50 protein-coding genes (1 of these 50 only partly in view) are annotated in these 57,090 nt (G+C 67.4%); 29 read left to right on the forward strand and 21 right to left on the reverse strand.

Features of this window, described 5'->3' with window-relative positions:
• Positions 1 to 305: 305 nt before the first annotated feature.
• The 4 genes from NR101_RS14365 to NR101_RS14380 all read right to left on the reverse strand — a co-directional run bounded on the left by NR101_RS14365 (position 306) and on the right by NR101_RS14380 (position 3,810).
• On the reverse strand, positions 306 to 1,115 hold the full coding sequence (locus NR101_RS14365; RefSeq protein ID WP_256776412.1) for a hypothetical protein: 810 nt from the start codon (positions 1,113 to 1,115) through the stop codon (positions 306 to 308).
• A gap of 92 nt (positions 1,116 to 1,207) precedes the next feature.
• Positions 1,208 to 2,530 (reverse strand): sensor domain-containing diguanylate cyclase, encoded by a 1,323-nt coding sequence (locus tag NR101_RS14370; RefSeq protein WP_256776413.1) that lies wholly within the window; start codon positions 2,528 to 2,530, stop codon positions 1,208 to 1,210.
• Positions 2,527 to 3,270: an alpha/beta hydrolase gene (locus NR101_RS14375; protein ID WP_256776414.1), complete on the reverse strand. Its 744-nt coding sequence runs from the start codon at positions 3,268 to 3,270 to the stop codon at positions 2,527 to 2,529. The genes NR101_RS14370 and NR101_RS14375 overlap by 4 nt, the downstream gene beginning before the upstream one ends.
• A gap of 204 nt (positions 3,271 to 3,474) precedes the next feature.
• Complete coding sequence (locus NR101_RS14380; protein WP_256776415.1) at positions 3,475 to 3,810, reverse strand: hypothetical protein; 336 nt, start codon at positions 3,808 to 3,810, stop codon at positions 3,475 to 3,477.
• Positions 3,811 to 3,959: 149 nt separating this feature from the next.
• Between NR101_RS14380 and NR101_RS14385 the strand changes: the two genes are divergently transcribed.
• The 6 genes from NR101_RS14385 (at position 3,960) to cyoD (ending at position 11,047) form a co-directional block, all read left to right on the forward strand.
• On the forward strand, positions 3,960 to 4,964 hold the full coding sequence (locus NR101_RS14385; protein WP_256776416.1) for a 2-hydroxyacid dehydrogenase: 1,005 nt from the start codon (positions 3,960 to 3,962) through the stop codon (positions 4,962 to 4,964).
• Between the two features lie 48 nt (positions 4,965 to 5,012).
• Positions 5,013 to 6,635, forward strand: coding sequence for a lactate permease LctP family transporter (locus NR101_RS14390; protein WP_256776417.1), 1,623 nt, complete (start codon positions 5,013 to 5,015; stop codon positions 6,633 to 6,635).
• A 320-nt stretch (positions 6,636 to 6,955) separates the two neighbouring features.
• Positions 6,956 to 8,056: a ubiquinol oxidase subunit II gene (gene cyoA, locus NR101_RS14395; protein ID WP_256776418.1), complete on the forward strand. Its 1,101-nt coding sequence runs from the start codon at positions 6,956 to 6,958 to the stop codon at positions 8,054 to 8,056.
• Between the two features lie 2 nt (positions 8,057 to 8,058).
• The gene (cyoB, locus tag NR101_RS14400) at positions 8,059 to 10,062 is read left to right on the forward strand and encodes a cytochrome o ubiquinol oxidase subunit I (RefSeq protein ID WP_256776419.1); all 2,004 of its coding nucleotides are present in this window, start codon (positions 8,059 to 8,061) and stop codon (positions 10,060 to 10,062) included.
• Positions 10,059 to 10,703 (forward strand): cytochrome o ubiquinol oxidase subunit III, encoded by a 645-nt coding sequence (cyoC, locus tag NR101_RS14405; RefSeq protein WP_256776420.1) that lies wholly within the window; start codon positions 10,059 to 10,061, stop codon positions 10,701 to 10,703. Before cyoB ends, cyoC begins: the two co-directional genes overlap by 4 nt.
• Complete coding sequence (gene cyoD / locus NR101_RS14410; protein ID WP_256776421.1) at positions 10,703 to 11,047, forward strand: cytochrome o ubiquinol oxidase subunit IV; 345 nt, start codon at positions 10,703 to 10,705, stop codon at positions 11,045 to 11,047. Before cyoC ends, cyoD begins: the two co-directional genes overlap by 1 nt.
• 210 nt (positions 11,048 to 11,257) lie before the next feature.
• On the opposite strand, the gene NR101_RS14415 is transcribed toward cyoD, so the two are convergent.
• Positions 11,258 to 13,321: a bifunctional diguanylate cyclase/phosphodiesterase gene (locus NR101_RS14415; protein ID WP_256776423.1), complete on the reverse strand. Its 2,064-nt coding sequence runs from the start codon at positions 13,319 to 13,321 to the stop codon at positions 11,258 to 11,260.
• A 149-nt stretch (positions 13,322 to 13,470) separates the two neighbouring features.
• On the opposite strand from NR101_RS14415, the gene radA reads away from it, so the two are divergent.
• The 4 genes from radA to NR101_RS14435 all read left to right on the forward strand — a co-directional run bounded on the left by radA (position 13,471) and on the right by NR101_RS14435 (position 19,467).
• Positions 13,471 to 14,847 (forward strand): DNA repair protein RadA, encoded by a 1,377-nt coding sequence (gene radA / locus NR101_RS14420; protein ID WP_256776424.1) that lies wholly within the window; start codon positions 13,471 to 13,473, stop codon positions 14,845 to 14,847.
• A gap of 127 nt (positions 14,848 to 14,974) precedes the next feature.
• Positions 14,975 to 16,831: an ATP-binding protein gene (locus tag NR101_RS14425; protein WP_256776426.1), complete on the forward strand. Its 1,857-nt coding sequence runs from the start codon at positions 14,975 to 14,977 to the stop codon at positions 16,829 to 16,831.
• Positions 16,832 to 16,876: 45 nt separating this feature from the next.
• Positions 16,877 to 19,183, forward strand: coding sequence for a hypothetical protein (locus NR101_RS14430; RefSeq protein ID WP_256776427.1), 2,307 nt, complete (start codon positions 16,877 to 16,879; stop codon positions 19,181 to 19,183).
• Positions 19,184 to 19,242: 59 nt separating this feature from the next.
• Positions 19,243 to 19,467 carry a hypothetical protein gene (locus tag NR101_RS14435; protein ID WP_256776428.1) on the forward strand — a complete coding sequence of 75 codons (225 nt, stop codon included), beginning with the start codon at positions 19,243 to 19,245 and terminating at the stop codon, positions 19,465 to 19,467.
• A gap of 17 nt (positions 19,468 to 19,484) precedes the next feature.
• Here NR101_RS14435 and ccsA read toward each other — a convergent pair whose 3' ends face one another.
• Positions 19,485 to 20,279 (reverse strand): cytochrome c biogenesis protein CcsA, encoded by a 795-nt coding sequence (gene ccsA, locus NR101_RS14440; protein ID WP_256776429.1) that lies wholly within the window; start codon positions 20,277 to 20,279, stop codon positions 19,485 to 19,487.
• Between the two features lie 131 nt (positions 20,280 to 20,410).
• On the opposite strand from ccsA, the gene ffh reads away from it, so the two are divergent.
• The 9 genes from ffh to NR101_RS14485 all read left to right on the forward strand — a co-directional run bounded on the left by ffh (position 20,411) and on the right by NR101_RS14485 (position 27,071).
• Positions 20,411 to 21,790, forward strand: a complete 1,380-nt coding sequence (gene ffh / locus NR101_RS14445) for a signal recognition particle protein (protein ID WP_256776430.1) — start codon at positions 20,411 to 20,413, stop codon at positions 21,788 to 21,790.
• A gap of 139 nt (positions 21,791 to 21,929) precedes the next feature.
• Positions 21,930 to 22,364 (forward strand): hypothetical protein, encoded by a 435-nt coding sequence (locus NR101_RS14450; protein ID WP_256776431.1) that lies wholly within the window; start codon positions 21,930 to 21,932, stop codon positions 22,362 to 22,364.
• 76 nt (positions 22,365 to 22,440) lie between these two features.
• On the forward strand, positions 22,441 to 23,517 hold the full coding sequence (locus tag NR101_RS14455) for a nitronate monooxygenase (protein WP_256776432.1): 1,077 nt from the start codon (positions 22,441 to 22,443) through the stop codon (positions 23,515 to 23,517).
• Positions 23,514 to 24,320, forward strand: a complete 807-nt coding sequence (locus NR101_RS14460; protein ID WP_256776433.1) for an aminotransferase class IV family protein — start codon at positions 23,514 to 23,516, stop codon at positions 24,318 to 24,320. The genes NR101_RS14455 and NR101_RS14460 overlap by 4 nt, the downstream gene beginning before the upstream one ends.
• Positions 24,321 to 24,431: 111 nt before the next feature.
• Positions 24,432 to 24,692: a 30S ribosomal protein S16 gene (rpsP, locus tag NR101_RS14465; protein WP_017356068.1), complete on the forward strand. Its 261-nt coding sequence runs from the start codon at positions 24,432 to 24,434 to the stop codon at positions 24,690 to 24,692.
• A 42-nt stretch (positions 24,693 to 24,734) separates the two neighbouring features.
• A complete protein-coding gene (gene rimM / locus NR101_RS14470; protein WP_256776434.1) occupies positions 24,735 to 25,247 on the forward strand; it encodes a ribosome maturation factor RimM in 513 nt (170 codons plus the stop codon).
• Positions 25,248 to 25,251: 4 nt separating this feature from the next.
• Positions 25,252 to 26,010, forward strand: a complete 759-nt coding sequence (gene trmD / locus NR101_RS14475) for a tRNA (guanosine(37)-N1)-methyltransferase TrmD (protein ID WP_256776435.1) — start codon at positions 25,252 to 25,254, stop codon at positions 26,008 to 26,010.
• A gap of 156 nt (positions 26,011 to 26,166) precedes the next feature.
• Positions 26,167 to 26,571 (forward strand): 50S ribosomal protein L19, encoded by a 405-nt coding sequence (rplS, locus tag NR101_RS14480; protein WP_256776436.1) that lies wholly within the window; start codon positions 26,167 to 26,169, stop codon positions 26,569 to 26,571.
• Between the two features lie 131 nt (positions 26,572 to 26,702).
• Positions 26,703 to 27,071, forward strand: coding sequence for a DUF6404 family protein (locus NR101_RS14485; RefSeq protein WP_256776437.1), 369 nt, complete (start codon positions 26,703 to 26,705; stop codon positions 27,069 to 27,071).
• Here the strand turns inward: NR101_RS14485 and NR101_RS14490 are convergent.
• Positions 27,068 to 28,558 carry an MATE family efflux transporter gene (locus NR101_RS14490; protein ID WP_256776438.1) on the reverse strand — a complete coding sequence of 497 codons (1,491 nt, stop codon included), beginning with the start codon at positions 28,556 to 28,558 and terminating at the stop codon, positions 27,068 to 27,070. The two genes, NR101_RS14485 and NR101_RS14490, sit on opposite strands and share 4 nt — an antisense overlap.
• 163 nt (positions 28,559 to 28,721) lie before the next feature.
• On the opposite strand from NR101_RS14490, the gene NR101_RS14495 reads away from it, so the two are divergent.
• Both NR101_RS14495 and NR101_RS14500 read left to right on the forward strand, forming a co-directional pair.
• The gene (locus NR101_RS14495) at positions 28,722 to 28,970 is read left to right on the forward strand and encodes a hypothetical protein (RefSeq protein WP_306175555.1); all 249 of its coding nucleotides are present in this window, start codon (positions 28,722 to 28,724) and stop codon (positions 28,968 to 28,970) included.
• A complete protein-coding gene (locus NR101_RS14500) occupies positions 28,963 to 29,370 on the forward strand; it encodes an RNA-binding S4 domain-containing protein (protein WP_256776441.1) in 408 nt (135 codons plus the stop codon). The genes NR101_RS14495 and NR101_RS14500 overlap by 8 nt, the downstream gene beginning before the upstream one ends.
• 104 nt (positions 29,371 to 29,474) lie before the next feature.
• Here the strand turns inward: NR101_RS14500 and katG are convergent, their stop codons facing one another.
• From katG to NR101_RS14525, 5 genes are all read right to left on the reverse strand, one after another.
• Entirely contained in the window at positions 29,475 to 31,703 is a 2,229-nt protein-coding gene (gene katG / locus NR101_RS14505) for a catalase/peroxidase HPI (RefSeq protein WP_256776442.1), read from the reverse strand.
• A 225-nt stretch (positions 31,704 to 31,928) separates the two neighbouring features.
• Positions 31,929 to 32,540, reverse strand: a complete 612-nt coding sequence (locus NR101_RS14510) for a DUF937 domain-containing protein (RefSeq protein ID WP_256776443.1) — start codon at positions 32,538 to 32,540, stop codon at positions 31,929 to 31,931.
• 114 nt (positions 32,541 to 32,654) lie between these two features.
• A complete protein-coding gene (locus NR101_RS14515) occupies positions 32,655 to 34,658 on the reverse strand; it encodes an acyltransferase family protein (protein ID WP_256776444.1) in 2,004 nt (667 codons plus the stop codon).
• Between the two features lie 219 nt (positions 34,659 to 34,877).
• The gene (mutS, locus tag NR101_RS14520) at positions 34,878 to 37,448 is read right to left on the reverse strand and encodes a DNA mismatch repair protein MutS (RefSeq protein WP_256776475.1); all 2,571 of its coding nucleotides are present in this window, start codon (positions 37,446 to 37,448) and stop codon (positions 34,878 to 34,880) included.
• A gap of 126 nt (positions 37,449 to 37,574) precedes the next feature.
• Entirely contained in the window at positions 37,575 to 38,000 is a 426-nt protein-coding gene (locus NR101_RS14525; protein ID WP_256776445.1) for a ribonuclease inhibitor, read from the reverse strand.
• Between the two features lie 146 nt (positions 38,001 to 38,146).
• On the opposite strand from NR101_RS14525, the gene NR101_RS14530 reads away from it, so the two are divergent.
• The 3 genes from NR101_RS14530 (at position 38,147) to NR101_RS14540 (ending at position 41,094) form a co-directional block, all read left to right on the forward strand.
• On the forward strand, positions 38,147 to 39,073 hold the full coding sequence (locus tag NR101_RS14530; RefSeq protein WP_256777750.1) for an alpha/beta hydrolase: 927 nt from the start codon (positions 38,147 to 38,149) through the stop codon (positions 39,071 to 39,073).
• A gap of 183 nt (positions 39,074 to 39,256) precedes the next feature.
• Positions 39,257 to 39,592: a glycine zipper 2TM domain-containing protein gene (locus NR101_RS14535; RefSeq protein ID WP_256776476.1), complete on the forward strand. Its 336-nt coding sequence runs from the start codon at positions 39,257 to 39,259 to the stop codon at positions 39,590 to 39,592.
• Positions 39,593 to 39,717: 125 nt separating this feature from the next.
• Complete coding sequence (locus tag NR101_RS14540; protein WP_256776447.1) at positions 39,718 to 41,094, forward strand: hypothetical protein; 1,377 nt, start codon at positions 39,718 to 39,720, stop codon at positions 41,092 to 41,094.
• A gap of 4 nt (positions 41,095 to 41,098) precedes the next feature.
• On the opposite strand, the gene NR101_RS14545 is transcribed toward NR101_RS14540, so the two are convergent.
• The 5 genes from NR101_RS14545 to fabR form a co-directional block, all read right to left on the reverse strand.
• A complete protein-coding gene (locus tag NR101_RS14545; RefSeq protein WP_256776448.1) occupies positions 41,099 to 42,214 on the reverse strand; it encodes an ABC transporter permease in 1,116 nt (371 codons plus the stop codon).
• The gene (locus NR101_RS14550) at positions 42,211 to 43,392 is read right to left on the reverse strand and encodes an ABC transporter permease (protein WP_256776449.1); all 1,182 of its coding nucleotides are present in this window, start codon (positions 43,390 to 43,392) and stop codon (positions 42,211 to 42,213) included. Before NR101_RS14550 ends, NR101_RS14545 begins: the two co-directional genes overlap by 4 nt.
• Positions 43,389 to 44,405, reverse strand: a complete 1,017-nt coding sequence (locus NR101_RS14555; RefSeq protein WP_256776450.1) for an efflux RND transporter periplasmic adaptor subunit — start codon at positions 44,403 to 44,405, stop codon at positions 43,389 to 43,391. The genes NR101_RS14550 and NR101_RS14555 overlap by 4 nt, the downstream gene beginning before the upstream one ends.
• Positions 44,398 to 45,726, reverse strand: a complete 1,329-nt coding sequence (locus NR101_RS14560) for a TolC family protein (RefSeq protein ID WP_256776451.1) — start codon at positions 45,724 to 45,726, stop codon at positions 44,398 to 44,400. The genes NR101_RS14555 and NR101_RS14560 overlap by 8 nt, the downstream gene beginning before the upstream one ends.
• Before the next feature lie 358 nt (positions 45,727 to 46,084).
• A complete protein-coding gene (fabR, locus tag NR101_RS14565; RefSeq protein WP_038692404.1) occupies positions 46,085 to 46,750 on the reverse strand; it encodes an HTH-type transcriptional repressor FabR in 666 nt (221 codons plus the stop codon).
• Between the two features lie 92 nt (positions 46,751 to 46,842).
• On the opposite strand from fabR, the gene NR101_RS14570 reads away from it, so the two are divergent.
• Positions 46,843 to 47,919: a ferredoxin reductase gene (locus NR101_RS14570; RefSeq protein WP_256776452.1), complete on the forward strand. Its 1,077-nt coding sequence runs from the start codon at positions 46,843 to 46,845 to the stop codon at positions 47,917 to 47,919.
• Positions 47,920 to 47,921: 2 nt separating this feature from the next.
• Positions 47,922 to 49,055 (forward strand): acyl-CoA desaturase, encoded by a 1,134-nt coding sequence (locus tag NR101_RS14575; protein ID WP_256776453.1) that lies wholly within the window; start codon positions 47,922 to 47,924, stop codon positions 49,053 to 49,055.
• A gap of 16 nt (positions 49,056 to 49,071) precedes the next feature.
• Here NR101_RS14575 and NR101_RS14580 read toward each other — a convergent pair whose 3' ends face one another.
• Both NR101_RS14580 and NR101_RS14585 read right to left on the reverse strand, forming a co-directional pair.
• Positions 49,072 to 50,202 (reverse strand): metallophosphoesterase, encoded by a 1,131-nt coding sequence (locus NR101_RS14580; protein ID WP_256776454.1) that lies wholly within the window; start codon positions 50,200 to 50,202, stop codon positions 49,072 to 49,074.
• A 129-nt stretch (positions 50,203 to 50,331) separates the two neighbouring features.
• Entirely contained in the window at positions 50,332 to 51,756 is a 1,425-nt protein-coding gene (locus tag NR101_RS14585) for a GGDEF domain-containing protein (RefSeq protein ID WP_256776455.1), read from the reverse strand.
• A gap of 148 nt (positions 51,757 to 51,904) precedes the next feature.
• Here NR101_RS14585 and NR101_RS14590 point away from each other — a divergent pair, with 148 nt between their 5' ends.
• The 3 genes from NR101_RS14590 to NR101_RS14600 all read left to right on the forward strand — a co-directional run bounded on the left by NR101_RS14590 (position 51,905) and on the right by NR101_RS14600 (position 56,138).
• The gene (locus tag NR101_RS14590; RefSeq protein WP_256776456.1) at positions 51,905 to 52,921 is read left to right on the forward strand and encodes a cation diffusion facilitator family transporter; all 1,017 of its coding nucleotides are present in this window, start codon (positions 51,905 to 51,907) and stop codon (positions 52,919 to 52,921) included.
• 99 nt (positions 52,922 to 53,020) lie between these two features.
• Positions 53,021 to 53,770: a 2,3-diphosphoglycerate-dependent phosphoglycerate mutase gene (gene gpmA / locus NR101_RS14595; RefSeq protein ID WP_256776457.1), complete on the forward strand. Its 750-nt coding sequence runs from the start codon at positions 53,021 to 53,023 to the stop codon at positions 53,768 to 53,770.
• A 271-nt stretch (positions 53,771 to 54,041) separates the two neighbouring features.
• The gene (locus NR101_RS14600; RefSeq protein WP_256776458.1) at positions 54,042 to 56,138 is read left to right on the forward strand and encodes a M13-type metalloendopeptidase; all 2,097 of its coding nucleotides are present in this window, start codon (positions 54,042 to 54,044) and stop codon (positions 56,136 to 56,138) included.
• A gap of 149 nt (positions 56,139 to 56,287) precedes the next feature.
• Here NR101_RS14600 and NR101_RS14605 read toward each other — a convergent pair whose 3' ends face one another.
• Positions 56,288 to 56,866 (reverse strand): hypothetical protein, encoded by a 579-nt coding sequence (locus tag NR101_RS14605; protein WP_256776459.1) that lies wholly within the window; start codon positions 56,864 to 56,866, stop codon positions 56,288 to 56,290.
• A 78-nt stretch (positions 56,867 to 56,944) separates the two neighbouring features.
• On the reverse strand, positions 56,945 to 57,090 hold the 3' portion of the coding sequence (locus tag NR101_RS14610) for an HD domain-containing phosphohydrolase (protein ID WP_256776460.1). The gene runs 460 nt beyond the window's last position; only the last 146 of its 606 coding nucleotides appear in the window; its start codon lies off the right edge, out of view; its stop codon occupies positions 56,945 to 56,947.

Genomic DNA, 57,090 nt, shown 5'->3' on the forward strand with positions numbered 1-57,090 from the left:
ACCACAATCTAGCTGGCCGGCCGTGCGCCTTCTCCCCTCAGATGGGAGAAGAACCTTTTGTTTGAGGGCAAGGCTGCCTGCGCACCGGCTGCGGAGGCGCGCTCGGGGGGATGCCAGGCTATGGCCGGCACTACCCCCAAGGGCATCGAATCGGCGATGTTTTCTTTGCCGGCTATCGAGCGCAGACAAGTGACGGCGAAATCTCCCGGATGAATCGGGAAGACATGCAGCCTCCGTAGAAGTGCGAAAGGCCAGCGGAGTATTGACCTGCCTTGTGGTGTACCTGTTTCCGGTGGTAGCCACCCTCAGCGCGCATCACCTTCAGCGGCGCCAAGCAATGTGCAGCTGGCCGCACAATCGCTGCCCCGCAGCGGTGCCAGCAGCGGGTCGCGCGCGGTGTGGTCGATATGCCCGTCGCTGTCCGGTTGCGCCAACTTCTGGCGCACGGCCTCGAGGGTGGCCGCCTTGGTTGCGGGCGGCATCGCCGCCGCTGCCTCCACGAGTACCGGCAGACCATCGCTTGCGGTACGTGCGCGGGAGTTCGGGTTGAGGTCGGTCAGGGTGGCGCCCAGGATGATGCCGGCGATGCTGCCGGGCAGGGTGGCGGCCACCTCTCGCATCGCCGTAACTTCCGTGGTGGTGGGCTGCTTGCCCGGCCGCGCCAGAATCGCGCGGCCTTGTATGTCCAACTGCCTCGCCGAGCAGGCCGTGGTCATGATCGCGGTGCGGTCGACCGCCACCGACATGCGGGCCAACATGCCCTCGGCGTCGCCGGTGGCCTGCGCCAATCGGACCAATTGCACGCCTGCGTGCGCGCTGTTGGCGCAGAGCCTGCGCAGATCGTCCAGTGCGGCGATCCCAGCCGATCCGTCCGGAAGCAGGGCGGGGTCGGCGATCGCCATCACCACGATCATGCCCTTCACCAGCGTCTCGCGGTCCGGCACGTTGGATGGCGAGGCGGCGTCGGCCATCATTCGCAGCGCATCCAGGCGGCGCTGCTGAAGCTGCAACGGGGTTTCGTCGGTCGGGGCATCGGCTGCGCAGGCCAGCGACGAAGCGGTCAACAGGGCGGCGGCCAGGCACAGGCGGCGTACCAGCGGGCAGACAACATCCATGTTGCGTCCTTCGAGGTAGGGGCCGGCTGGCCCAGATGGGCTGAGTGTAGCGGGGGTCCCGGGGCAGGCAACAGGGGCGGCGCGTCCAGCGGCTACGCCGTCACCGGATCCGCCATCCGCACCCGGTTGCGCCCCTCGGTCTTGGCCTGATAAAGCGCTTCATCGGCACGCGCCACCAGCTCCTCCAGAAGCGGCTGATCCGTTCCCGGAAGCGCCTCGCCGATGGCGGCGCCGACGCTGATCGAGACATTGATACGCGTGCCGCCCACCGTGATCGGCTCGGCGGCAATCGCACTGCGCAGGCGCTCGGCCGCGACAGGCACTTCGTTGATGGCCGGCGCCGACAGCAGCGCGATGAACTCCTCCCCGCCGAATCGGGCGAACAGGTCGCGGTCACGCAGCGCCTCGCGGCATCGCCTTGCCACGACCTTGAGCACTTCGTCACCGACCGGATGGCCGTGGGTGTCATTGATCTTCTTGAAGTGATCAACATCCACCATGAGTACGGCCACCGCGTGGCCCTGGGCTTCGCGGGCGGCGATGATCTGCGCCGAGCACTCCTCGAAGTGACGTCGGTTGGGGACGCCGGTCAGTGGGTCGGAGGAGGCGAGGCGGCGCAGTTCGGCAGCCATCAGCAGGTCGGCGGTGACGTCGGTGAACAGCCAGATGCGCCCGTGCTCGCCGTTGCCGCGGACCGGGTGGGTGTCCACCTCGAACGTTCTTTCCCCGAGCGTCCAGTGCAGCGTTGCGGCGAAGTTGACGTTGCCGACCTGCGCGGCATAGGCCTGCTCCAGCGCGGCATGGTTGTCGCACCGTTGCCGCAGGGCACGCATGGGGCCGGCGATATCCGCAGCGCGCAGGCGTCCCGGCGCACAGCCAAGCAGTTCCGCCGCGCGTTCGTTGACTGCCGCACCCATGCCGTCGCCGTCGATCAGCACGATGCCGGCCGGCACGCTCTCGAACAGGTCGAGGAACTGGTTGCGCACGATCGCCTCGCGCGCGGTCTCCCGTCTCGCGGCCAGCAGCCGTGCCACGCTTGCTGCCAGCAAGGGTATCTGCAGCGTCATCAGTGCAGGTACCGGCGCGTGACGCCATAAGAGCAGCAGACCGCTGAGCGGCGCCGCCTGCGACGGAGCAGGGACGTAGAGCAGCGCGCCCGGCGTGCCACCTAGCGCCTGGACGATCGCGGACGGCAGCCGGAACGCGGTGGCCGCCACCGGCTCGCCCTGCCAGACATGTTCGAAGATGCCGCTACGGGCCAGGGTGAAGCCGGAGAACGTCATCGAGGGCGAAGAGGCGGCCCACGTGGCACGGCCGTCCGACACGATGTCGACGGCCATGACCATATCCGCGCCGGCGGCGACCTGGGCGAAGTGGCACAGCGCGGCCAGTGCTTCGCTGTCGGAGGGGGTCAATGCGCCGCTCCGCAAAGACGCTGCTCAAGGATGTCGATGACCGCATAGGTGGCGGTCATGTGCGGCAGGTGGCCGGCGGCATCGATCACGTCGAGCGTCGCGCCATCGATCGCGTTGGCCAGCCACTGGCCGACCTGCACGGGAACGGCGACGTCCACGGCGGTCTGGATCACATGGACAGGCGAGGTCAGCTGAGCGGCCGAGCGCCGAAGGTCGGAGGTGAAGATCGTGCGCGAGGTGTTGAGGGCGATGTCCGGGCGCATCTGGAACAGGGTGTTGGAGAAATCTGCGATCACCGCGCTGTCGTCCACGCCAACGACCATCGGCGCGAATCCGGCCACCCAGGCCTGGTAGTTGGCACTCATGCTCTGGAACAGGCCCTCCAGGTCCTCCGGCTTGAATCCGCCGATGTATTCGACATCGTCGAGATAACGCGGGGAGGCGCCGATGAGCACAAGCCGTTCGAACAGGTCCGGCCTGGCAATGGCGGCGAGCGTGCCGATCATGCCGCTCATCGAGTGGCCGACATACGTGCAGTGTTCGACGTCGCACTCATCAAGCAGGTCGAGCAGGTCGTCGGCGTAGCCGAACAACGCACCGTGCCGGTCGAAATCGTAGGTGTCGGCGCCCTTGGGGCCGCAGCCGGCGAGGTCGAAGGAGATCACGTCGAAGCGCGCCTCGAACCACGGTCGCAATGTCGTCCACGCCGTCTGGTCGGTGCCGAAGCCGTGGGAAAGCACCGCAATCGGTTTCCCCTGGCCGCTGCGCCGGCCGTTGAACCTCTCAAAACTGCCCACGTACTTCTGCCCATGGCGCTGCTGAAGTGGCGAATACTAGGGCACGTTGGCGGGCGGGTCTATCGCGGGGGCGCTGGGGTTCATGCGCGGCCCGAGCGCATGACCGCCGCCTGGGCATGCGTGCTGCCTTGCCCCCGACAGTGCCTGTTAGCCCTGCCCGAACCGGACGCCTCGGCAGTATCCGCCGAACAGAAGCTGCCTCAGATAGCCGCCGACTGCACCGGCCAGGAGGCCTGCCAGTACACGCCGTGCAAGCGTGATACCCCGCCGCACCAGAGCTGCCAGCCAGGGAAGCGCCGCCAGCGCCTGGGCCCCGACCAGCAAGGCCAGCACATCCAGACCAACAGCATCGACGACCGGCAGCAGGGGTAACAGCAACGGATTACACGACACCAGCAGGACGATCGCCGTGGTGATGGCAAACAGGACACGCCGGCCCGCAGGGGTGGCACACCAACGCAGTAGTCGAGAAATCAGGCGCAAGGCATGTGCTCCAGTCGTTGGCCGCATTCTAGCGGCGTGCTGATGGCGGGAGGTTTGCATGGCTGCCGGATGCGCGCGATCCTGTCACGCGTTACCGCGTAAGGTGCCTGGAAGGCCGCGCCGCGCGCTTCTCCCGCAGAGGATGCTTCATGAAGATCGCCGTATTCAGCGCCCGTCCCTACGACCGCCGCTTCCTGGACGAGGCCAATCAACATGCCGATGCCGCGCAATCGTTTGAATTCCTCTATTTCGACGCCTCCCTGGACATCCACACGGCCGCGCTGGCGCAGGACTGCGAGGCCGTCTGTGTCTTCGTCAACGACCGCCTGGACGCGGCGGTGCTGGATGCGCTGCACGTGCTGGGCGTGCGCGCGATCCTGCTGCGCTGCGCCGGCTTCAACAATGTCGACCTCGCCACGGCAGCCGAACTGGGCTTCTTCGTAGCGCGCGTCCCGGCCTATTCGCCCGAGGCGGTTGCCGAACATGCGCTGGCGCTGGTGATGACGCTCAACCGTCAGACCCACCGCGCCTACAACCGGGTCCGCGAAGGCAACTTCATGCTCGATGGTCTTCTGGGCCGCACGCTGTACGGCAAGACCGTGGGCATCGTTGGCACCGGCAAGATCGGCCTGGCCACCGCGCGCATCTTCAAGGGCATGGGGTGCACGGTGCTGGGCCACGATCCGTATCCGTCGACCGCCTTCGCATCCATCGGCACGTTCGTGCCGATCGATGAACTGCTGGCTCGCGCGGACATCGTCTCGCTGCATTGCCCGCTTACCCCGGAAACCCATCACCTCATCAATGATGCGTCGCTGGCCGGGATGAAGGCCGGTGCGATGCTGGTGAACACCTCGCGTGGCGGCCTGGTGGATACCCAGGCAGTGATACGTGCGCTGAAATCGCGCCACCTTGGCCACCTCGCCATCGACGTGTACGAACAGGAGAGCGTGCTGTTCTTCCAGGACCGGTCGGGCGAGATCATCGACGATGACACGTTCCAGCGGCTGATGACGTTCCCGAACGTGCTGGTCACCGGGCACCAGGGATTCTTCACGATGGAGGCGTTGCAGGAGATTTCCGGGATCACGCTGCGCAACTTGGGGGATTTCGCTTCGGGAAACACCTGTCCCAACCTCGTTACCGCCGCCTGACCCCGTTCGCCGCCGTTCCCCCGTCAACCCACCCAGCAGGGACTGACCATGTGGCCCCAGAACTACGACCCGCTCGGTAACGCGAATCTCTCGGCGCTGCTGGCTGCGCTGCCGGTGCTGGTATTCCTGCTGGCGTTGACCGTGCTGCGGCTGAAGGGACTCACCGCCGCGTTGCTGGCGGTGCTGGTGTCGGCCGTGGTATCGGCCTGGGTATTCGGCATGCCGCTGGGCAGCATCGGCGGCGCGGCGCTGCTGGGCATCGCCAACGGCCTGTTCCCGATCAGCTTCATCGTGCTGATGGCGGTGTGGTTGTACAAGCTGGCCATCCGCAGCGGCAAGTTCGAGGTGATCCGCGGCAGCATCGCCACCATCTCCGACGACCAGCGCATCCAGGTGCTGCTGATCGCGTTCTGCTTCGGCGGCTTCCTGGAAGGCGCGGCGGGTTTCGGTGTGCCCATCGCGATCTGCGCCGCGCTACTGGTGGAACTCGGCTTCCGCCCGCTCAAGGCAGCCATGCTCTGTCTGGTGGCCAACGGCGCGGCAGGGGCCTACGGCGCCATTGGCATCCCGGTGCTGGTGGGTGCGCAGCAGGGCGGGGTGGCGCTGGGCGACATGTCGCTCATGCTGATCCCGCTGGTACAGGTCTGCGCGCTGCTGCTACCGGCGCTGCTGGTGATGATGCTGGACGGCTGGCGTGGTGTGCGCGAAACCTGGCCGGTGCTGTTGGTGGTCGGCGTGGTCTTCAGCGGCACGCAGACGCTGGTGCTGCATTTGTTGGGGCCCGAGCTGGTGGACATCATCGGGCCGCTCGCGGCAATGGGCAGCCTGGCCGCGTTCATGCAGGTCTGGCGCCCGAAACGGATCTACCGCGAAGCCAACGCGCCGCCGGTCTCCAGCCAGCGCTGGTCGCTCCGGGAGGTACTGCTGGCGTGGTCGCCTTTCTACATCCTCACCGCCACGATCCTGGTCTGGAGTCTGCCCGCGTTCAAGGCGCTGTTCGCGGCGGATGGCGTGCTCGGCACAACGGTGCTGCACCTGCCCATCGGCCTGCTCGACCAGCGCGTGCAGGAGCTGCCGCCACTGGTCGCCAGTGCACGCGCACTGCCGGCAGTCTGGACTGTGGGGTGGCTCAACGCCTCCGGTACGGCGATCCTGATCGCGGCGCTGCTTACCGTCTTGCTGTCGCCCAAGCTGAGCGTGCGTTCGGCCAGCGAGGAGCTGGCGCAGTCCGGCCGAGAGATGTGGAAGCCGCTTGCGACGGTGGCACTGGTGATGGCCGTGGCCTACATCACCAACTATTCCGGCGCCTCGTCCACGATCGGTTTGGCACTGGCCCAGGCCGGCGGCTTGTTCCCGGTGGTGGCGCCGGTGATCGGCTGGCTGGGAGTCTTCATCACCGGATCGGTGGTCAACAGCAACACCTTGTTTGCCCATCTGCAGGCGGTGACGGCCACGCGGATCGGCGTCTCCCCCGCGCTGCTGGTAGCGGCCAATACCGCCGGCGGGGTGATGGCCAAGCTGGTGTCGCCGCAATCGATCGCCATTGCCGCCGCTGCGGTGAAACTGGTCGGCCAGGAGTCGGCGATCATGCGCACGACGTTGGCGATCAGTTTGGCCCTGCTGGGCTATGTGTGCGCGTGCACGGTGGTGTTGTCGGTGCTGCTGCACTGATCGAATGCGCATGGCCGACCTTGGCTTCCCAAGACTGCGCCCCGACCGGGCCCCTCCTTGAACCATTCATGTCTATACAAGACCGGCCAACTGTGCCGATTCCGGCCTTCCGCGCGCAGTGCGACAACGTGTCGCAGCCTTTTCCGGCCCTTTCCTGCGTCCAATCATTGTCAATGCCTTCTTAAATGATGCATGACGGCCTAAAATTGGAAGGCTGACATGATCGTCCCTCGTGCCTGTCCCCTTGGACCGGCACATCCGGCCTTTTGGCCGGGCGGGGCGCGCTTGACCTGGCATTCCCTACGCAATTGGATCGACCGATGATTCCGTTGAACCCCCTTGGACGCTTCTTGCGTCCGGGCCTGCTGTTTGCACTGTCCGTGTTCCTCACGGGCTGCAACTCGGCCATCCTCAACCCCAAGGGCCAGATCGGCCACGATGAGAAGACGCTGCTGATCACGGCTACCGTGCTGATGCTGCTGGTCGTCGTGCCGGTCATCATCATGACCCTGACCTTCGCGTGGAAGTACCGTGCGACCAACACCAAGGCCCGTTACGAGCCGAAGTGGTCGCACTCCACCGCGATCGAAGTGGTGGTGTGGTCGATTCCGTGCATGATCGTGCTGGTGCTGGCCGTGCTGACCTGGCGCTCCTCGCACGCGCTGGATCCGTACCGTCCGCTGGACTCGGACAAGAAGCCGGTGGTGATCGAAGCCATTTCGCTGGACTGGAAGTGGTTGTTCATCTATCCGGAAGAGAAGATCGCCACGGTCAACGAGATCACCTTCCCGGTCGATACCCCGCTGAACTTCAAGATCACGTCCGATTCGGTGATGAATGCATTCTTCATCCCGCACCTGGGCAGCATGATCTACTCGATGACGGCCATGGAGACCAAACTCCACCTGATCGCCAACGAGACCGGTGAGTTCCCGGGCATGTCCTCGCACTACAGCGGCGCGGGCTTCAGCAAGATGCACTTCACTGCCCATTCGGTCAGCGAGGAGCAGTACCAGCAGTGGCTGGCCAAGGTCCGCGGCGACGCGGCAACCCTGGACAAGACCGCCTTCAACGCGCTGGTGGCCGAAAAGAACCACGACTGGCATCCGGTGACCTACTACGGCACCACCGAAGCCGGCCTGTTCGACTGGGTCATCGCCCGCCACATGGGTGACAACCAGCACTACGGCATGAAGCACGACCACAAGGCGATGGGCCATGACGGTGCCGCGGGCGAAAGCCACACCGGCCACGACACGCCGATGACCGCCGAAGGCCGCGATGCTGCCGGCCACGCGGCCGACGTGCATGCCGACGACACGCACGCGCATGCCGCAGGCGCCGTCGATGAGCACGCCGACCACACTGCAGACGAGCACGCCGCCGCCGGTCACGCCGGTCACGCTGGCTCGGGAGAATGAGCATGAATCCGCTGGGTAAATTGACATTTGCCGACATCCCGCATGACCCGATCATCATCACCACGCTGATCGGCGCGGGCATCGGTGGCCTGCTGGTGCTGGCCCTGATCACCAAGTTCAAGCTGTGGGGCTATCTCTGGAAAGAGTGGTTCACCTCGGTCGACCACAAGAAGATCGGCGCGATGTACCTCATCGTCGCCTTCGTCATGCTGCTGCGCGGCTTTGCCGACGCGATCATGATGCGTGCCCAGCAGGCGCTCGCCGCCGGCGGGGCAGAGGGCTTCCTGCCTCCGCACCACTACGACCAGGTCTTCACCGCCCACGGCGTGATCATGATCTTCTTCGTGGCGATGCCGCTGATCACCGGCCTGATGAACGTGGTGGTGCCGTTGCAGATCGGCGCGCGCGACGTGGCCTTCCCGTTCGTCAACTCGCTCAGCTTCTGGCTGTTCGTGGCGGGCGCGGGCCTTGTGATGATCTCGCTGGGCGTGGGTGAATTCGCGCAGACCGGCTGGCTGGCCTTCCCGCCGTTGTCGGGCAAGGAATACAGTCCAGGCGTCGGTGTGGATTACTACATCTGGGGCCTGCAGGTCGCTGGCCTGGGTACCACCCTGAGCGGTATCAACTTCTTCATTACCATCCTGAAGATGCGCACCCCCGGCATGAAGCTGATGCACATGCCGATCTTCACCTGGACCGCGCTGGTCACCAACGTGCTGATCATCGCCGCCTTCCCGGTGCTGACCATCACGCTGGTGCTGCTGACCCTGGACCGTTACCTCGGCACGCATTTCTTCACCAATGACGGTGGCGGCAACGCCATGCTGTACATCAACCTGATCTGGATCTGGGGTCACCCGGAAGTCTATATCCTGGTGCTGCCGGCCTTCGGCGTGTTCTCCGAGGTCATCGCCACGTTCTCGCGCAAGGCGCTGTTCGGCTACAAGGGCATGGTCTACGCCACCGCCTGCATCGGCGTGTTGTCGTTCATCGTGTGGCTGCACCACTTCTTCACCATGGGCTCGGGTGCCAACGTCAATGCCTTCTTCGGCATAACGACGATGATCATTTCGATCCCGACCGGCGTGAAGATCTTCAACTGGTTGTTCACGATGTTCCGCGGTCGCGTGCAGTTCACCACTCCGGTGCTGTGGACGATCGGCTTCATGGTCACCTTCACCATCGGCGGCATGACCGGCGTGATGCTGGCGATCCCGGCCATCGACTTCGTGCTGCATAACAGCCTGTTCCTGATCGCCCACTTCCATAACGTCATCATCGGCGGCGTGGTGTTCGGCATGTTCGCCGGCATCAGCTACTGGTGGCCGAAGATGTTCGGCTTCCGCCTCAACGAAACCTGGGGCAAGCGCGCGTTCTGGTGCTGGTTCATCGGCTTCTACGTGGCCTTCATGCCGCTGTACATCCTGGGCTTCATGGGCATGACCCGCCGCATGCAGAGCTACCCGAACCTGGAATACCAGCCGCTGCTGGTGATCGCCATGTTCGGTGCCTTCATCATCGGCGCCGGCATCCTGTGCCAGGTGATCCAGATCGCCGTGTCCATCCGCGACCGCAAGAAGACCGCCGACCTGACCGGCGACCCGTGGGATGCGCGCACGCTGGAGTGGGAAACCTCTTCGCCGCCGTCGTTCTACAACTTCGGCGCACTGCCCAAGGTCACCGAACTGGACGACTTCTGGGAGCGCAAGCAGCGTGGTGAGGCGTGGGAACGTCCGGCCAAGTACAGCGACATCCACATGCCGCGCAACACCGGCACGGGCGTGGTGATCGGTGCCTTCAGCCTGGTGTTCGGCTTTGCGATGATCTGGCACATCTGGTGGCTGGCCATCGTCGGCCTGGTCGGCATGATCGGCACCTTCATCTGGCGCACCTTCGACAAGGACACGGATTACTACGTGCCGGCCGCCGAAGTGGAACGCATCGAAAATGAGCACCGTCGCCACCTGGTGGCGCAGGGCCTGGTGAAATCGGAGCTGAAGGCATGAGCAGCACTATCCCCACCAACAGCATGAACCATGGGCACGCCGCGCACGCGGCGGCCCACGGCCATGACGAGCACGAGCACCACGACACCGGCGGCAACACCGTCTTCGGTTTCTGGGTGTACCTGATGAGCGACTGCCTCATCTTCGCCAGTCTGTTTGCCACCTACATCGTGTTGTCCGGCGGCACCAACGGCGGCCCCGGCCCGAAGGACCTGTTCGACCTGTCCTTCGTCGCCTGGGAAACCACGCTGCTGCTGGTCTCCTCGCTGACCTTCGGGCTGGGCATGATTGCCCTGCACAAGCACAAGGTCGGGCAGATGTACCTGTGGCTGGGGCTGACCTGGCTGCTGGGCTTCGGCTTCATGATCATGGAAGTGTGGGAGTTCAACCACCTCATCCATGAGGGCTACGGTCCGGACCACAGTGCGTTCCTGTCGGCGTTCTTCGCGCTGGTGGGTACCCACGGTCTGCACGTGAGCGCCGGCCTGCTGTGGCTGCTGATCATGTTCATCCAGATCAAGCAGAACGGCCTGACCCCGACCAACAAGACCCGTATGGCGTGCCTGAGCCTGTTCTGGCACTTCCTGGACCTGATCTGGATCGGCGTGTTCTCCGTCGTCTACCTGAAGGGAGCGCTGTAATGTCCGCACATGACAATCACGCACACGACCACGGTGCCGGCGGCGAGAGCCACGGCAGCGTCAAGTCCTACCTGACCGGCTTCGTGCTGGCGGCGGTGCTGACCATCATCCCGTTCTGGCTGGTGATGCACGGCAACCTGCCGACCTTCACCACCGGCGTCATCATCGTGATCGCCGCGGTGCTGCAGATCCTGGTGCACCTGGTGTTCTTCCTGCACCTGGACCGCTCTTCGGCGCAGCGCTGGAACGTGAGCGCTGCGGCCTTCACGGTCGTGGTGATCGGCATCATCGTGGCCGGTTCGCTGTGGGTCATGCACAACATGAACGTGCATATGATGCAGTAACGTCCTGGCGACATTGCCGGATGCAGAAAGGCCGCCCTCGGGCGGCCTTTTTGTTTGTTTCGCCGGAGTCGTCTCGAGGCGCAGCAGCAGGATCAAGTGCGGCGTGTCCCGCGATCCCACATGCCCCCGCCCAACCAAAGAAGCGGGAGCCAACGCCAGCGCTTGCTTGAGCGCAACGACGAGGTCCACTGAAGGTCGACGGTTGAATCGCTACGCCGCCTGCGCCAACCGCAGAAACTCCTCAGCCCCGACCGGCCGCCCCAGGTGGTAACCCTGCAGCAGATCGCAGCCCATGTCGCTCAGATACTGCCGTTGCCCTGCGGTCTCCACGCCTTCGGCGACGATCCGCAACTGCAGTGAGCGGCCCAGCGCGATGATCGACGACACGATCGCCGCGTCTTCGGCGTTGTCTTCCAGATCGTGCACGAACGCGCGGTCGATCTTCAGCTCGGTGGCCGGCATGCGCTTGAGATGCAGCAGGCTGGAATAGCCGGTGCCGAAGTCGTCGATGGAAATATTGACCCCCATCGCCGTCAGCCCATGCAGGATCAGCAGGCTTGCCTCCACGTCCTTCATCGCGGTGGTCTCGGTCACCTCCAGCGTCAGGTGGCGCGGATCGAGGCCATGCTTGTCCAGCGTCTGCCTGACCGTGTCCAGCAGCGTGCTCGACGCGAACTGCAGCGGCGACAGGTTCACTGCCATCGACCACTCCGCATGCCCCGCATCGTGCCACTGGCGCAGCTGCGCGCACGCCCGGTCCAGCACCCAGTCACCGAGTGGCAGGATCAGCCCGCTGCGTTCGGCCACCGGAATGAAGGTATCCGGGCCAAGCAGGCCCAATTCCGGGTGCTGCCAGCGCACCAGCGCCTCGGCACCGATCAGCGGCTGCCCGCTGGCCGGGAACTTGGGCTGGTAGTGCAGCACCAGCTCGTTGCGGCCGATTGCCCGGCGCAGTTCCTGCAGCAGCTTGAGCTGGCGGTTGGCGCTGACGTGCATCGACTCGGTGAAGAACGTATACCCGTTCCGGCCCGCATCCTTGGTGTGGTACATCGCCGCATCGGCGTGCGCCATCAGCTCGCGCTCTGTCGTGGCATCGGCCGGGTACAGCGCGATGCCCAGGCTGGCGGTCACCTGCAGCTCCAGCGTGTCGATGAGGAACGGCTCGCCCACGCTGGCGATGATCCGCTCGGCCACCACCGCCGCGTCTTCCGGATCGTCCACCTGGAAGACGATGACGAACTCATCGCCGCCCAGCCGCGCGAACGTGTCCTGGCCGCGCAACAGCTTGCTGACGCGCTCGCTCATCTGGATCAGCAGCTTGTCGCCGAGCTGGTGGCCGTAGGCGTCGTTGATCGCCTTGAAGCCGTCCAGGTCGCAGAACATCACCGCGAAGCTGAACTGCCGACGCTGCGCCTTCTCGATCGCCTGTTCGATGCGGTCCTGCAGCAGCATGCGGTTGGGCAGCTGGGTCAGTGGGTCGTGCAGCGCGGCCTGCAGCAGCTTTTCGTTGGCGTGTGCCAGCGAATCGGCGAGCAGGCCGGTGCGGGTGCGCATCTGCCGGTCGAAGACCGAGGACAGCAGCGCGATGCCCAGCGTCGCCAGGGTCGTGACGATGACCAGCACCGCCAACCACTTGGCGTCGATGCCGGCCCCATACGCGGCCCCGCAGATACTGCCGGCCGGGAAGCTGGCCGCCGCCATGCCGGTGTAGTGCATGCCTACGATCGCCAGCCCCATCACCAGCGAGGCCAGGCCGCGCAGCAGGAACGGGCGGCGCTGCTCCAGCCGCAGCCGGAAGGCGATCCACAGCGCCGCGCCGGCCGCGCCGATGGCGATCAGCACCGACAGGGTGAACCAGAAGGGGTCATAGTCGATGCCCGGCTGCATGCGCAGCGCGGACATCCCCAGGTAGTGCATGGCCGCGATGCCCAGGCCCATCAGCACCGCGCCGGCGACCAGCCGCATCCAGGGCAGCGCCGGGCGCGAGACCAGCCACAGCGCATAGGCCGAGGCGCCGACCGACACCGCCAGCGAGAACAGGGTGATGCCCAGGTCGTAGCCCACCGGAATCGGCAGGTGGAAGGCGAGCATGCCGATGAAGTGCATCGACCAGATGCCCAGCCCCATCGCGCCCGCGCCACCGGCGAGCCACCAGCGGGCCACACGGCCCTGGGTGCTGGCCAGCCGGCCGGCCATGTCCAGCGCCGTGTACGAGGCGAGGATGGCAACCAGCAGCGAGAAGACGACAAGACTCTGGCTGTAGGTGCCGGTCATGGGAAAAGCCTGGACGAAGTAGGAAAGGGCAATGGCCCGCCGCAGTATCGGCACGGGCGCGGGGAACTTGAGCGCCGCTGGCAGCGCGTCTCGGTTGTTGCGACGCGGCTCGGCTATCCTGCCGGACAGTTGATGAAGTGGAAGTGGACATGGCCAAGCGACTTACCGCCTACGTGTGCAGCGAATGTGGCGCCGAATACAGCAAGTGGCAGGGCCAGTGCACCGAGTGCGGGGTCTGGAACGTGCTGACCGAGATCACGCTGGAAAGCGCGGCGGCGGCCAAGTCGCCGGCCTCGCGCCGTTCCGGCTGGGCCGGCAAGGTCGATGCGCCCAAGATCATGGCGCTCAAGGATGTCCAGCAGACCGAACACCTGCGCGTGAGCACCGGCATCGGCGAGTTCGACCGCGTGCTGGGCGGCGGTCTGGTCGAGGGTGCGGTGATCCTGGTCGGCGGCGATCCGGGCATCGGCAAGTCGACGCTGCTGCTGCAGGCGGTGGCCAAGATGGCCGCTACCCTGCCGGTCCTGTACATCACCGGTGAGGAGTCGCTGTCGCAGGTGGCCGGTCGCGCGGTGCGGCTGGATCTGCCGCTGGACAACGTCAACGCGCTGGCCGAAACCCAGGTGGAGGCGATCCTGCAGCACGCCAGCGTGGCCCGGCCGAAGCTGATCGTGGCCGACTCGGTGCAGACGCTGTGGACCGAGTCGCTTACCGCCGCGCCCGGTTCGGTCAGCCAGGTGCGCGAGAGTGCCGCGCGGCTGGTGCGCTTTGCCAAGGAAACCGGCACCGCCGTGTTCCTGGTCGGCCACGTCACCAAGGAAGGCGGCATCGCCGGCCCGCGCGTGCTCGAACACATGGTGGATGCGGTGCTGTACTTCGAGGGCGAGAGCGGCAGCCGCTTCCGCCTGCTGCGTGCGTTCAAGAACCGTTTCGGCGCGGTCAACGAGCTGGGCGTGTTCGCGATGGGCGAAAAGGGCCTGAAGGAAGTCTCCAATCCCTCGGCGATCTTCCTCTCCGGGGGCAGCACCCAGCAGCCGGGCAGCTGCGTGATGGTCACCCGCGAAGGCACCCGCCCGCTGCTGGTGGAAGTGCAGGCGCTGGTGGACACCTCACCGCTGTCCAACCCGCGCCGCGTTGCGGTGGGCCTGGAGCAGAACCGGCTGGCGATGCTGCTGGCCGTGCTTCACCGGCATGGCGGTGTCCTGACCGGTGACCAGGACGTGTTCGTCAACGTGGTCGGTGGCATCCGCGTGCAGGAAACCGCGGTGGATCTGCCGGTGCTGCTGGCGGTGCTGTCCTCGCTGCAGGACCGACCCCTGGCCGAGAAGACCATCGCCTTCGGCGAGGTCGGCCTGTCCGGCGAGATCCGCCCGGTCCCCAACGGCGAAGATCGTCTGCGCGAAGCGGCCACCCATGGGTTCAAGCGCGCGATCGTGCCCAAGGCCAACGCGCCCAAGACCGGCAGCGTCAAGGGCATGGAGGTGATCGCGGTGGAGCGGCTGTCCGAGGCGATCGAGGCGATCTGAACGCGGTGTTTCCGAGGCACCCGCCGCGCAGGCAATGCGCGGCCGGGCTGTGCTAGTTTTCCTCCCCTGAAATCCTCGTTCCAGCGCGTATCCCGGCCGGGGTGCGCCCGCCAGAGAAAACGATTCCATGCAAGAGACTCCCCTGGATGTACAGGGCGCCAGCGAGATCCGTCGCGCCGGTGTCGACCTCAACGGATTGATGACTGTCCTTGGCAAGCATCTGTATTCCACCCCGGTGGTGGCACTGCGCGAACTGGTGCAGAACGCGCACGATTCGCTGGTGCGACGGCGCCTGGAACAGGCCGACTGGCAGGAGCCGGGCCGGATCGAAGTGCACGGCGATGCGGTCAACGGCATCGTGCGCATCATCGATACCGGCGCCGGGCTGACCCAGCAGGAAATCCACGATTACCTGGCCACCGTTGGCGTGGGCTATACCCGTGGCCTGCGCCAGGCCGGCGAGGACGACGAAGGCCTGATCGGCATGTTCGGGCTGGGCTTCCTGTCCGCGTTCGTGCTGGCGCGCCGGGTGACCGTGCGCACCACCTCCTACCAGCAGCCGACGCTGGGCCACTGCTATGTCTCAAGCAACGCCGAGCAGTACACGGTGTCCCCGATGCCGGCGCGCGCGGTCGGCACCGAAGTGGTGCTGGAACTGCATGGCAGTTACGTGCACCTGGCGCAGGAGCAGAACCTGCGCGACATCCTCGGCCGCTATTGCGCGCTGCTGGGCGAGCCGATCCACATCGGCCAGGATGCGCGCGCGATCAACCCCGAGCCGCCGCCGTGGCGTCCGCAGGCCGGCGTGGTCATGCACCCGCTGCAGGCGCAGCGCCGCGGCCTGGAGTTCGCCGCGCACTTCGAGCGCAGCTTCGAGCCGATCGCCTGCATGCCGCTGCGCGCCGATGGCGGCAGCGATGCGGTGGGCCTGCTCTGGGTTCAGGACGGCGCCACCTACGGCACCAGCGACAACCGCAACCTCTCGGTGTTCGTGCGGGGCATGCTGCTCGACGACGACGCGCGCGACCTGCTGCCGCCCTGGGCCGGTTTCATCGGTGGCGTGATCGAATCCAGCCGGTTGACCCCTACCGCCAGCCGCGAGGACCTGCAGCGCGATGAAACCTACAGCGCAGTCCAGCATGCATTGGGCGAGGCGCTCATCGATGGACTGGTGGAGATCGCACGGCAGCAGCCGGAGGCCTGGCGACGCATCCTGGTGCGGCACAACGAAGCGCTGCTGGGTGCCTCGCTGTGCGATGAGCGCCTGTTCCAGTTGCTGCTCGAACACGTGCGCGTGCCAAGCTCGCAGGGCGACATCAAGGCAAGCGAACTGCCGTCGCGCGGCGCGGTCCACGTGATCCTGGACAGCGGCGGCGGTTTCGAGGAAATGCTGTTCCGCGCGATGGGCGTGCCAGTGGCGCATGGCAACCGTTACGCGGTGGTGCCGTTCCTGCGCCGCTGGACCCAGGCCAAGGGCATGCGCCTGGTGGAACTGGGCACCGAACAAGGCAACCGCGCGCTGTTCCGCACCGATACGCTGCCCGAGGCGGAAATGGACTGGCTGCAGACCCACCTGGGTGACGGTGAGCAATTGTTGCCGGCGCATTTCAGCCCGGCCGAGCTGCCAGTGGTGGTGGTGCCCGATCGCGAGGCCGAGCTGAAACGCCGCCTGGAAGACGACGAAAACGACAAGCGCGTGTCAATGGCCGCGCTGCGGCTGGCGCGCCAGTTCACTGCCCGCATCGTCGCGCGCGCACCCTCGCGCCTGTACCTCAACCTGGACAACCCCGCCGTGCAGGCGTTGCTGGCGGCGATGCGCGCCGGCAACCCGCAGGCCGAGTCCGCCGCACGCCTGCTGCGCTCGCTGAAAGTGATCGTCAGCGCGCAGGGGCGCGCCCAGGACGGCGGCGCGGCCAGCAACGACCTCAACCGCGCGTTCGGCGACATCGCCGATGCCCTGCAGCAGATGCTGCAGGCGCGCTGATATTCCCTTTCTTCAACATTACGCACTGCAGGACGACACGACCGCATGGATATCTGGAACTGGGTGGAAAAACTTCAGGACGATCTTGGCGAAGCCGGGCAGGCGCAGAGCGCACAGCTGCTGACGCGCTTGACCGATGAAGTCTGCGAACTGCGTCTGGACCGTGTGGATGCCCTGTTGCCCGAAGCGCGTGCATTGGGCAAGACGCTGGGCAATCCGTGGCTGGAGGTGTTCGTCGGCCATTGGGACATGCGCAATCGCGTCGGCAACCGCCTGGAGGGCGAGTCGGCGCTGGGCGACGCGGTGGCGCTGTTCGAGCGCGCGCACCGTGCCGACACGGTGGAGTGCCCGCAGTCGATCTGCGTAACCCAGGACCTGGCGGCCTGTTACGGCAACATCGACGGCCCCGGCTGGGTGCCCGAGCGCATCGAGGTCTGCGAGGAAACGCTGGCGCGGATCGATCCGAGCTGGGCGTGCTTCCAGTGCCTGAGCTGCGAGAAGGCCGATGCGTTGCTGGACGACGGCAACAGCCAGGGGGCCCTGGATTACCTGGACGTGCAGGCCGGCACCGTGCTGGCGCATGGCGGCAAGGTGTACGACAGCTTCCCGGAAATGCGCATCAAGATCCTCCTCGCCAGCGGCCGCGCGGCCGAGGCGCTGGCATTGATCGACGCGCGCCAGGCCGAAGTGGATGCCGAGGGCGACTACGAGCCGGCAAACTGCACCATCCCGCGCAAACTGTCGCGCGCATGGGCACTGGCGCAGCTGGGCCGCGATGAAGAAGCGCTGGAATCGCTGGTGCCGTGGAACCAGTTGTCGCCGAACTACCGCCGCATGTGGGCGCATACGGTGGCGCTGCTGGTGCGCAACGCACCCGAGCGCAACAGCTGGGACCTGGGCCGCCGGCTCAGCGCGACCCTGGCGCATTACGCAGCGGTCGGCGCGCACCGCTTCGTGATCGAGATTGCCGGACTCTGCGTGGACATGGCGCTGCAGCGCGGCGCGGTGTGGACCGCACGGCGCCACTTGGCGCTGGCCCGGGAGCACCTGGGCAGCCTGCGCCAGGACCGCGGTGCAAGCGACGCCGTGGCCGCGATGGCGGCGCGCATCGATGCCGCCCCCGGCGCGGCGGCGTTGCCGGTGCCCGCCGAAGGCTTGCTGGACTGGCTGGTCGAACAAGGCGAGCAGGGCGACGGGCGCGACCCCGAACGCGAGGCGCAGTGGTTGCTGCAGGGCGTGGAGCAGCGTCCCGACGACGCGGCGATGCTGGATGTCGCCGCCTCGGCGCTGAATGCCTGCGGCGCCGAGAATGACGCGATTGCGTTGTTGTGGGCGTTCGTCGAGCGCCACGGACATGAGGATGCCCCCCCGGCGTACTCCTTGATGGGCCTGCTGGTGCAGCGTGGCGACCAGGCCGGGCTGGATCGCCTGGCGCAGCATTACCAGGCGCGGGTGCCGGTGTTCGCACTGTGGTGCCAGGCGCAGATGGCGCACAAGCTTTCCGACTGGCCCGCGTTGGAGCAGGCCTGCAGCGCGCTGCTGGCCCTCTCGCCGCAGTCGCATGGCGCCCGCAATCTGCTGGCGATGGCCCTGATGGCCATGCAGCGTTTCCAGGACGCGGCGGCGCAGTACCGCCACCTCACCGAGGTACTGGAAGAGCCGCGCAGCGCGCACTGGGACCACATGACCGCCGCCAGCGCCGCCCGCGACTGGGCCGCCGTGCGTGGTTCGGCAGCGGCCATCGGCATGGAACTGAAAAGCACCGATGGCCCGGTCGAGGAATCCTTCGGCTGGGTCATCATCCGCTGCGCGGACGGCGGCGAGCCGATCGAATACTATGCGCGCCGCACCGGCCCGGTCACCGCGCGCATCGTGGAGAACGCGCCGGCCAACCGCCGCCAGCGCGTGAACGACTGGGTGGTGTTCGACGCCGAACTGGTCCATCCGGCACCGGAGGACGAGCAGGAGCGCGAGCGGTTCATGCCCACCTACGCCGAAGTCCACCTACTCCAGGGCGGTGGCTATGCCGGCAGCTGGCTGGTCGATGGCGTGCACCCCGGTGAAGACGCGTGGACCGCGTTCTCCGAGGCAGTGGAGGCCCGGGGCTGGAAGCTGTGGACGCACAGCCCGGACGATTACCAGCTCACCGATGCCCAAGGCGACGATGCGCCGCTGCCAGGCGTGCTGTTCACCGTGGCTCAGCCCCAGGAACAGCCGCCGCTGGACCTGCACCGGTTCCTGCTCGAGGCCACCGCGCACTGGCCGCACCGGCTGTGCTGGCTGCGCCTGGCCGAGGCCTGCGGCCAGGACGAGCAGCGTCATGTGGACGTGATCGAGCGCTACGGTCTGTAAGCGCCAGGCTGGGCGCGCCATTGCCGCGCCCGGCCCATCCACAGGGGCGGGAACGGGATATGCGGAGACCCGGTTGGAAGATTTGCCGCGGCACGGCGCTGATGGCGCTGTGCGTGCCGGTGGTACAGGCCGCGCCGGCGTGTGACGACCCGGTGGCGGTGGCGCGCCGGTTCCAGCAGGCCAGTGTGGGCGATCTGCTGGATGGCCAGGATGGCGAGATCAATGCACCGTTCGCGTTCGTGCGCATGGCACCCAGCGCGGCAGCCGCCTGCGCGATCCGCTGACCGGACCGCTGTAGCGTCTAGCGCGCTCGCCCGAACACCAGCTCTATAACGAACTGGCTGCCGAAGAACGCCAGCAGCAGCAGCGCCATCGCGGTCAGCGTCCAGTGCACGGCCTTCGCACCACGCCAGCCGTAACGGCGACGGCCGATCAGCAGGGTGCCGAACACGATCCACGACAGCACGCTGAGTACCGTTTTGTGCACCAGCTTCTGCGCCAGCAGGTCATCGACAAACAGCACGCCGGTGACCAGGGTCAGGGTGAGCAGCGCAAAGCCGACCGCGATCACCCGGAACAGCAGCGATTCCAGATCGGCCAGCGGCGGCAGGGCGCGCAGCCACGGCCGGAAATCGCGGCGGCGCAGGGCGCGCTCCTGCAGCCAGAGCATGATCGCCAGCAACGCGGCCACGCTCAGGGCGGCATAGGCCAGCAGCGCCATCCAGGCGTGGGTGGCCAGCTGCCAGCCCAGCGGCCGGCTCGGCTCGTGACCGTAGGCGTGATAGGCCCACAACACCGCTGCGGCCATCGGAAATACCAGGACACCCAGCGCCGCCATGCGCCCGCGCGCGGCCACCAGCGAGGTCAGCCAGGCCATGCCCAGGCCTACCAGCGACAGCGCGGCGAAGAAATGCATGTCCGGTCCACCGGTGGTGCGCATCGCCACCAGCACGTGGTAACCGCCGTGCAGCAGCATCGCCGGCAGCGCCGGCCACAGCCAGGCCGGGGAGGTCACCGCATCATCGCGGACGACCGCGCGCACCAGCAGGCCGGTGGCGGTCAGGTACAGCAGGGTCGCGATGAGAACGATTGTCATCGTTGCAGTTTCGCATACCCCCAAGCCACTGGCGATGCCTGCGGCCACAGGCCGCAGGCGCGCGGCGGGGCGCTTGGTGGACCGGCTATACTGTGCGTCTCTCTGTCTTTCGTTCTGAACAGGTTGCCTCCATGTTCGAGTCCCTGACCCAGCGCCTCTCCGGCACCATCGAGCGGCTGCGTGGCCGCGGTCGCCTCACCGAGGAAAACATCCGCGAGGCGACCCGCGAAGTCCGCATCGCGCTGCTCGAAGCCGACGTCGCCCTGCCGGTCGTGCAGGCGCTGGTCGAGCGCATCAAGGTGCGCGCGGTTGGCCAGGAAGTGCTCAAGTCGCTCACCCCCGGCCAGGCGCTGATCAAGATCGTGCGCGACGAGCTGACCACGGTGATGGGCTCGGCAGCGTCGGACCTCAACCTCAACGTGCCGGCCCCGGCGATCATCCTGATGGCCGGCCTGCAGGGCGCGGGCAAGACCACCACGGTGGGCAAGCTTGCCAAGCACCTGAAGGAAAAGCGCAAGAAGAAGGTGATGGTGGTGTCGGCCGACGTCTACCGTCCGGCGGCGATCGAGCAGCTCAAGACCCTGGCCGACCAGGTCGGCGTGCTGTTCTTCCCGTCCAGCGCCGACCAGAAGCCCGAAGCGATCGTGCGCGCGGCCATCGACGATGCCCGCAAGTCGTTCGTCGACGTGCTCATCGTCGATACTGCCGGCCGTCTGGCCATCGACGAAGCGATGATGGCCGAGATCAAGGCGCTGCACGCTGCGGTCAACCCGGCTGAAACGTTGTTCGTGGTCGACGCCATGACCGGCCAGGACGCGGCCAACACCGCCAAGGCCTTCGGCGAAGCACTGCCGCTGACCGGCGTGGTGCTGACCAAGACCGACGGCGACGCCCGTGGCGGTGCCGCGCTGAGCGTGCGCTACATCACCGGCAAGCCGATCAAGTTCGTCGGTGTCAGCGAGAAGCCCGAAGGCCTGGACGTGTTCCATCCGGACCGTATCGCCAGCCGCATCCTGGACATGGGCGACGTGCTGTCGCTGGTGGAACAGGTCGAGCAGCAGGTCGACAAGGACAAGGCGCAGAAGCTGGCCGAGAAGGTCGCCAAGGGCAAGAAGTTCGATCTGAACGACATGCGCGATCAGCTCGAGCAGATGCAGAACATGGGCGGCATCGGTGGCCTGATGGACAAGCTGCCGGGCCTGGGCCAGATCCCCGAGCACCTCAAGCAGCAGGTCAGCCAGGGCAAGGAAGTGCCGCGCATGATCGCCATCATCAACTCGATGACCAAGAAAGAGCGTCGCAACCCGGGCCTGCTCAACGGCTCGCGTCGCGCCCGCATCGCGCGCGGCTCCGGCCTGACCCCGGCCGACGTCAACAAGCTCATGAAGCAGTACCAGCAGATGGAAAAGATGATGAGCAAGATGGCCGGTGGCGGCATGAAGGGCATGATGCGCAGCATGAAGGGGATGATGGGCGCCATGGGCGGTCGCGGCGGCCTGCCATTCCGCTAAGGCATCCGGCAGCGCCTGGTCTCCGTGCCGGTCGCGCCAATTTCAGGTAAATGCGTCATCCGCGGCGGCGTAGTGCCTCTGGCGTTCCCCGCGCGCTGGGTGATTGACTGACAGGCTTGGCAAATTCAAAGGAATGTTCGTGAACAAGTCGATGGTGGTGATTGCGCTGGCCCTTTCCCTGGCCGCGTGCAAGGACGACAGGACGATGTCGCAGAAGGCGGGCAGTGCGATCAGCGGCACCGCTGCCGATTTCGTCGCTGGCTTGGGTGAAGGCGTGGACAAGCGCATGAACGTGACCCTGCAGGCCGATCCGGGCCTGGCCGCACGCGGGCTCACCGTGACCCTGGGCAAGAGCCGTGGCATGGGGTCCAAGGATGCGGCGGTGTACGTGGTGGCCGACAAGGCCTTCAAGGGCAAGCTGGTGGCGCGCGCACTGGATGCCGAGGGTGTCGAAATCGGCCGCGCGGCGGCCGAAGAAGAATTCGCCGCCGACGACGCCCGCTATGTCAGCTTCAAATTCAACGAAGAAATGGACAGCCAGCTGGTCCGCACCTACGCGGTGTCGGCACGCTGAATCCGGCCGGCGTGCATGCCGGGGCAGGGCGGTGCGGCGTATGCTGGCACCGTTTCCTTCTCCAGGTGCGCCGCGCGTGAGCCAGTCATCCATCCTCGAACGCGCCGACAGCTTCTGTCGGCGTTTTGCATTGCAGGGCCCGATCCTGCTCGCGCCGATGGCCGGCGCCTGTCCCGTGCCGTTGTCGGCCGCGCTGGCCAACGCCGGCAGCATGGGCGCGATGGGCGCGGTGTTGTCGCAGCCGCAGGACATCGTGGCGTGGATGACCGACTTCCGCGCGCAGTCCAGCGGTCCGGCGCAAGTGAATGTGTGGATACCCGATCCGCTGCCGCGGCGCGATGCCGATGCAGAAGCGGCCAGCCGTCGCTTCCTTGCGCAGTGGGGACCGGAGGTGCCGGCCACTGCCGGTGATGCGGGCCCGGCCGATTTCGATGCGCAGTTCGACGCGCTGATCAGCGCGCGACCGGCGGTGGCCTCAACCATCATGGGCGTGTTTTCCGCCGCGCAGGTGCAGCGCCTGAAGGACGTGGGCATCGCCTGGATCGCCTGTGCGACGACCTTGTCCGAGGCGCGGGTCGCACAGGCCGCCGGTGCCGATGCGGTGGTCGCGCAGGGCGCTGAAGCCGGTGGGCATCGCGGTGCCTTCGACCCTGACGCGGCCGAACGCCAGTTGGTCGGGTTGTTCGCGCTGCTGCCGCGGCTGGCCGATCATCTGGACGTCCCGGTGATCGCGGCCGGCGGCATCGCCGATGGACGTGGCATCGCGGCGGCACTGACCCTGGGTGCCAGTGCGGTGCAGGTGGGCACCGCCTTCCTGCGCACGCCCGAGTGCAGCTTGAACCCGGCCTGGTCGCAGGCCCTGGCGGACGCGGAGCCGGAAGATACCTGGCCCACGCGGGCCTTCAGTGGTCGCCTCGGCCGTGGCCTGGCCACCGCGTATGTGCGTGCTGCCGCTGCGGCCGATGCACCTGCACCACGCCCGTACCCGGTGCAGCGCGGGCTGACCGCACCGATGCGCGCCCAGGCCACCGGTGACAGCAACGTCGATGCGATGCAGGCGTGGGCCGGGCAGTCCGCGTGGATGGCGCCGGCGCGCCCGGCGGCGCAGGTGCTGCAGCAGATGTGGTCCGACGCCCGGGCGCTGCTCGGATGAGCGTCTACTGCAACGGCCACCGCGCCAGCGCCGACGACCTGGCCGGCGGGTTGACCAACTACGGGCACTTCACTTCGTTGCAGGTGCGCGGCGGGGCCGTGCAGGGCCTGGACCTGCACCTGCAACGGCTGCAGCAGGGCACCGAAGCGCTGTTCGGCAGCGTCCTGGACCTGGGCCAGGTCCGGTCGTGGATGCAGCACGCGCTGCAGTCGGACGACCTGCGTGATGCCTCGCTGCGGGTCACGGTGTTCTCGCGCCAGTTCGATTTCCGCCAGCCGCTGGAAGCGGTCGCGGTGGACGTGCTGGTGGCGGTGGGTACGCCGGTCCACATGCCGGCCGACGCGCGGCGCGTGCGCACGGTGATGTACCAGCGCGAGCTGCCGCACCTCAAGCATGTCGGTACCTTCCCGCTGTTCGAGCAGCGCCGGCGCGCGATGCGGGACGGCTTCGACGATGCGCTCTTCGTCACCCCGGACGGGGAGGTCGGCGAGGGCACTACCTGGAACATCGCCTTCCAGCGTGGCCAGCAGATCGTCTGGCCGCAGGCCCCGGCCCTGCGCGGTACGCATGAGCGGCTGTTGCAGGCGGGGTTCGCAGGTGACGTGCAGCAGGTGCGCGAGGTGGCCCTGGCCGAACTGGACGGCTTCGACGGCGCCATCGCCTGCAACGCGGCCGGGGTCTGGCCGATCTCGGCGATCGACGCGGTCACCTTCGCCGCGTCGGAGGCCTTCTGCCAGCGCGCGCGGGGGATCCTGGAAACGGCCCCGTGGCAGCCGATCGGGGCGATTGGCGGCGTCGGGTAGGCCCTGTTCAGCTTCGGCGGTCTTCACAGACTTGGAATGACCGCAGGCCGCCGCTATAATCGCCGGCTTACCGCGCCATCCTGGCGACTGGGCAATTGAGGAAACAACACCATGGTCAAGATTCGACTGACCCGCGGCGGCGCCAAGAAGCGTCCCTTCTACCACATCATCGTGACCGACTCGCGCAGCGCCCGTGACGGCCGCAACATCGAGCGCGTCGGTTACTACAACCCGGTGGCCCAGGGTGCGGAATCCCGCATCGTGCTGGACCTGCCGCTGGTCGACAAGTGGGTTGCCAACGGCGCCCAGATGACCGACAAGGTCCGCAACCTGTACAAGGAAGCGACCAAGGCCCAGGCCTCCGCGGCCTGATCCTGAAGGGCCGCGCCTGCCGCGGTCCACCGGTCTATACAGATGAAAGATACCGAGCGCCGCATCCTGCTGGGCAGGATTGTCGGCGCTTTTGGTGTGCGAGGCGAGATCAAGCTCGAGTCCTGGACCGAGCCGCGTACCGCCATTTTCCAATACCAGCCCTGGATCCTGCGTACACCCGCCGGCCAGGAGAGCACCCTCAGCGGCGCGCGCGGACGTCAGTCCGGCAAGCATCTGGTCGCGGTGTTTCCCGATATCACCGACCGCGATGTGGTCGAGGCGATGTACGGAACCGAAGTTTATGTAGCACGCAGCGCGCTGCCGCCGCCGAAGCCCGACGAGTATTACTGGGTCGATCTGGAGGGGTTGCAGGTGCGTACCGTCGATGGCGTCGAACTGGGGCGGGCCTCGCACCTGTTCTCGACCGGCTCCAACGACGTGCTGGTGGTGCAGGGCGATCGTGAGCGGATGATTCCGTTCGTGCAGCCGGACTTCGTGGTGTCGGTGGATTTCGAGGCCAACCTGATCGTGGTCGACTGGGACCCGGAGTTCTGACCGGGTGCGTATCGACGTCATCACCTTGTTCCCCGAGTTCATGGCGCAGTCGGCCGCGCTGGGCGTGGTCGGCCGTGCGGCCGAGCGCGGCCTGCTCGACCTGCATGGCTGGAATCCGCGTGACTACGCCGCCGGCAACTACCGCCGGGTGGACGACCGTCCCTTCGGGGGTGGCCCGGGCATGGTCATGCTGATCGAGCCGTTGCGCGCCTGCCTGGCCGCGGCCAAGGCGGCCGATCCGGCGCCCGCGCCGGTGATCTACCTCAGCCCGCAGGGCAAGCCGCTGACCCAGTCCAGGGTGCGCGAACTGGCGGCACTGCCACGGATGATCCTGCTGTGCGGCCGCTATGAAGGCATCGATGAGCGCTTCCTCGAGGCCGAGGTCACCGAGGAAATCTCGCTCGGCGATTACGTCCTGTCCGGCGGCGAGCTGGGCGCGGCGGTCATCGTCGATGCGGTGACCCGTCTGCAGGAGGGCGCGCTGGGCGATGCCGAATCGGCGGTCCAGGACAGTTTCGAAGGCCCGCAGGGGCTGCTGGACTGCCCGCATTTCAGCCATCCGGCCCAGCATGAATGGGGCGAAGTCCCGGACGTGCTGCGCTCGGGCAACCATGCCGCCATCGCCCGCTGGCGCCGCCAGCAGTCGCTGCTGCGGACCTGGCTGCGGCGCCCGGACCTGCTGGACGAGCGCACGCTGTCCAAGGCCGACCGCCTCCTGCTGGAGCAGGCGCGGCAGGCCCTGCCCAAGGAATCGAACCCCTAGCGCAGGGGCCGGTTCTTGTTTACAATTCTGGATTGCCATCGGCCCTTTGGGGGTCGATTGGCAGGAATCCCTACAAAAAACGTGCAGCACAGTCCGGTGACTGCATGAGCCCACGTTGTCGAACGACACGACCACCCGAACACTATCGGTGCACCCATGAGCAAGCTGAACAAATCCATCCTTTCGGACTTCGAATCCGCCCAGATTACCCGCGAGCTGCCGAAGTTCAGCCAGGGTGACACCGTCGTCGTCAACGTGAAGGTCAAGGAAGGCAACCGTGAGCGCGTGCAGGCTTACGAAGGCGTCGTGATCGGCACCAAGAACGCCGGCCTGAACTCCGCCTTCACCGTGCGCAAGATCTCGCACGGCTACGGCGTCGAGCGCGTCTTCCAGACCCACAGCGCCATCATCGACTCGGTCGAAGTGAAGCGTCGTGGCAAGGTCCGCTCCGGCAAGCTGTACTACCTGCGTGGCCTGGAAGGCAAGGCTGCCCGCATCAAGGAAGATCTGGCTGCCGCTGCGCAGGCCAAGGCTGCCCGCCTGGCTGCCAAGGCCCAGTAATTCCCGCCGACGACTTCGGTTGTCGCGGTACCAGAACGGCCACCCTCGGGTGGCCGTTCTGCGTTTGACGTCCTGAACATCACAAGCACGTCAGGGAGCCATGCGCGCCCTGCGTTCGTTGAAGGAAAAACATGCAGGCTTATCCCGCTCGAATCCGTGCCGCGCTGCAGGTCATGCAGGCCGCCGGCGTCCCCGCGCAGATGCAGGCGCCGCTGTTGTACCGGCTGCTGTGGCGGACAGGCCTGGCCGTGCCGCCGCCAGTGCTGGCCGGTTTCGTCGCCAACGCCATGCTGATGGGCGCGATGTTCGCGCTGGGATGGGGCGGATTGATGTGGCTGCTGTTCGCGCGCAGCGCCATGCTGCCGACGGCGGGCGTGCTGGGCGGTGCCGGCGTGGCCGGCCTGCTGTTCGGTGGCGCGATGGCACTGCTGATGCGGTGGCAGCAGCAGCGCTATCGCTTGCCGGCGTGGCGCGAGGTACGCGACACCGACGCCGGTTAACCCGCGCGCGTCGGCGCGGGCTGCGGCGCCGCCGTTGCCGGTGCGTCCGGGTCCAGGTCGGCCACCGGTGAAGGCGGCATCGACGGCACGGCAGCCGGTGCGGCCATTTCGTCGCGGTGGGTCGGCAGCATGTGCGCCTTGCGCCAGCCGCCCCAGCGGTAATACGCCAGCGACATCAGCATCGCGCAGAACGAGCTGACCGGGAAACTCCACCACACCGCATCGGCGCCCCAGCTGTCCTGCAGCAGTTCGGCGAACGGCACGCGGATGCCCCACAGCGAGGCGGCCAGGATCAGCAGCGGCGGGATCACCGCACCGGTGGAGCGCACTACGCCGGAAATGACGAAGTTGACGCCGAAGAACAGGAACGACCACACCGCGATGTGGTTGAGGTGGCGCGCCACGTCCAGCGACTGGCTGGCTTCGGGCAGGAACAGCGCAAGGGTGTACCGGTCCAGCAGGATCAGCGGCAGGATCAGCACGCCGGTGAGCAGGAAGTTGTACAGCACGCCGCTGCGGGCGGTGCCGCGCACGCGGTCCCAGTTGCCGGCGCCGACGTTCTGCGCGGCCATCGACGAGCACGCCGCGCCGATCGCCATCGCCGGCATCTGCACGTAGGTCCACAGCTGCAGCGATGCACCGTAGGCGGCGGCCGTGTCGGTGCCGTAGCCGTTGACCATGCTCATCATCAGGATCATCGACAGCGAGATCAGCACCATCTGCAGGCCCATCGGCACGCCCTTGACCACCAGCGCGCGCAGGATCGTGGTGTCGATCTTGAACAGCGCCATGTCCTTGCGGCCCAGCCACAGCACATGGCGCTTGTTGCGCATGTACCAGAGCAGGCCGATCAGCGACAGCGTCTGCGCGATCAGCGTGGCCCAGGCGGCACCGGCGATGCCCAGCTGCGGGAACGGGCCGATGCCGAAGATCAGCAGCGGGTTGAAGCCGATGTCCAGCACCACCGACAGCAGCAGGAAGCGGAACGGCGTGCGTGAATCGCCGACGCCGCGCAGCGCCGAGCTCAGGAACGCGAACGCATACAGCGTCGGCATCGCCAGGAAGATGATGCGCAGGTAGGCCTCGGCCAACGGCAGCGATTCGGCCGGCGTGCCCATGGCCGCCAGCAGCGGATGCGACAGCCACCAGCCGGCGATCGCGATCACCACCGACAGGCCGATGAAGAAGGTGGCGCTGGTGCCCATCACACGGCGTGCCTGGGAAATGTCGCGCGCCCCCATCGCCTGGCCGATCAGGATGGTGGCCGCCATGCCGATCCCGAACACCGAGCCGATCAGGAAGAACATGATGTTGTTGGCGTTCGCGGTAGCGGTCAGGGCCGCCTCGCCGAGGAAGCGGCCCACCCAGATCGCATTCACCGACCCGTTCAGCGACTGGGCGATGTTGCCGGCCAGGATCGGCAGGGCGAACAGGAACAGGTTGCGCCCTATCGGGCCGGTGGTCAGGTCAAGCGGCGCTTTGGCCATGTGCTCTGGAGATCAAGCGTGGAGAGCGGCACACTAGCACCAAGCCCGTCAGTGGGATATCGCGATGCGCACCGTAATGCCGGCGGCTGGCCGGCTCCAGGCAATGCGAACCAGCCGGATGCTCCCCACTGGCCGGTGTCCCCTGCATCGGGCTGACCCGTTCATGCCCGCGCTGACGGCGCTCTTGATTGCCGTTGCGTTGGCCGCATGTTCGAGTACACAGCGCCTGGGCGATGCCCAGGTGCGGCCGATGGACCGACCGGAATGCCAGGTGGGCAGCCAGCGCCGCGATCTGGATGCCGGCGTGCCGGTACTGATCGGTGGCACTGGATGCCGGGGCAACCCGGACGCGCCCCAACCCCTGAACAAACGACCGGCCAACGCCGTGGAGCTGGGCAAGCAGCATGACTGAAGCAGAATCGTTGGGCGCCAGCGTGCGGCTGGATGTGTGGCTGTGGGCCGCGCGCTTCTTCCGAACCCGCAGCCTGGCCAAGCAGGCGGTGGAAACCGGCAAGGTCGATGTGGCGGGGCAGCGCCCGAAGTCGTCGCGCGCTGTGAGGGTAGGCGAGCAGCTGCAGATCAGCCGCGGCGATGAAACTTTCGACGTACAAGTGCGTGGTCTGAGCGAAATGCGCGGGCCGGCGCCGGTGGCGCAGCAGCTGTATGCGGAAAGCGAGGCGTCGCGTGCGCGGCGTGCCGAACTGCGTGCGCAGCGCGCGGCGGCGAAGAATGGTTACCAGCCGCCGGAGCATCGACCGGACAAGCGTGCGCGGCGGTTGATCCGGGCCCTGGGCGACATCGACGCGATCTGAGCCTGCGCGTACGTTCGCGTCCGCGCAGGCATTGAAGCGGTGCTGACACAGCGGTTGGCACCTGTCCTTGCGGGGGAACCGGCCGGTGGCCGGTTCCCCCTGTCTCACGCGTGCAGATCGTAGCGGTCAAGTTCCATCACCCGCGTCCAGGCGGCGACGAAATCCTGCACCAGCTTCTTCTCACCGTCCGCACTGGCGTAGACCTCGGCGAGGGCGCGCAGCACCGAATTCGATCCGAATACCAGGTCGGCGCGACTCCCGGTCCAGCGCGTGTCTCCGCTGCTCACGTAGCCATTGCCGTCGGGTTTCCACTGCGTGCGCATGTCCAGCAGGTTGACGAAGAAATCGTTGCTCAACGTGCCGGGGCGATCGGTCAGCACCCCTTGGGTATTTCCGTCGACATTGGCTCCCAACACGCGCAGGCCACCGACCAGTGCGGTCAGCTCCGGCGCGCTCAGGGTGAGCAGTTGCGCCTTGTCGATCAGCAGCACTTCGGCGGGCACGCTGTAGCGGCCCTTGAGATAATTGCGGAAGCCATCGGCGTAGGGTTCCAGTACCGCGAACGATTCGACGTCGGTCTGTGCCTGGCTGGCATCGGTGCGGCCGGGGGTGAACGGTACGCTGATGTCGTGGCCACCGGCCTTGGCGGCCTGCTCGACGCCGACGCCTCCGGCCAGCACGATCAGGTCGGCCAGCGATACCTGCTTGCCGCCGCCGCCGCCATTGAAGCCGGTCTGGATCTTTTCCAGCGCGGCCAGCACCTTGGACAGCTGCTGCGGCTGGTTCACGGCCCAATCCTTCTGCGGGGCAAGACGGATGCGTGCACCGTTGGCACCGCCGCGCTTGTCCGAGCCGCGGAACGTCGACGCCGAGGCCCAGGCGGTGGACACCAGTTCGGCCACGCTCAGTCCGGCAGCGGCGATCTGCTGCTTGAGCGCGGTGATGTCGCGGGCGTCGATCAACGCATGGGTCGTTGCGGGCACCGGGTCCTGCCAGATGAATTCCTCGGCCGGGATCTCCGGGCCCAGATAGCGGGCACGCGGACCCATGTCGCGGTGGGTCAACTTGAACCATGCACGCGCGAATGCATCGGCAAAGGCCTGCGGGTCCTCAAGGAAGCGGCGCGAGATCTTTTCGTAGGCCGGGTCCACGCGCAACGCCAGGTCGGTGGTGAGCATGCTCGGGCGATGCTTCTTCGACGGGTCGTGCGCGTCGGGGATGACGGCCTCGCTGTCCTTGGCCACCCACTGGTGCGCACCGGCCGGGCTCTTGGTCAGCTCCCACTCGTGCTTGAACAGCAGCTCGAAGAAGTCGTGGCTCCACTGTGCCGGGGTGCGCGTCCAGGTCACTTCCAGGCCGCTGGTGATGGTGTCCCCGCCCTTGCCGCTGCCGAATGTGTTGGACCAGCCAAGGCCCTGGCTTTCCAGCCCCGCTGCTTCCGGTTCCGCCCCGACGTTGTCGGCCGGGCCGGCACCGTGGGTCTTGCCGAAGCTGTGACCACCGGCGATCAGGGCGACGGTTTCCTCATCGTCCATGGCCATGCGGCCGAAGGTATCGCGGATGTCGAAGGCGGCCTTGAGCGGATCGGGGTTGCCGTCCGGGCCTTCGGGGTTCACGTAGATCAGGCCCATCTGCACTGCGGCGAGCGGGTTCTCCAGATCGCGCGAGTGGATGTCGCCATCGGCGTCATCATCGGAGACCAGCACACCGTGGTCTTCTTGTACGCCCTCGGAGCCATGCGCATAGCGCATATCGCCGCCGAGCCAGGTGGTCTCGCGGCCCCAGTACACATCCTGGTCCGGTTCCCAGGTATCGAGGCGACCACCGGCAAAGCCCAAGGTCTTGAAGCCCATCGATTCGAGTGCGACGTTGCCGGTGAGGATCAGCAGGTCGGCCCAGGAGATGGCCTGGCCGTACTTCTGCTTGATCGGCCACAGCAGCCGGCGTGCCTTGTCCAGGCTGACATTGTCCGGCCAGCTGTTGAGCGGGGCGAAACGCTGCTGGCCGCGACCGCCGCCGCCGCGTCCATCGCCGATGCGGTAGGTGCCGGCGCTGTGCCAGGCCATGCGGACGAACAGGCCGCCGTAGTGACCGAAGTCGGCCGGCCACCAGTCCTGCGAATCGGTCATCAGCGCCTTGAGGTCGGCCTTCAGCGCGGTGTAGTCGAGCTGCTTGAACGCCTTGGCGTAATTGAACCCGTCACCCAGCGGATTGGAGCGGTTGGAATGCTGGTTGAGCAGGTCCACGCGCAACTGGTTGGGCCACCAGTCGCGGTTGGTGGTGGCGTCGCCGACCAGGGCGTGGTTGAAGGGGCATTTTGCTTCGCTTTTCATGGGCATCTACCTGTGTACCAGCGAATGGGGACTCATCTGCGCGCAGGCGCCTATGGCGATGTCGGCGGCCCAACCCTCCCTCAGGGAGTGCGGTTCCACCAAGCCCCGGCGTGAGGGCCGGGACGTGCCGTGAAGGCATGCGGGACACGTTAAGCATTGTTATTCAATCGGTAAATTCGAATGAATCAACCGATGTGATAGTTGCGGCCTATTTATGTGGCGGCCTCAACGCTTCCCGCCGAACAGGCCGCCACCCAGCTTTACCAAATCGCCGATGCCGAGCTGGCCGTCGCCGTCCTGGTCGAGCACCGAGGTGAGCAGGCCACCGCTGCTGGCGGCCTGGGCTTCTTGGCCGAGGGCCTGGCTGAGCTGGCTGGGATTGCCGCCGCTGGCAAAGCGCTGGGCGAGGTAGGACATGACGATGGGCGCGAGGATGGCCAGCAGCTGGCTGGTCTTGCTGCTGTCCAGACCGGTGGCCTGGCTCAGGCCCTGCGCGGCGCGGTCGCTGTTGCCGCCGAACACATGGCCCAGGATGCCGGCGCCATTGGTGGCATTGCCACCCCCGCCGCCCCCGAGCACGCTGCCGAGCAGCCCGCCCAGGTCGAAGCCACCACCGCCGGCGGGCGCATGATCGCGTTGCAGGGCGCCCAGAAGGGCTTCAGCACCTTGGGGCTGCTGTGCGTTGCGGCCCATCGCTCCAAGCAGCAGGGGCAGGGCCGCGCCGACCGCGCCGCTGGCCTGGTGCTGGTCGATGCCAAGCTGCTGGGAGACCTGATGCAGGCCTTGGCCCTGCTGCAGCTGCTGGAAGAGGGAAGCGGCGAGTGATTCGGTGTTCACGGCGGACTCCGGAGCAGGGAGGGGGACGCGCCGAGCATAGCGCTGCGTTTACTACGGTAATGCGAAGGCCTCAGGCCGCCGGCCTGGCTTTGACGCCCCGGCCGGCGGCGCAGGTCAGTGGGTACGGTCGGACGGCGTCGACGTCACCGCGATCTGCTGCAGCGTGGCGACGAAGTCCGGCAGCAGCACGCGGTTGCCATGCCCGCTCAGGTGGTCTGAATCGAAGAACAGCGGATCCTGCCCGTCCATCGCCGAACATGTACTGTCCTTGCACAGCAGCGGCAGCGGATCCCACACATGCAGCGCAGGATGCGCCAAGGCAAGCGATGCGAGCAGCGCCATCTGCGGCGCGCGCAGCCGCTCGAGGTCCGCGCGGGGCATCGTCAAGCCGTCGGCGCAGGCCGGATTCATCCGGTTGAACGGATCCGAACATCGATACGCGGAGGCCTTGAAGATGGGCAATGGCGCGTCGATCACGATCTTCACCTGCAGCGCCTCCAGGCGCGCCAGCACCGCTTCGGCGTCCTGTCTGGCGGCGCGGTCGTCGTCCGCGCCGCGGGCGTGCAGGATGTCGTCCATGACCACGGCATGCCCACGGCGCCAATCGCGGCCGCGCAGTTCGGGCATGCGCAGCGAGGCGATCAGCACCACATCCCCGGGCCGGGCCTGCGCCTCGATCTGCGCCAGGACGCGTTCGCGTGCGTCACTACAGTCGCCCGGTGCAGTGCCAAGCAAGGTGACGATGCCGCAGCCACCGCGCTCCAGCACGTGCAACTCCATCTCCAACTGCCGCGCGGCGATGGACACCATGGTCCGGTAGGCGGCGGCATGCGAGTCGCCGGCGACGAACAGCTGCCGACCTGCGAGGGTGGGGCCATCGACCGGCGGCACCGGTTTCCAGGCGGGATGCAGGTAGGGCCGCCACTGGTAGCCGTCGCCGGTGGTGCTGAGCGAGATGTCGTCGGTGTGCTGCACGATCAGGTAGGCACCCGTGGCGGACAGGCCCATGGCGGCAATGCCCATTGCCAGTACCGTGCGCGTGCGAAGGCGTGTGCCCCGCCGGCGTGCCGGATTTTCGATCCAGTGATAGGAGGCGCTGGCGATGGCCATCAGTACGACCGGGTAGGCCCACAACGCGATGCCCTGCATGCCGTAGGTCCAGCGCAGCAGCACCAGCAACGGCCAGTGCCAGAGATAGAGCGAGTAGGACAACACGCCGATGTAGACCAGCGGCCGCCATTGCAACCCGCTCAGAACCGATGACCGTGCGCGGTCGATGTCGTCGGTGTCGTCGTCGGCGGCGGCGGCGGCGGCGGCCAGCAGCATCAGCGTGCCAGCCACGGTGATCAGCGCGCCCGGGAAGGGAAACGAGAACCGGGACGCGAACCCGAAGCCCAGCGCCACCATCAGCAGGCCTGGCAGCGCCCACAGCCGCCAGCGCGCAGGTGCGCCGTGGGTCATCACGCGTTGGTACAACAATGCGCCTGCGGCCAGCTCCCACAACCGTGCCGGCAGCAGGTAAAACGCCGATGCTGGTGCGGTGGTCGCCTGCACGGCGGCGATCGCCAGCGACGCCGCGGCCAGTACCGGCAACAGCCAGCGCGCGGCCGCGTGGGTCCGGCGGTGCTGCAGCCAGACGAAGTACACGAACGGAAACAGCAGGTAGAACTGTTCTTCCACCCCGAGCGTCCAGGTGTGCAGGAAGGGGTTGAGGTCGGCGCCCGGCGAGAAGTAGCCATCCTGCTGCCAGGCCAGCACCAGGTTGCTGACCCCCAACAGCGCGCCCAGTCCGGTCTGGTCGAACTGCTCGTTGCGCCAGGCACGTGGCATCAGCAGGGCCGACAGCAGGAAAGTGACCAGCAGCATCAGCAGCAGCGCGGGCAGCAGCCGCAGCAGCCGCCGCCGGTAGAAATCGAGCAGGAAGCGGCCAAGGGTGGGGGCGGGCCGCGCTGCCAGGGACTGGCTGATCACGAATCCGGACACAACGAAAAACAGATCCACGCCACTGAACCCGCCGGGCAGGAGCGCCTTGTTGGCGTGGAAAACGATGACGGCAACCACCGCCAGGGCACGCATGCCATCGATGGCGCCGAAGTGACGCGTTGGGAGCAGGGACATGGCGGGGACCGTTACGGGGACGGGCCAGCATCAAGAGGGTGTCCGGCACCAGCAAGGGGCAATGACGACACACCCTCCGAACTGGAACGTGCGTGGGGCATGCGCGCGGCCGAGGCGCGCCTGCGGTTCAGCCAGGTTCGTCATGCCGCCCATTCCAGCGTAGGCAGATGCCGACGCTGGACGACCCCGGCCACTACCACGCGCGCTGGGCGCGCAGGATCAGATCAGTGCTTTCAGCCGGTACAGCGCTTCCAGGGCCTGCTTCGGGGTCAGCTCGTCCGGATCGATCGCGGCCAGCGCGTCCTGCGCGGCGGTGTTGGGCGCGTTGAACAGGCCGAACTGCTGCGGTGCATCCAGGGCCTGCGGGGCCACGGTGGCGGCATGACTCTCGCCGCCGCGCTGCTCCAGTTCGGCCAGGCGACGCCGTGCCTGCGCGACGGTGGAGCGTGGCAGGCCGGCCAGGGCCGCCACCTGCAGGCCGAAGCTGCGGTTGGCCGGGCCGTCCTTGACCGCGTGCATGAACACCAGCGCTTCGCTGCCGTTCTTGTCGGTGTGTTCCACCGCATCCAGGTGCACGTTGGCGATGCCGCTGGGGCCGCCTTCGTGCTGCTCGTCGGCCAGCGCGGTCAGCTCGAAGTAGTGGGTGGCAAACAACGTGTAACAGCGATTCTGGTAGGCCAGGTGGCGCGCCACCGCATCGGCCAGGGCCAGGCCGTCGTAGGTGGAGGTGCCGCGGCCGATCTCGTCCATCAGCACCAGCGAGTGCGCGCTGGCGTGGTGCAGGATGTAGCTGGTCTCGGCCATCTCGACCATGAAGGTGGACTGCCCGCGCGCGAGGTCGTCGCCGGCGCCGATGCGGGTCAGGATGCGGTCGATCGGGCCGATCACCGCGCGGCTGGCCGGCACGAAGCTGCCGATGTGGGCCAGCAGCACGATCAGCGCGTTCTGGCGCATGTAGGTCGATTTACCGCCCATGTTCGGGCCGGTGATGACCAGCATGCGGCGGTCCGGATGCAGGTCCAGGTCGTTGGGCTCGAACGGCTGCTCGCGCACCGCTTCCACCACCGGGTGGCGGCCGCGTTCGATGCGCAGGCACGGCGCTGTTTCCAGCTCCGGGCGGGCCCAGTCCAGCGCCTGTGCGCGTTCGGCGAAGCCGGCCAGCACGTCCAGTTCGCTGAGCGCGGCGGCGCACTGCTTGAGCGGCTCCAACTTGCCGGCCAGCGTATCCAGCAGCTGTTCGTACAGCAGCTTCTCGCGCGACAGCGAACGCTCGCGGGCCGACAGCACCTTGTCCTCGAAGGATTTCAGTTCTTCGGTGATGTAGCGCTCGGCATTGGTCAGGGTCTGGCGGCGGGTGTAGTGCACCGGCGCCTTCTCACTCTGGCCCTTGCTGATTTCGATGTAGTAGCCGTGCACGCGGTTGTAGCCGACCTTCAGCGTGGCAATGCCGCTGCTGATGCGTTCGCGCTGTTCCAGGTCGATCAGGAACTGATCGGCATGGGTGGACAGGCGGCGCAGTTCGTCCAGTTCGGCATCGAAGCCTTCGCCGATGACACCGCCGTCGCTGAGCTTCATCGGCGGGGTCGGCGCGATCGCGCTGGCCAGCAGGTGCGCGCATTCGTCATGCGAGCCCAGCGCGTCGTGCAGCGCCACCAGGCGCGGAGAGTCCAGCGGGGCGAGCACGCGGCGCACGTCCGGCAGCAGGCCGAGACCATCGCGCAGGGTCGAGAAATCGCGCGGACGTGCCGAGCGCAGCGCGACGCGGGTGAGGATGCGTTCCAGATCGCCGAGCGCGCGGAACGCGTCGCGCACATCGCTATCGGCGCCGCGGTCGATCAGCGTGGCTACCGCATCGTGGCGATGCACCAGCACCTCGCGCAGGCGCAGCGGGCGGTGCAGCCAACGCCGTAGCAGGCGACCGCCCATGGGGGTGACGGTGGTATCGAGCACGCCGAGCAGGGTGTTGCGGGTGTCGCCGTCGACGCGCGTGTCCAGTTCGAGATGGCGGCGCGTGGCGGCGTTCATCGCGATCGCCTCGCTGGCCGTTTCGGTGGCGATCGCGGTCAGGTGCGGCAGGCGCTGTTTCTGGGTTTCTTCGACATAGCCAAGCAGGGCGCCGGCCGCCGCGGTCGCGCGCGGCTTGTCGTCGATGCCGAAACCGGTGAGGTCGTGCAGCTTGAAGAAGGCCAGCAGCTGGCGGCGGCCGCTGTCGGGATCGAACAGCCACGGCGCGCGGCGACGGATGCCGCTGCGGTGCTTGAGGAACTCCGGCCAGTTTTCTTCGTCGGGCACCAGCAGTTCGGCCGGCTCCAGGCGTGCCAGTTCGGCTTCCAGCGCGTCTTCCGAATCCACTTCGTTGACCAAAAAGCGACCGCCGGCCAGGTCGGCCCAGGCCAGGCCGAAGCCGTGCTTGCCGCGCGACAGCGCCATCAGCAGGGTGTCGCGACGCTCGTCCAGCAGTGCCTCATCGGTGACCGTGCCGGGGGTGACGATGCGCACCACCTTGCGTTCGACCAGGCCCTTGGCCAGCGCCGGGTCGCCGATCTGCTCGCAGATGGCCACCGATTCGCCCAGCGCCACCAGCCGCGCCAGGTAGCCTTCGTAGGCATGCACGGGCACGCCGGCCATCGGGATCGGCGCGCCGCCGGAGCTGCCACGCTGGGTCAGGGTGATGTCCAGCAGCCGCGCGGCCTTGCGTGCGTCGTCGTAGAACAGCTCGTAGAAGTCGCCCATCCGGAAGAACAGCAGCAGGTCCGGGTACTCGGACTTTGCGGCGAAGAACTGCTTCATGAGCGGGGTGTGTTCGGGCTGCTTATCGGTCACGCGGGGTCCATCAACGTCGGGGGCAGGCCGGAAGGCCGCCGGATGGACCATTGTAGGGGAGGGGGCCGGGTGGGCGAAGGGCCGCTCCCGGGCTCAACGGGTCAGCAGCGTGACATTGGGATGTGCGGCGATGATCTGCATGACGATATCGAAGTAGGTCTGGCCCTCGCCGCGTTCCAGCGCCTGCAGTTGTGCGCTGACATGGGCGGGGTTGAACGGCCCGGCCGGGTCCAGTTTGGCCTGCAGCCACGTGCGCGTTGCCGCTATCCCAAGCGCCTGGCGACTGTGTGCGATGTCCTTCCAGTGCAACTGGACGGTCGTGTGACCGGCCAGCGCGCCATAGGCGCCGTAGAGCATGTCATCCAGCGCATCCAGGCTCGGCCCGAGTTGCCAGTCTTCGTCGGGCATGAAGACGCGGTTGATCTCGGCGTAGAAGCTGGCGATGCCGTCGATCGCGCCGCCTTCCAGCACCAGGCAGGGGGGGCGCAGCGGGGCGGCTGCGTGCGGGGTGCTGGGCATGCCGGGGCATCCTTGATCAGGTCCGGCATGACGGTAGCAGCGCGGCCGTCATTTTCGCGGTAGTGTCCGCCTGCAAGCCGTTCGTGCGTTGTCAGCGTGACCACCCGGGCCGCAGGGCCCCTCCGCACCACAACCGGATGCCCACCATGCTCAGGCACCTCATTGCCGTTGCCTTCGCGCTCGTCCTCAGCGCCCCGGCCTTCGCCCAGGTCAAACCCTTCCCCGCAGGATTCCGCACCCAGGAGGTCGTGGTCGGCGATGCCACGCTGCATGTCCGGGTCGGTGGCAAGGGGCCGGCCGTAGTGCTGCTGCACGGGTTCGGCGATACCGGTGACATGTGGGCGCCGCTGGCCGCCGCGCTCGCCGCCCGGCATACGGTGGTGGTGCCGGACCTGCGCGGGATGGGGCTGTCCTCGCACCCGGCCGGCGGGTACGACAAGCGCACCCAGGCCGGCGACGTACGCGCGGTATTGGCCTCGCTCGGGATCGAGCAGGCCACGGTGGTGGGGCACGACATCGGCACCATGGTGGCCTTCGCGTATGCGGCGCGCTATCCGCAGTTGACCCGTGCGCTGGTGGTGATGGATGCGCCGGTGCCCGGCATTCCGCCGTGGGACGACATCGTCCGTAACCCGTTGCTATGGCACTTTGATTTCGGCGGTGCGGACATGGAGCGTCTGGTCGCCGGTCGCGAGCGGATCTATCTGGACCGCTTCTGGAACGAGTTCGCCGGCGACCCGAGCCGCATGGACGAGCCGTCGCGCGCGCACTACGCCACACTGTACGCACGTCCCGGCGCGATGAAGTCCGCCTTCGCCCAGTTCCATGCGTTCCGCCAGGATGGCCAGGACAACGCGCGCGTGGTTGCCGACCGGTTGACGATGCCGGTACTGGCCATCGGCGGGGAAAAGTCCTTCGGCGCCAACGAGGCGGTGGTGATGCGCAACGCAGCGGTGGATGTCACCGGGGTGGTCATCCCCGGGGCAGGGCATTGGCTGATGGAAGAGGCGCCGGCGGCGACCATCGCGGCGGTGACCGGATTCATCGATGCGCCGCGCGCGACGCCGAAGTAGGGAGAATGGATGTGGTCGCGCGCTGTGCTGCTGTGCCGGTGCGTGGCTGCTGCCTGAACGCGCCGCCGCACGTTGACGCGCCGTGGACATGATTTCACCACCCATTGCATTCTTGGGGAGGACACTCACCCCATGTCCTGCGAGTAAGGAGAAGACGTGAAGAATATCCAACGTGTGTTGTGCATGGGCGCGCTTGTCGCCGCATCGTTCGGTGCTGCCGCCCAGCACTACGGTCCGAAGGACGAAGGCCGCCGTTTCAATGACGGCAGCAAGGTGGTCTGCAAGAACGTGGAAGTGCAGCGCAACAGTCGCGACCCGAACCGTATTGCCGGTACCGCTACCGGTGCGGTGGTGGGTGGCCTGCTGGGCAACCAGGTCGGCGGTGGCAACGGCAAGAAACTGGCCACGGTCGCCGGTGCGGTCGCCGGTGGCGCCGCAGGCCGCAACATCCAGGGCCGAAGCCAGCAGAACAACGGCGACCGCGTGGTCGAGCGCCGCTGCGAGCGCCGCTACCGCTGATCCCTGCGGGACAGGTGGACGCAGTTCAACAACGCCGGCCTTGAGGCTGGCGTTGTTGTATGCGCACTCCGTGGATGGTGTCCGGGCAGCCGTATACTCCGGCGACACCCAAGGATGACCGGCCTGTGAGCGACGTGCTTGAACCCGGCAACACCCCCGACGCCGCTGCCGAGGTGTCCGATCACGCCGGCCGCTTCGCCCGGTTGCGCGAACGCACCGACGAACTCGAACTCTTCATTTCCGGCCTTCTGGCGTTCGCACTGCTGGCCGTTCCGGGGCGTATCTTCGATGCGTGGGCCGGCAGCACCGTGCACACCGAGGGCGTCTACGCTTATGCGCTGTGGTTCGGCTTCAGCACCAGCGTGGGGTTGTGCTACGTGGTGGCCCTCGCGCTGATCGCGCACCTGGCCATCCGTGGCTACTGGGTCGGATTGATCGGCTTGAAGATTCATTTCCCCGAGGGCATCCGCTGGGATCGGATTCCGCTGATGGGGCCGGTATCGCGGGCGTTCTACCGCTCGCGCGTGGTGAGCCTGGAGCAGGTGATCGCCAGCGCCGACCGCGCTGCATCGACGCTGTTCTCGGCCACGCTGCTGTTCGCGCTGACCATGACCCTGATCGGCGTGGGCTCGGTGCTGCTGCTGAGCGTGGCTGGTTTGGTCGGGGCGCTGCTGGGCGACACCGACCGCATTGCGCTGAGCATGGTGGCGGTGGTCTTCGCAGCGCTGCTGCTGGTGAGCACCGTGCCGCTGGTGATGGAAAAGCAGGTTGCCCGACGGCAGGCACAAGGGAAGCCCAGCGCGGGGCTTGAGCGGGTGGTGCATCGGGTGCTCGGCGTCAGCCAGTGGCTCATACCGATGCGCCTGCTGCTGCCGGTACAGCTCACCCTGCAGAGCAATCTGTATGCCCGCAATTTCATGGTGGCCTACTTCGTCGCGATCATGGCGGCGATGACCATCGGCGGCGTGCAGACGATCAGTTCGGCTAAGTTTTCATTGTTCAACCGCTACGAGGTGATGACCAGCGAAGCGGTGGAAAACGGGATGCTGAGCGCCCACTACGAAGCCCTGCGGGTGGATCATGACCGGTTGCTGCGCTACCCGATGATCCCCAGCGATGTGGTCCAGGGTGCGATGCTGCGGCTGTTCATTCCGCATCGCCCGCAGCGCGACAACCCGCAGGCGCGGCAGCGCTGCACCGCACTGCCGGGAGGCGAGAACGCGCGGGTCGGGCAGGACGCCGCGCGAGCGGCGGTCCAGTGTCTGGCGCTGTTGTGGACGGTCACGCTGGATGGCAAGCCGGTGGCGCTGGACGGTTTCGTGCCGATGGAACGGCGCGACCTGGAGATGCGCGGGCTGGTGGGCTACCTGCCGCTGTCGGCGCTGCCACCGGGCCGCCACGATCTGCTGCTGGTCTGGAATGCCGACAGCGAGGCGAAAGGTGCCGGACGCCGGCGCGAGTACCGCATTCCGTTCTGGTACGCGCCGGATCCGTCGCGCTGAGCGGTCAGTTCGTGCGGCTGCGGTCGCCCAGGCGCCACACCGCCAGCCCACCGTAGAGCACCAGCAGCGCGGCCAGCGTCCACAGCTCGTGGCTGACCTCGCCCAGGCGGGCATCCATCTGGTTCAGGCGCACCATCAGGTTGATGCCGGCGGTGGTGGGCAGCAGGTGGGCCAAAGCGACCAGCGCTGGCGGCGAGGTGACCGCCGGCCAGGACAGATTGGCCAGGAAGAACAGCGGGATCGAGCAGGCGATGACTACCTGGAAGGCGCGTTCGCGGGTGGCGAAGAAGCTGCCGACGAACAGGCCGAACGCCACCGTGGCAGCAATGAACAATGTACCGCCGAGCAGTTGCCCGAGCGGATTCCCGCCGCGCGGATAGTCCTGCACCCACGCGGTGAAGCCGGCGTAGTAGAGCAGGCCCAGCAGGCCGATGATGCCGAACCCAAGCGCCATGCCGGCCAGGGTGGGCAGGTCGAAGCGCAGGCGCCGGCCGAGTGCCAGGCGCCGCGTCCCCAGCAGCACGCCAATGCCCATCAACAGCGTCTGGTGCACGATCAGTTCGGCCACACCGGGCACGATGGCGCTGCCGTAGCCTTCCAGCGTGTTGAACAGCGGTCGCTGCACCAGGGTGATCGGCGGTGGCTGCGGGGCGCCCATGAAGGCGGCCTGCGAAACCGCTGTTTCGCGCGCGAACGCGGTCAGTGCATCGGCCACGCCGCCCAATACCCAGCTGGCGCGGCCGAGGTAGGCACCGTTGCCCATCAACACCAGGTGGCCGGCGCCGCCGCGCAGGATGTCGCGCTCCAGTTGGGCGGGAATCAGCAGGATGCCTTCGGCCTCGCCGCGCTCGAGCGCGTGGCGGGCCTGGTCGAGGGTGGCGGGTTGGGCCACGATGCGCACGGTGCGCAATGCGTCCACGCGGCGCAGCAGTTCGCGGCTGGTGGCACTCTGGTCGTGGTCCACCACCACGATGGGCAGGTTGCTGGCAACCTGGTGGCGGTACGCGGCCGGGTAGAAGAACGAGTACAGCACCACCGCGCCAATCATGAGCACGACCGCATAGCGGTCGGTCAGCACCGCGCGCAGGGTCTGGCGCAGGCTGCTAGTGAAGCGGCTCATGCGGCCGCTCCGTTGGAGGCCACGGGCGTGGGCAGGGCGCGCGCTGCGACGATCAGGCGCCAGCCGCCGATGCCGCCGGCCACCAGCACCATCAGCAGCAGCGTCGCCAACGGCCATAGCGAGACCGACCACGGCGCGCCGACAAATTGCTGTTGGGTCTGCAGCTTGACGTAGGCGGTGAGCGGCAGCAGCAGGTTCCAGACGCGGGTGAACAGCGGCGCATCCACCACGGGGAAGGTGGCCCCGGAGAATGCCAGCGCGGTGCCGATGCTCAAGCCGATGGCCGACAGCGCGGTGCCCATGTCACGGGTGAGTCCCACAAACAGCAGCGCCACCGCCGCGCATGCCAGGTAGAACAGCAGCTGGCCCAGCATCAGCAACAGCAGGCTGCCGGCGATGCCGTCGCCGCGCAGCAGCGCCAGGTACAACACGCCGAGCGCGCCATAGGCCGAGAACAGTGCGACATAGGGGCAGATTTTGCCGGCGATGGCCGCCCAGGGGGCGCTGCCCAGCCACGCACGCAGCTGGCCGTCGCGCACCTCGCGGCCCAGGCTGGCGGCCACCGCCAGCGCCAGGCCCAGCGACAACACCGCCGGAAACAACAGCGGCAGCAGGAACAGTTCGTAGCTGCGCGCCGGGTTGTGCAGGATGTCCGACTGCACCGCGATGGGCGGCGCGCGCAGTTTGGCCAGGCCGACCTGTTTGCCGATGCCGCCGGTCAGCAGCCGCGCGTTCCACGCACCGACCGCTTCCACGATATCGCGCACCGCCGACTGCCCGGTGGTGAGGTAGGTGGCGTTGTAGTAGGCGAACACGGTGCCCTGGCTGCCACGCAGCGCCTGGCGGGTGGCATCGCGAGGGACCAGCACCACGGCAAAGACCTCCAGCCGCCGCAGTTCGGCCTGCGCATCGGCCAGGCTGGCCGGTTGGCTGGCCACGGCGATGCCCGGACTGGCATCCAGCATGCGGGCGAGCAGACGGCTCTCGGCACTGTGGTCGAGGTCGACAATGGCAATGGGAATGTCGCGCATCACCGATGCGGCGAACAACCAGGCCATCACCGCCAGCATCAGCAGCGGCAACAGCGTCACCAGCAGCAGGTCGGCGCGGTCGCTGCGCAGGTGCTGCAGCTCGCGCTGGAAGGCGGCGCCGAAGCCCGCCCGCCGCAACCGGTTCATCCCTGCGGCCACGCGAACAGAACGCTCATGCCGGGGCGGAAGCCCTCCACGCGCGCCACCGGGCGCAGCCGGATCTCGAAGCTGCGCACGTCGTAGCCCGACGACTGCCGGGTAGCGCGCCAGGTAGCGTAATCGCCGGCCGGGTTGATGAAGTACACCTCGAACTCGACATCGCGATCCAGCGCGGGGACCTGACCGCGCAGACGGTTGCCGATCTTCAGGCCGCGCATCTGCGATTCGCGCAGGTTCACCGATACCCACATGCGGTCGATGTCGACCAGGGTGAACACCGGGTAGCCCGCCGGGACCAGTTCGCCCACATCGGCCATGCGCTTGTTGATCTCGCCGGCCAGCGGCGCGCGGCCGTTGACCTCCTCACGCGCGGCGTCCACTTCGGCCACCGCGCCGCGTGCCTGGCGGACCTGGCCCTGTGCGGCACGCTTGTCCTGCTCGCGCGCGCCGGCCAGCGCCTGGTCGTACTGCGCACGGGCGGCATTGGACAGCTCGCGCGAACTGCGCGCCTGGGCCAGCGCTTCGTCGCGCTTCTGCCGGGTCATCACGCCTTCGTTGAACAGGTTCTGCACGCGCTGGTAGGTGGCATCGGCCAGCGTGGCACCGGCTTCAGCGCGTTTCCAGTTGGCCTGCGCGGCGCGGATGTCTTCGCTGCGCGCGCCGGCATCGGCCTTGTCGGCCACGGCGCTGGCAGCTTCCAGCGCGCCTTGCGCCTGTTCTTCCTTGGCGGCCACTTCCGGGCTGTCCAGCACGAACACCACCTGACCGGCCTTGACCCGGTCGCCCTCGCGCACCTTCAGTTCGGCCAGGCGTGCGGTGATCTTGGCGGCCACGTTGACGGTGTCGGCGTCGGCCATGCCCTGCAGCTGTTCGGCCGGGCTGCGCCAAGCCAGCCACAGGCCGACCACCACCACGATCGCCAGCACCAGTGCGAGGGCAATACCGAGTTTGCGCTTGTTCGGCGGCGGCGCATCGGCAGGCGCCTGCAATGTGTCATTCATGCGCGATCACCTCGTCGGCCTGGCGGCGGAATTCGTCATAACGGTCCATCTGTCCACTGATCTCCAGCAGCTGTGCCAGCGCCACGTCGTACTGGTAGGCCGCCTGTGCGCGTTCCACCTGCGCACCGCCCAGCCCCAGCCGCGCGTCGATCACGTCCAGCGAGGTGGCCTGGCCTTCGCGGAAGGCCAACTCCTGCAGGCGCAGGTTCTCGCGGTTCTGTTCGATGCTGCTGTCCAGCAGCAGGAACTGCTGGCGTGCGGTATCCAGTTCGTACCAGGCCTTGCGCACGCCCAGGGTGACCTGGTTTTCCGCTTCGCGCAGGCCGGCTTCGGCCTGCTCCTGCTGCGCGCGTGCGGCGCTGATCTGCGCCGGGCGCGAGCTGGGAGACAGGAAGGTGTACTTCACGCCGATGCCGAACGCCCAGTCCGGGTCGGTCAGCATTTCGTCGCGGCGCAGGAAGTCGTACTGGCCAAACAGGTACACGGTGGGCTTGAGCTTGGCCTGCTGCACCCGTACGCCTTGCTCGGCCTGCGCCACCAGTGCGCGCAGCCGCGCGATCCGCGGCTGCCGGGCCTGCGCATCGCGTTCGAAGGTGGGCAGCGCGCCGATCGGCGTGCGATGCACGAACAACGGCGACAGCGGGCGCACTTCGCCTCCGCTGCGCAGCAGGGTGGCCAGCGCGGCCTTCAGGGTCTGCAGGTCGTTGAGCGACTTCTGGTAGTCGCGCTCGGCCTTGTCGCGGGCCACGTTGGCCTGCAGGCGCTGGGCCCGGGTGGCGAAGCCTTCGCGTTCCAGCTTCAGTGCATCGTCGAGGTGGCGCTGCAGCCCGTCGCGCACGTCACGGCGCACGTCCACGGCCTGCTCGGCCAGGCGCTGCCCGAAGTAGGCCTGGGCCAGCTGCACGCTCAACGACTGGCGCTGCGATTCGCGTTCGGCGCTGGCCTGCGCGGTGGCGCCGGCGGCGGCCTGCTGCGCGGCCGGGATCAAACCGCCGGTGTACAGCGGCAGCACCGCGGTGACGACCGGGCGGGTGCGCCAGTCGCGTTCGGTGAACTGCAACGGCGAGTCGATGCCGAACGCCTCGGCCACCGGCGCCAGCGAGCCCAAGGGCAGGGTCAGCGTCTTCTGGAACTGCAGGCGGCGCACTTCACCGGTGATCTCCGGCAGGCGCAGCAGGCGGGTGGCGTCCTGCAGGTCCTGCTTGTTGCGCACCGAGGCATCGGCGGCGGCCAGCGCGTCGGACACCTGTTCCAGGCGCTGCTGGGACTGCTGCCAGTCCAGCGCGGGAACGGCCGCCTCGCCGATGGGCAACTGGGCCATGGCCGCGCCGCTGCACAGGAGCAGGGCCGTGCAGTGAAATCCTTTCTTTACGCGCGCAAGCGCCGTGTGCCGGCTCACGAATGGGCATTCCGTATGTAAAGCATTCGGTAAAGTATGGTGCGCGCCGCGTGAAGCCCGGGTCTTCACACCGGGCCTTGGCGGTGTCGGTGCGTCCGACGCCGGCGATGCCGTTTGTATGCGGATGGACGTTCTCGATTGGGCGGCGCGGAAGGTGCCGAAATGCTGCGGCCACCAACGGCGGTCGCCTACCGGGGCATTCACGGTCGGGTCGGGGATTGGCCGTGGGTCGACCCACACCGGGTAGGTACCGACCGTGGGTCGGTACGCCCCTGGCCGCTCAACGGGTCGGCGGATTCCCGGCGATGGTGCGCGCGCCGGTGATGATCATGCGCAGCATCTGCGACAGCTGCTCGATCAGTTCGGCGTCCTTTTCCTGCGGCTGGTCCACGGCGGTGGCCCCCATGGCGAACACCAGCCGGGTGATCGCCTTGGACGCGAGTGCCGGCTCGTGCAGCACCGCGCCGCCATCGGCGGCGGCCAGCCGGATCAGGTCGACCCGCAGTTCGTCTTCGAAGTAGTTCAGTTCGCGGTCCACCGCCTGCTTGAACGCGTCCGAGCCGGCGCTGCCTTCGCGCAGCAGCACGTGCAGCAGCTTGTGGTCGGCGCGCAGCTGTTCGAAGAAGGTCTCCACCGACAGCCGGATCACGCTGCGCTCGGACGACGCCGCGCGCTGGCGCGCCTCGCCGATGATCGTGCGCAGCGAACGCCCGGACAGATCGATCAGCGCCACGGTCAGTTCGTCCATGTCGCGGAACTGGCGGTAGAACGAGTTCGGGGCGATGCCGGCCTCGCGGGCCACTTCGCGCAGGCTCAGCGTGGAGACACTGCGGTGCGGGCCGATCAGGGCCAGCGCGGCGGCCAGCAGGTCGTCGCGCGAGATCGAGGCTTTGCGCGCCGGATGGGCATCGTCGGCAGCGGACAGGGGCAGGTCTGGGGAGGTCATCGGGGGCAGGGCGGTCAAGTCCCTGAATCATAGCTCGTCCGATCAATATACAAGTGTATACACGCATGTATGTGCGTGCGTATAGTGACCCCATGAGCGCCCAACCCCGCCCCCCGATCCGCCGCCGCAACCCGATCTCGCCCCGTCATTGGGTGTCCGAGGAACTGTTCGACTTCTGGGCCGGGCGTCTGCACCCGCTGTGGACCCTGCGCCGGGCGCGGGCGCGGCTGGTGGCGCGCGAGCAGGCCAGCGCCGATGCGGTCACCCTGGTGCTGCGCCCGAACCGGCATTTCCGTGGGATGCAGCCGGGCCAGCACGTCACCCTCGGGGTAGACGTGGATGGCCGCCGCTTGTCGCGCAGCTACAGCCCCACGCAGCTGGCCGACGGCACGCTGGCGATCACCGTCAAGGCGATCGAGGGCGGCAAGGTCAGCCAGCACCTCGCCCATCACGCGGCGATCGGTGAGGCGTTCGAACTGGGCCAGGCCTTCGGCGAGATGACCGTGGATCCCATACAAGCCCAGCGCCTGCTGCTGTTGGCGGCCGGCAGCGGGATCACCCCGATGCGCGCGCTGCTGCGCCAGCTGGATGCCGCCGGTATGCCCGGCACGGTGGACCTGGTGTACTGGGCCCGCCGCCGCGAGGAACTGTGTTTTGCCGACGAACTGGCGGCACTGGCCGCGCGCCATCCGAACCTGCGCGTGCACCTGGCACTGACCCGCGACCCGCACGCCGCGTCGCCGCGCGTGGATGCCTACGCGTTCGATGCACTCGGCGACCTCCGTGCGGCCCAGGTGCTGGTGTGCGGCCCGGGTGGCTTCGTTGATGCCGCCCGCGCGCGCTTGCAGGGCACCGTGGCCGCGCTGCAGTTCGAAGCGTTCACCCCGCCGCTGCTGCCCGACGCGGAAACCGGCACGGTGCAGGTCGAACTGCGCCGCAGTGGCCGCACCCTGACCCTGCCGCGCGGCACCTCGCTGCTGCAGGCGCTGGAAGCCGAAGGCCTGCGCCCGGCCAGCGGCTGCCGCATGGGCATCTGCAACACCTGTGCGTGCGGCAAGGCCTCCGGCGTCACCCGGCACACGCTCACCGGCGAGTACGCCGATGAACCGGCCACGCAAGTGAAGCTGTGCGTCAACAGCGCCAGCACCGACCTGATCCTGGAGCTCTGACCATGTCTTCCGTCCAGAACCGCGCGCTTTCCGCCGCTGAACTGCACGCCTTCGGCGATGAACTCGATGCGCTGCGTGCGCGCCAGCTGGCCACGCTGGGGGCCGCCGACGCGCGTTACATCCGCCGCGTGGTGGCCGGCGTGCGCTGGACCGGCGTGGCCGGCCGCGCGCTGCTGTTCCTCGGTGCCTTCGTGCACAGCGTGCTGATCCCGGCGTGGATCGCCGGCGTGGCGCTGCTGGCGCTGTCCAAGATCCTGGAAAACATGGAGCTGGCGCACAACGTCATCCACGGCCAGTACGACTGGATGGGCGACCCGCAGCTGCAGGGCAGCACCTACGAGTGGGACATCGTCGGCACTGCCGACAACTGGCGCAAGACCCACAATTTCCGCCACCACACCTACACCAATGTGCGCGGGCTGGACGACGACATCGGCTATGGCCTGTTGCGGATTTTCCCCGAACAGCGCTGGCGCCCGTTCTACCTGACCCAGCCGGTGGTGGCGGTGGTGTTCGCGCTGCTGTTCGAATGGGGCATCGCCATCCAGGACCTGCGCGTGGGCCGCTGGTTCGCCGGCAAGATCACCTTCCGCCAGCTGCTGGCACAGGCGCGCCCGGTGGGCCGCAAGATGGGCAAGCAGATGTTCAAGGACTACCTGCTGTTCCCCGCGCTGGCCGGCCCGTTCTTCCTGCCGGTGCTGCTGGGCAACGTGGTGGCCAACCTGATCCGCAACGTGTGGACCTACGTGATCATCTTCTGCGGCCACTTCACCGCCGATGCCGAGACCTTCCCCAAGGAATGCGTGCGCGATGAAAGCCGCGGCCACTGGTATCTGCGCCAGCTGCGTGGCTCATCCAACCTGACCGGTGGCAAGCTGATGAACGTCCTGTCGGGCAACCTCAGCCACCAGATCGAACACCACTTCTTCCCGGACATCCCGGCCAACCGTTACGCCGATATCGCCGTGGAAGTGAAGGCGATCTGCACGCGTTACGGCCAGCACTACAACACCGGCTCGCTGCCGAAACAGTTCGGCCAGGTGATGTGGCGGATCGTGCGCCACGCCTTCCCGAGCAAGCCGGGGCGGGTGCGCGCGCTGCCGGCCGGCGCCCGGCCGCAGGTACAGCAGGGCTGAGCCGGTGGACGACGGCTCAGTCGTCGTCCACTTCCATCCTGCCTTCGGCCAAGGGCACGCGTGTGCCGTCCAGCAGGCCGCGGCTGAGTGTGCCGTTCTCGATGAACAGCAGCTCGCCGTTCTCGCCCTTCTTGATGCTGCTGTCGATGGCGATGATGCGGTCACCGTGGAAGCTGCTCACGTGCCGCATCGAGGTATGGCCGACCACGATGCGCTTGAGCTGCAACTGTTCGAGCAGTGACTGCACCTGGGCGGTATCCATGCGTCCATCGAAGTAGCCGCGGTACCAGATCGGGCTGGTCTTGCCGTCGAACAGGCGCGCGCTGTCCGGCGCGGCCTTGACCTGCTCACGTGGCAGCCCGACCGAGGCCTGGTAGCTGGCGTTGGTGGTGTCCATGGCGCGCACCAGGTCGAGGTTCTCCGGGGCGATGCCGCCGTGCAGGAACAGCGTGTCGCCGATCTTCAGCAGCACCGGACGGGTGCGCAGCCATTGGCCGATCACCGAATCGACGCCGTACAGCGCCGGATACGAACGACCAAGCAGCTGCGCACTCCTGAGGTACTTCGGGTTGACGTAGCGCAGGTCGTCGTACAACACCATCGTCTCGTGGTTGCCGAGCACGAAGTGCACCGCGCCACCGGCCGCGCTGGCCTGCTGCTGCAGGCCGTAGAGCAGCCAGAACGCCTCGGTCACCTGCGGCCCACGGTCGAACACATCGCCGGCCACCACCAGCGTGGCATCGCCGAGGGCCCAGTGGTCCTGCGCATCGATGACATGGTGGGCGCGCAGCAGCGTCACCAGCAGCCCGTACTGGCCATGGATGTCCGACAACGCGACGATGCGCGGCGTGGCCGGGTACTGCGCGACCTCGGCGGTGCGTGGCGGCAGCACGCTCACCTCGTGCGGGTAACCGCATTCGGGCGCGACCACGGTGACCTCGCCGCGCGCTGGCAGATCGCGGCGGACCACGTGGTCGTTGCACACCCACTGCGCCTGCAGGCCCGTGTCGGTGCGGAACACGTACGGGCCATCGGCCTCCACGTGCTCGGCCGGTTGCGGCACGTCGCGGGCCGTGGCGGAGGCGCCCAGCAACAGGGTCGAGCACAGCAGGGCGCACGGCAGGTGCGATGAAGGGCGGGACGGCATCGACAGGTTCCTTGGGCAGCGGCAACGACGCAGGCCAATGCCCGCGTCGTGATCCTACGCCGCCCGCGCCGCGCCCGGCATGCGCCGTTGGTACCGGTCGGTGTGCCGCAACAGGCGGCTCGCGCCGACTCAGCCGCGCTGCAGTGCCTGTCGCTCCGGTGCATCGGGCAGGTCGTCGCTGGCCAGCACGACGCGGTTGCGGCCGCGCTTCTTGGCTTGGTACATCGCCGCATCGGCGCGGGCCATCAGCCGCTCGTAGTCCGGGTGGCCATCGTGGGCGGCCACGCCGATGCTGGCGGTCAGCGCCAGGGTGCTGCCGTTGGCCAGCGGCGCCGGTGTCTGCGCGATCTGCCGGCGCAGGTTCTCGGCGATCACCTCGGCCTGCGCGGCATTGGCGGCCACCAGCACCACCACGAACTCTTCGCCGCCATAGCGGAACAGGTAATCGCTGCCGCGGGTGAGCTGGCCCAGCAGCGCGGCCACATGCTGCAGGGCGCGATCGCCGCCGTCGTGGCCGTGGGTGTCGTTGATCGCCTTGAAGTGATCCAGATCCAGCAGCAGCACCGAGAACGGCGTGTGCGCCGAGTTGGCCAGTTCGATCTCGCGACGCAGCACCGTGGGCAGGAAGCGCCGGTTGAGCAGGTTGGTCAGCGCGTCGCTGCCGGCATCGAGCTCGCCGATGCGCTCGAACAGCATGCTCATCAGGGTGCGGATACGCGCGAGCTGCTCGCGGATGCCCTGCAGCGCGCTGAAACGCGCCGGCAGGTCTGCACGTGCGAGCGCAGCATGCAGCTGCGCGTCCACGCGTGCGATCAACGCGCTTACCTGCGCCGTCTCGCTGCTCTCGCCAAAACTGGGGATGCCCTTGTGGGTGAACCACAGTCCGAATTCGGAATGGGCCAGGTCCACGGTACCGGCATCGGCGGCCTGGCTGGCGATGGCGTACAGCAGCGCGTTTTCCCAATCCAGCAGCAAGGCGCGCTGGCGTTCGCGTTCGGTGCTGACGTTCTGCACCAGCGAGAACAGCCGGTACGCCGCATCGGTGCGCGAAGAACGCTCGCGTGCATGGGTATAGGCCAGGGTCATGCCTTCCAGCGCGATATCCACCGAGGCGCTCAGGCAGCTGATCGCCTCGAAGGCGATGGCGCTGCTGGGAGCATGCGCCACGATGCGCTCGAATAGGCGTTGCTTGAGCACGCGCGCGCCACGGGTGACCAGGTCCACGGGAATGCCCACCCGCGCATGCACATCGCCGATCACCCGCTGCGCGGCCACCAGCGACGGGATGCTGTCGATGGTGGCGGTCAGCAGTTGCGTCAGCCAACGCTGCATGGCCGGTTTCAGGCGCAGGCGCACCTGGTCGTGGGACAGAAAGCGGCTGGCGCGCGGGTCCTCCAGCAGCACGTCATAGAAGTGATGGGCCAGGTCCGGCGGCGACTGTGCGGCCAGCTCGGCCAGCAGTGCGGCAGCGTCGGCGCCGGTCGCCAGCAGGGTCTGCTGCCAGGCATCGGCCAGCGGACGGCTGGCCTCATCCAGGTTTGGAACGATATCCACGATGATTGCTCTTCCCGCCACAGGGGCCGTCGAACCTTAGCGGCCGCCTGCGGTTGTAATGAAGTTACAGACTGAACGCCAGCCCAAGTGTAATAGTCTCCGCGCGGTACCCTGCTTAACCTGCGCACATTGTTCTGGAGACACCTTCATGGGTCACGACCACGATCACCTGCCCAGCGAAATCCGCCACGAAAAACCACTTTGGTGGGCACTCGGCCTCACCACTACCTTCCTGGTGGTGGAAGTGGTGGGTGCGTTCTGGACCAACAGCCTGGCGCTGTTGTCCGATGCCGCGCACATGGCCACCGACACCCTGGCGCTGATGATCGCGCTGGTCGCGGTGCGGCTGAGCCGGCGCCCGCCCGATGCCAAGCGCACCTACGGCTACGCACGGCTGGAGGCGCTCGGCGCGATGATCAACGGCGGCATGCTCTTCTTGGTGGCCGCCTACATCCTGTGGGAGGCGGTGGCGCGTTTCCGCCAGCCGCAGGAAATCGCCTCCACCGGCATGCTGGTGATCGCCGCGATCGGCTTGGGCATCAACCTGATCTCCATGCGCCTGCTGCGTGCCGGCAGTGGCGAAAGCCTCAACGTAAAGGGCGCTTACCTGGAAGTGTGGGCCGACATGCTCGGTTCGGTCGCGGTGATCATCGGTGCGCTGCTGATCCGCTGGACGGGCTGGAAGCCGATCGATCCGATTCTGGCCGTGCTGATTGGCCTGTGGGTGCTGCCGCGCACCTGGGTGCTGATGCGCGAGGCGATCAATGTGCTGCTCGAAGGCGTGCCCAAGGGCACCGACCTCAACGCCGTGCGCACCGCGCTGGACGCGCAGCCCGGCGTGGTCGACGTGCATGACCTGCATGTGTGGGCGCTGGCCTCCAGCACGCCAGCGCTGACCGCGCATGTGGTGATGGCCGACGCGGTGGATGCCGACCGCCTGCGGCGCACGTTGACCGCTACGCTGCACGACCAGTTCGGCATCGAACATGTGACCCTGCAGATCGAGGCGGATCATTGCGGCGACAGCTGCAGCGTCGGCAGCCCCAAGGCCGCCGACGCGCATGCCGGCCACCATCACGACGATGGGCATGACCACCTCGCGCGGGACGACCGCCGCCGCGCGCATCCGGATGCGCAGGGCCATCACGGCCATCCGCATCCCTGAACCAGCGCGCCGGTCGACGCTGCGGCCATCGCCGTGCGGGGCGGGGCAGGCTTGCCGCTACAATGCGGGTCTGCCTTGCCATCTGTCGGAGATACTGCAGTGACCCGGAAACTCGTACTGTTGCGCCACGGCCAGAGCCAGTGGAACCTGGACAACCGCTTCACCGGTTGGGTGGACGTTGAACTGACCGAACAGGGCCGCCGCGAGGCCGCCGCTGCCGGCCGCCTGATGCGTGAAGAAGGGCTGCAGTTCGATGTCGCGCATACCTCGGTGCTCAAGCGCGCCATCCACACCCTGCAGGGTGCCCTGGCCGAGCTGGACCAGGACTGGCTGCCGGTCAGCAAGAGCTGGCGCCTGAACGAGCGTCACTACGGTGGCCTGCAGGGCCTGGACAAGGCCGAGACTGCGGCCAAGCACGGCGAGGACCAGGTCAAGATCTGGCGCCGCTCCTACGACATCCCGCCGCCGGCGATGGACGTCGAAGACCCGGGCCATCCGATCCACGACCGCCGCTACGCCGGCCTGGACCGCAACGCGCTGCCGGGCACCGAATCGCTGGCGACCACGCTGGACCGCGTGCTGCCGTACTGGTTCGATGCGATCGCCCCGCAGCTCAAGGACGGCAAGACCGTGCTGGTCACCGCCCACGGCAACTCGCTGCGCGCGCTGTACAAGTACCTCAACCACGTCTCGCAGGAGGCCATCCTGGAGCTCAACATCCCGACCGGCATCCCGCTGCTGTTCGAGTTGAACGATGACCTGAGCGTGCAGTCGTTCCGCTACCTGGGCGACCCGGAAGCCGCGCGCAAGGCCGCCGAAGCAGTGGCGAACCAGGGCAAAGCGAAGTAACCCCGAAAGGCCGGCGCAAACCGGCCTTTTTGCTGGTAGAGCCACCCCATGGTGGCTGCCCACGATGCCGGATGCCGCGCAGCCACGCATGGCGTGGCTCTACCGCGGTGCCGGACGCCGCGCGGCCACGCGTGGTGGTTCCACCGTGGTGTCGGCCAGTTACCCACCCGGCCGGTGTGACCTTTGGCCGGTCCCCCACCGCGCCGGCCGCGCTACGCTGCTTGATTGCCCGTCATCCGGGCGATGTATCCATCTGTAGCCGGAGAGTCGAATGAAGTTTTCCAAGCTGGTCCCGCTGGGCCTGACCGTCGCCATCGCCGCCTCGCTGGCATCGTGCGGCAAGACCGATACCGCGCCTGCCGCGACTACCGACGCGGCCAAGCCCGCTTTTGACATGTCGCAGATCAAGACCCCGCTGATCTCGCTCAACAGCGCCGACCTGGACCCGGCCATCGCCGCCTGTACCGACCTCAACGGCTTCGTCAACAGCAAGTGGCTCAAGGCCAACCCGGTTCCCAACGACCAGACCACCTGGGGCAGCTTCGAAATCCTGCGCGAGCGCTCGCTGGAAGTGCAGCACGCGCTGGTCCAGCAGGCCGCCGCCGGCACGCCCAAAGCCGGCTCGGTGGAAGCCAAGATCGGCGACATCTGGAAGACCGGTTCGGACGAGGCGAAGATCGAAGCGGCCGGCATCACCCCGCTGCAGCCGCAGCTGGACAAGATCGCCGCACTGAACGACACCGCCGCCATTACCCGGTACCTGCGCGACAGCCAGGCGCAGGGCCAGGGCGTGCTGTTCTCGCTGTTCGCCAATGCCGATTACAAGGACTCGGGCAACGTCATCGCCTATGTCGGCCAGGGCGGCCTCGGCCTGCCGGAGAAGGGCTATTACTTCGACGCGTCGCAGGCCAAGATCCGCGATGCCTACGTGGCCTACATCGCGCAGGTGCTGACCCTGTCCGGCGTGGATGCCGAGCAGGCCAAGACCCAGGCCAAGGCCGTGCTGGACTTCGAAACCCGCCTGGCCAAGGCGTCGCTGTCGCGCATCGAACTGCGCGACCCGGCCAAGCGCTACAACCCGGTCAGCGCCGCCGAGGCGGACAAGCTCACCCCGAACTTCAGCTGGACCGCGCTGTTTGACACCCTGAAGGTGCCGGCCGCGCAGAAGTTCTCGCTGGCCCAGCCGGCGTTCTTCGGTGAAGTGGACAAGATGCTGGCCGACGTGCCGGCCGCCACCTGGCAGGCCTACCTGCGTTTCCACACCATCGATGACGCCTCGCCGTACCTGAGCAGCGCGTATGAGAAGGCCAACTTCGACTTCTACAGCACCACCCTGCGCGGCCAGAAGGAAATGCAGCCGCGCTGGAAGCGCGTGCTGGAATCGGTCAACGGCGCGATCGGCGAAGGCCTCGGCCAGCTGTACGTGAACGCGGTGTTCCCGGCTGACGCCAAGGTGCAGATGCAGCACCTGGTGGAGAACCTCTCGGTGGCGCTGAAGGCGCGCCTGGAAAAGCTGGAGTGGATGGGCGAAGACACCCGCAAGAAGGCGCTGGAAAAGTGGGCCAGCTTCACCCCGAAGATCGGTTACCCGGACAAGTGGCGTGACTGGTCGGGTCTTGAAACCAATGCCGACAGCTACCTGGGCAACATGCAGGCCGCGCGCGCGTTCAACTACCGCTACATGTTGAACAAGATCGGCAAGCCGGTGGACAAGACCGAGTGGGGCATGACCCCGCAGACCGTCAACGCCTACTACAACGCGACCAAGAACGAGATCGTGTTCCCGGCGGCGATCCTGCAGGCGCCGTTCTTCGACGCCAAGGCCGATCCGGCCTTGAATTACGGCGGCATCGGCGCGGTGATCGGCCATGAAATGATGCACGGCTACGACGACTCGGGCAGCCAGTTCGCCGCCAACGGCAACTTCGACAACTGGTGGACCGACAGCGACCGCAAGGCCTTCACCGGCCGCACCGACCAGCTGGTGGCGCAGTTCGACGGGTACGAGTCGCTGCCGGGCGTGAAGGTGAAGGGCAAGCTGACCCTGGGCGAGAACATCGGCGACCTGGGCGGTCTGACCGTGGCCTACGACGCGCTGCAGATGGCGTTGAAGGAAGACCCCAAGGCCAACGTGGCCGTGGACGGACACAGCCAGGACCAGCGCTTCTTCATGAACTGGGCCACCGTGTGGCGCCGCAACTTCAACGAAGGCGAGCTGCGCGTGCGTCTGAACACCGACCCGCACGCCCCGGCCAACTTCCGCGCCAACGGCGCACCGTCGAACATGCCGGCCTACGCGCAGGCGTTCGAGTGCAAGAGCGGCGATGCGATGGTGCGCGCCGACGACAAGCGTGTCGTGATCTGGTGACCGCACGCGGTTGAGTGAAACGAAAAACCCGGCGCAAGCCGGGTTTTTTGTGCCCTCGTACGTCGCCGGGCTTCATCGAACGCGTCAGCAAGATCGGCTGTCAGCGACATCGGACCCACCGGAACACGTGCCCAGCTACGCAAACGGCTTCAGTCAGCGCACTTCAGATAGGTCTTGCGCGTGTTCTTCCACGCCGCCACCGGATCGAAACCCGCCACCAACCCGCCGCCCTTGCCGGTGAACGCGGCCATGCCGTGGCTCATCATGTAAGTGGGCGTATAGCTCGGCGGCGCCAGTGTTTTGGTGATGCCACACAGTTCAGCCACGTAAGCCTGCGGATCGGCCATGCGCTGGGCGAGGGCAGCATTGAAACGCGCCAGCTGCGCTTCATCCACGCTGTCGGCCACGCCGGCTTTCAAGGCGCTGTAGGCGTCGTGGGCGCTGGTGTCGGCGACGCGTTGCTTGTCAAAGTGCGCAAACACGCCGGCCATGGTGAACAGGTCAGCGGCGTCGCGGTCGCGTCCGGCCTGCAGGCAGCGCGGCAACGCGGCCATCTGGTCGGCGGGAGAGTCGGCAGGGGTGATGCCCTTCAATGCCGTGCACGGCAGTTGCCGGCTCGGCTGCAGGTTGCCGGTGGTGTCGTGGCGGGTCACCTGGGCCTGGGCCAGCAGTGGCAGTGCCAGCAGCAGGATGCCCAGTGCGGTGGTAAGGGGTGCGTTTCCTTGCATGCGATGCGTCCTTGTCGATTGAAGCGGGGAGCCGACAGCGTCGCGCGCGGCAGCCCCCAATGCAAGCCCACGCGCCACTCAGGCCAGCGCCGGCGCGCGTCGCAGCAGTGCCTGGAAAGCGCCCAACAGGTACGGATCGACCAGGCCGCCGGCGGCCTCCTCGAGAATGCGCATCACCTGCTCGCGGTCCATCGCATCGCGGTAGGGGCGGTCGCTGGTCATTG

It is taken from the genome of Stenotrophomonas sp. Ste86, assembly GCF_024519465.1.
Lineage (GTDB): Bacteria > Pseudomonadota > Gammaproteobacteria > Xanthomonadales > Xanthomonadaceae > Stenotrophomonas.

What these genes read in the sequence shown, in the direction of transcription:
- NR101_RS14365 (WP_256776412.1), bottom strand. Translation starts at nt 1,115, where the DNA reads ATGGATGTTGTCTGCCCGCTGGTACGCCGCCTGTGCCTGGCCGCCGCC.
- NR101_RS14385 (WP_256776416.1), top strand. Translation starts at nt 3,960, where the DNA reads ATGAAGATCGCCGTATTCAGCGCCCGTCCCTACGACCGCCGCTTCCTG.
- NR101_RS14390 (WP_256776417.1), top strand. Translation starts at nt 5,013, where the DNA reads ATGTGGCCCCAGAACTACGACCCGCTCGGTAACGCGAATCTCTCGGCG.
- cyoA (WP_256776418.1), top strand. Translation starts at nt 6,956, where the DNA reads ATGATTCCGTTGAACCCCCTTGGACGCTTCTTGCGTCCGGGCCTGCTG.
- cyoB (WP_256776419.1), top strand. Translation starts at nt 8,059, where the DNA reads ATGAATCCGCTGGGTAAATTGACATTTGCCGACATCCCGCATGACCCG.
- cyoC (WP_256776420.1), top strand. Translation starts at nt 10,059, where the DNA reads ATGAGCAGCACTATCCCCACCAACAGCATGAACCATGGGCACGCCGCG.
- cyoD (WP_256776421.1), top strand. Translation starts at nt 10,703, where the DNA reads ATGTCCGCACATGACAATCACGCACACGACCACGGTGCCGGCGGCGAG.
- NR101_RS14415 (WP_256776423.1), bottom strand. Translation starts at nt 13,321, where the DNA reads ATGACCGGCACCTACAGCCAGAGTCTTGTCGTCTTCTCGCTGCTGGTT.
- radA (WP_256776424.1), top strand. Translation starts at nt 13,471, where the DNA reads ATGGCCAAGCGACTTACCGCCTACGTGTGCAGCGAATGTGGCGCCGAA.
- NR101_RS14425 (WP_256776426.1), top strand. Translation starts at nt 14,975, where the DNA reads ATGCAAGAGACTCCCCTGGATGTACAGGGCGCCAGCGAGATCCGTCGC.
- NR101_RS14430 (WP_256776427.1), top strand. Translation starts at nt 16,877, where the DNA reads ATGGATATCTGGAACTGGGTGGAAAAACTTCAGGACGATCTTGGCGAA.
- NR101_RS14435 (WP_256776428.1), top strand. Translation starts at nt 19,243, where the DNA reads ATGCGGAGACCCGGTTGGAAGATTTGCCGCGGCACGGCGCTGATGGCG.
- ccsA (WP_256776429.1), bottom strand. Translation starts at nt 20,279, where the DNA reads ATGACAATCGTTCTCATCGCGACCCTGCTGTACCTGACCGCCACCGGC.
- ffh (WP_256776430.1), top strand. Translation starts at nt 20,411, where the DNA reads ATGTTCGAGTCCCTGACCCAGCGCCTCTCCGGCACCATCGAGCGGCTG.
- NR101_RS14460 (WP_256776433.1), top strand. Translation starts at nt 23,514, where the DNA reads ATGAGCGTCTACTGCAACGGCCACCGCGCCAGCGCCGACGACCTGGCC.
- rpsP (WP_017356068.1), top strand. Translation starts at nt 24,432, where the DNA reads ATGGTCAAGATTCGACTGACCCGCGGCGGCGCCAAGAAGCGTCCCTTC.
- rimM (WP_256776434.1), top strand. Translation starts at nt 24,735, where the DNA reads ATGAAAGATACCGAGCGCCGCATCCTGCTGGGCAGGATTGTCGGCGCT.
- rplS (WP_256776436.1), top strand. Translation starts at nt 26,167, where the DNA reads ATGAGCAAGCTGAACAAATCCATCCTTTCGGACTTCGAATCCGCCCAG.
- NR101_RS14485 (WP_256776437.1), top strand. Translation starts at nt 26,703, where the DNA reads ATGCAGGCTTATCCCGCTCGAATCCGTGCCGCGCTGCAGGTCATGCAG.
- NR101_RS14490 (WP_256776438.1), bottom strand. Translation starts at nt 28,558, where the DNA reads ATGGCCAAAGCGCCGCTTGACCTGACCACCGGCCCGATAGGGCGCAAC.
- NR101_RS14495 (WP_306175555.1), top strand. Translation starts at nt 28,722, where the DNA reads ATGCCCGCGCTGACGGCGCTCTTGATTGCCGTTGCGTTGGCCGCATGT.
- NR101_RS14500 (WP_256776441.1), top strand. Translation starts at nt 28,963, where the DNA reads ATGACTGAAGCAGAATCGTTGGGCGCCAGCGTGCGGCTGGATGTGTGG.
- katG (WP_256776442.1), bottom strand. Translation starts at nt 31,703, where the DNA reads ATGAAAAGCGAAGCAAAATGCCCCTTCAACCACGCCCTGGTCGGCGAC.
- NR101_RS14515 (WP_256776444.1), bottom strand. Translation starts at nt 34,658, where the DNA reads ATGTCCCTGCTCCCAACGCGTCACTTCGGCGCCATCGATGGCATGCGT.
- mutS (WP_256776475.1), bottom strand. Translation starts at nt 37,448, where the DNA reads ATGAAGCAGTTCTTCGCCGCAAAGTCCGAGTACCCGGACCTGCTGCTG.
- NR101_RS14525 (WP_256776445.1), bottom strand. Translation starts at nt 38,000, where the DNA reads ATGCCCAGCACCCCGCACGCAGCCGCCCCGCTGCGCCCCCCCTGCCTG.
- NR101_RS14530 (WP_256777750.1), top strand. Translation starts at nt 38,147, where the DNA reads ATGCTCAGGCACCTCATTGCCGTTGCCTTCGCGCTCGTCCTCAGCGCC.
- NR101_RS14535 (WP_256776476.1), top strand. Translation starts at nt 39,257, where the DNA reads ATGGGCGCGCTTGTCGCCGCATCGTTCGGTGCTGCCGCCCAGCACTAC.
- NR101_RS14545 (WP_256776448.1), bottom strand. Translation starts at nt 42,214, where the DNA reads ATGAGCCGCTTCACTAGCAGCCTGCGCCAGACCCTGCGCGCGGTGCTG.
- NR101_RS14550 (WP_256776449.1), bottom strand. Translation starts at nt 43,392, where the DNA reads ATGAACCGGTTGCGGCGGGCGGGCTTCGGCGCCGCCTTCCAGCGCGAG.
- NR101_RS14555 (WP_256776450.1), bottom strand. Translation starts at nt 44,405, where the DNA reads ATGAATGACACATTGCAGGCGCCTGCCGATGCGCCGCCGCCGAACAAG.
- NR101_RS14560 (WP_256776451.1), bottom strand. Translation starts at nt 45,726, where the DNA reads ATGGCCCAGTTGCCCATCGGCGAGGCGGCCGTTCCCGCGCTGGACTGG.
- fabR (WP_038692404.1), bottom strand. Translation starts at nt 46,750, where the DNA reads ATGACCTCCCCAGACCTGCCCCTGTCCGCTGCCGACGATGCCCATCCG.
- NR101_RS14570 (WP_256776452.1), top strand. Translation starts at nt 46,843, where the DNA reads ATGAGCGCCCAACCCCGCCCCCCGATCCGCCGCCGCAACCCGATCTCG.
- NR101_RS14575 (WP_256776453.1), top strand. Translation starts at nt 47,922, where the DNA reads ATGTCTTCCGTCCAGAACCGCGCGCTTTCCGCCGCTGAACTGCACGCC.
- NR101_RS14580 (WP_256776454.1), bottom strand. Translation starts at nt 50,202, where the DNA reads ATGCCGTCCCGCCCTTCATCGCACCTGCCGTGCGCCCTGCTGTGCTCG.
- NR101_RS14590 (WP_256776456.1), top strand. Translation starts at nt 51,905, where the DNA reads ATGGGTCACGACCACGATCACCTGCCCAGCGAAATCCGCCACGAAAAA.
- NR101_RS14600 (WP_256776458.1), top strand. Translation starts at nt 54,042, where the DNA reads ATGAAGTTTTCCAAGCTGGTCCCGCTGGGCCTGACCGTCGCCATCGCC.
- NR101_RS14605 (WP_256776459.1), bottom strand. Translation starts at nt 56,866, where the DNA reads ATGCAAGGAAACGCACCCCTTACCACCGCACTGGGCATCCTGCTGCTG.